At 38.9% G+C, this 49,619-nt stretch carries 58 protein-coding genes and 5 tRNA genes; 57 read left to right on the top strand and 6 right to left on the bottom strand.

The window, feature by feature from the left end:
• Positions 1-291: 291 nt before the first annotated feature.
• Positions 292-1,068, bottom strand: coding sequence for a hypothetical protein (locus ACESQI_RS20780; protein WP_195661458.1), 777 nt, complete (start codon positions 1,066-1,068; stop codon positions 292-294).
• Entirely contained in the window at positions 1,065-3,125 is a 2,061-nt protein-coding gene (locus ACESQI_RS20775) for an HD family phosphohydrolase (protein WP_373127005.1), read from the bottom strand. Before ACESQI_RS20775 ends, ACESQI_RS20780 begins: the two co-directional genes overlap by 4 nt.
• A gap of 94 nt (positions 3,126-3,219) precedes the next feature.
• Between ACESQI_RS20775 and gltX the strand changes: the two genes are divergently transcribed.
• Together gltX and ACESQI_RS20765 are read left to right on the top strand one after the other, a co-directional pair.
• Positions 3,220-4,737: a glutamate--tRNA ligase gene (gltX, locus tag ACESQI_RS20770; protein ID WP_007487398.1), complete on the top strand. Its 1,518-nt coding sequence runs from the start codon at positions 3,220-3,222 to the stop codon at positions 4,735-4,737.
• Between the two features lie 17 nt (positions 4,738-4,754).
• Positions 4,755-5,975 carry a 3-deoxy-D-manno-octulosonic acid transferase gene (locus tag ACESQI_RS20765; RefSeq protein ID WP_007487396.1) on the top strand — a complete coding sequence of 407 codons (1,221 nt, stop codon included), beginning with the start codon at positions 4,755-4,757 and terminating at the stop codon, positions 5,973-5,975.
• Between the two features lie 130 nt (positions 5,976-6,105).
• Here ACESQI_RS20765 and ACESQI_RS20760 read toward each other — a convergent pair whose 3' ends face one another.
• Both ACESQI_RS20760 and ACESQI_RS20755 read right to left on the bottom strand, forming a co-directional pair.
• Positions 6,106-6,627, bottom strand: a complete 522-nt coding sequence (locus tag ACESQI_RS20760; RefSeq protein WP_007487394.1) for a gamma carbonic anhydrase family protein — start codon at positions 6,625-6,627, stop codon at positions 6,106-6,108.
• 15 nt (positions 6,628-6,642) lie between these two features.
• Entirely contained in the window at positions 6,643-8,424 is a 1,782-nt protein-coding gene (locus tag ACESQI_RS20755) for an aminopeptidase P family protein (RefSeq protein WP_044166849.1), read from the bottom strand.
• Positions 8,425-8,613: 189 nt separating this feature from the next.
• Between ACESQI_RS20755 and rpsU the strand changes: the two genes are divergently transcribed.
• The 55 genes from rpsU to ACESQI_RS20480 all read left to right on the top strand — a co-directional run bounded on the left by rpsU (position 8,614) and on the right by ACESQI_RS20480 (position 48,458).
• Complete coding sequence (rpsU, locus tag ACESQI_RS20750) at positions 8,614-8,805, top strand: 30S ribosomal protein S21 (RefSeq protein ID WP_002558090.1); 192 nt, start codon at positions 8,614-8,616, stop codon at positions 8,803-8,805.
• 73 nt (positions 8,806-8,878) lie between these two features.
• Positions 8,879-9,760, top strand: coding sequence for a tyrosine recombinase XerC (gene xerC / locus ACESQI_RS20745; RefSeq protein ID WP_007487392.1), 882 nt, complete (start codon positions 8,879-8,881; stop codon positions 9,758-9,760).
• A 14-nt stretch (positions 9,761-9,774) separates the two neighbouring features.
• Entirely contained in the window at positions 9,775-10,074 is a 300-nt protein-coding gene (gene hpf, locus ACESQI_RS20740) for a ribosome hibernation-promoting factor, HPF/YfiA family (protein ID WP_002558088.1), read from the top strand.
• 96 nt (positions 10,075-10,170) lie between these two features.
• A tRNA-Thr gene (locus tag ACESQI_RS20735) sits at positions 10,171-10,244 on the top strand.
• Positions 10,245-10,402: 158 nt separating this feature from the next.
• Positions 10,403-10,485: transfer RNA gene (locus ACESQI_RS20730), tRNA-Tyr, on the top strand.
• A gap of 34 nt (positions 10,486-10,519) precedes the next feature.
• Positions 10,520-10,592 (top strand) — tRNA-Gly (locus ACESQI_RS20725).
• A 12-nt stretch (positions 10,593-10,604) separates the two neighbouring features.
• Positions 10,605-10,676: transfer RNA gene (locus ACESQI_RS20720), tRNA-Thr, on the top strand.
• A 52-nt stretch (positions 10,677-10,728) separates the two neighbouring features.
• Positions 10,729-11,913, top strand: a complete 1,185-nt coding sequence (gene tuf / locus ACESQI_RS20715; RefSeq protein ID WP_007487391.1) for an elongation factor Tu — start codon at positions 10,729-10,731, stop codon at positions 11,911-11,913.
• A gap of 54 nt (positions 11,914-11,967) precedes the next feature.
• Positions 11,968-12,040 (top strand) — tRNA-Trp (locus ACESQI_RS20710).
• A gap of 14 nt (positions 12,041-12,054) precedes the next feature.
• Positions 12,055-12,246, top strand: a complete 192-nt coding sequence (secE, locus tag ACESQI_RS20705) for a preprotein translocase subunit SecE (RefSeq protein ID WP_025866944.1) — start codon at positions 12,055-12,057, stop codon at positions 12,244-12,246.
• Between the two features lie 15 nt (positions 12,247-12,261).
• Entirely contained in the window at positions 12,262-12,804 is a 543-nt protein-coding gene (gene nusG / locus ACESQI_RS20700) for a transcription termination/antitermination protein NusG (RefSeq protein WP_002558086.1), read from the top strand.
• A gap of 57 nt (positions 12,805-12,861) precedes the next feature.
• Positions 12,862-13,305: a 50S ribosomal protein L11 gene (gene rplK, locus ACESQI_RS20695; RefSeq protein ID WP_002558085.1), complete on the top strand. Its 444-nt coding sequence runs from the start codon at positions 12,862-12,864 to the stop codon at positions 13,303-13,305.
• A 15-nt stretch (positions 13,306-13,320) separates the two neighbouring features.
• Positions 13,321-14,019, top strand: coding sequence for a 50S ribosomal protein L1 (gene rplA, locus ACESQI_RS20690; protein ID WP_002558084.1), 699 nt, complete (start codon positions 13,321-13,323; stop codon positions 14,017-14,019).
• Positions 14,020-14,034: 15 nt separating this feature from the next.
• Positions 14,035-14,556 (top strand): 50S ribosomal protein L10, encoded by a 522-nt coding sequence (gene rplJ, locus ACESQI_RS20685; RefSeq protein ID WP_002558083.1) that lies wholly within the window; start codon positions 14,035-14,037, stop codon positions 14,554-14,556.
• Between the two features lie 94 nt (positions 14,557-14,650).
• Entirely contained in the window at positions 14,651-15,025 is a 375-nt protein-coding gene (gene rplL / locus ACESQI_RS20680; RefSeq protein ID WP_002558082.1) for a 50S ribosomal protein L7/L12, read from the top strand.
• Positions 15,026-15,129: 104 nt separating this feature from the next.
• On the top strand, positions 15,130-18,942 hold the full coding sequence (gene rpoB, locus ACESQI_RS20675; protein ID WP_002558081.1) for a DNA-directed RNA polymerase subunit beta: 3,813 nt from the start codon (positions 15,130-15,132) through the stop codon (positions 18,940-18,942).
• 114 nt (positions 18,943-19,056) lie between these two features.
• Positions 19,057-23,340 carry a DNA-directed RNA polymerase subunit beta' gene (rpoC, locus tag ACESQI_RS20670; RefSeq protein ID WP_002558080.1) on the top strand — a complete coding sequence of 1,428 codons (4,284 nt, stop codon included), beginning with the start codon at positions 19,057-19,059 and terminating at the stop codon, positions 23,338-23,340.
• Between the two features lie 380 nt (positions 23,341-23,720).
• Positions 23,721-24,026, top strand: coding sequence for a DUF3467 domain-containing protein (locus tag ACESQI_RS20665; RefSeq protein WP_002558079.1), 306 nt, complete (start codon positions 23,721-23,723; stop codon positions 24,024-24,026).
• 135 nt (positions 24,027-24,161) lie between these two features.
• Positions 24,162-24,572, top strand: coding sequence for a 30S ribosomal protein S12 (gene rpsL / locus ACESQI_RS20660; protein ID WP_002558078.1), 411 nt, complete (start codon positions 24,162-24,164; stop codon positions 24,570-24,572).
• A 145-nt stretch (positions 24,573-24,717) separates the two neighbouring features.
• Entirely contained in the window at positions 24,718-25,194 is a 477-nt protein-coding gene (rpsG, locus tag ACESQI_RS20655) for a 30S ribosomal protein S7 (RefSeq protein WP_002558077.1), read from the top strand.
• A gap of 62 nt (positions 25,195-25,256) precedes the next feature.
• Positions 25,257-27,374, top strand: coding sequence for an elongation factor G (gene fusA / locus ACESQI_RS20650; protein ID WP_002558076.1), 2,118 nt, complete (start codon positions 25,257-25,259; stop codon positions 27,372-27,374).
• Positions 27,375-27,460: 86 nt separating this feature from the next.
• Positions 27,461-27,766 (top strand): 30S ribosomal protein S10, encoded by a 306-nt coding sequence (gene rpsJ / locus ACESQI_RS20645; protein ID WP_002558075.1) that lies wholly within the window; start codon positions 27,461-27,463, stop codon positions 27,764-27,766.
• Between the two features lie 18 nt (positions 27,767-27,784).
• Complete coding sequence (gene rplC / locus ACESQI_RS20640; RefSeq protein ID WP_002558074.1) at positions 27,785-28,402, top strand: 50S ribosomal protein L3; 618 nt, start codon at positions 27,785-27,787, stop codon at positions 28,400-28,402.
• Complete coding sequence (rplD, locus tag ACESQI_RS20635) at positions 28,402-29,028, top strand: 50S ribosomal protein L4 (protein ID WP_002558073.1); 627 nt, start codon at positions 28,402-28,404, stop codon at positions 29,026-29,028. Before rplC ends, rplD begins: the two co-directional genes overlap by 1 nt.
• Before the next feature lie 16 nt (positions 29,029-29,044).
• On the top strand, positions 29,045-29,335 hold the full coding sequence (rplW, locus tag ACESQI_RS20630) for a 50S ribosomal protein L23 (RefSeq protein WP_002558072.1): 291 nt from the start codon (positions 29,045-29,047) through the stop codon (positions 29,333-29,335).
• A 5-nt stretch (positions 29,336-29,340) separates the two neighbouring features.
• A complete protein-coding gene (rplB, locus tag ACESQI_RS20625) occupies positions 29,341-30,165 on the top strand; it encodes a 50S ribosomal protein L2 (protein ID WP_002558071.1) in 825 nt (274 codons plus the stop codon).
• A 20-nt stretch (positions 30,166-30,185) separates the two neighbouring features.
• Positions 30,186-30,455 carry a 30S ribosomal protein S19 gene (gene rpsS, locus ACESQI_RS20620; protein ID WP_002558070.1) on the top strand — a complete coding sequence of 90 codons (270 nt, stop codon included), beginning with the start codon at positions 30,186-30,188 and terminating at the stop codon, positions 30,453-30,455.
• A gap of 35 nt (positions 30,456-30,490) precedes the next feature.
• Positions 30,491-30,901 (top strand): 50S ribosomal protein L22, encoded by a 411-nt coding sequence (gene rplV / locus ACESQI_RS20615; RefSeq protein ID WP_002558069.1) that lies wholly within the window; start codon positions 30,491-30,493, stop codon positions 30,899-30,901.
• A gap of 5 nt (positions 30,902-30,906) precedes the next feature.
• Complete coding sequence (gene rpsC, locus ACESQI_RS20610; protein WP_007487388.1) at positions 30,907-31,641, top strand: 30S ribosomal protein S3; 735 nt, start codon at positions 30,907-30,909, stop codon at positions 31,639-31,641.
• A gap of 23 nt (positions 31,642-31,664) precedes the next feature.
• Positions 31,665-32,099 (top strand): 50S ribosomal protein L16, encoded by a 435-nt coding sequence (gene rplP, locus ACESQI_RS20605; RefSeq protein WP_002558067.1) that lies wholly within the window; start codon positions 31,665-31,667, stop codon positions 32,097-32,099.
• Positions 32,100-32,104: 5 nt separating this feature from the next.
• Positions 32,105-32,302, top strand: coding sequence for a 50S ribosomal protein L29 (rpmC, locus tag ACESQI_RS20600; protein ID WP_025866946.1), 198 nt, complete (start codon positions 32,105-32,107; stop codon positions 32,300-32,302).
• Positions 32,299-32,568, top strand: coding sequence for a 30S ribosomal protein S17 (gene rpsQ, locus ACESQI_RS20595; RefSeq protein ID WP_085929666.1), 270 nt, complete (start codon positions 32,299-32,301; stop codon positions 32,566-32,568). The genes rpmC and rpsQ overlap by 4 nt, the downstream gene beginning before the upstream one ends.
• A 2-nt stretch (positions 32,569-32,570) precedes the next feature.
• On the top strand, positions 32,571-32,936 hold the full coding sequence (gene rplN / locus ACESQI_RS20590) for a 50S ribosomal protein L14 (protein ID WP_002558064.1): 366 nt from the start codon (positions 32,571-32,573) through the stop codon (positions 32,934-32,936).
• Positions 32,937-32,956: 20 nt separating this feature from the next.
• The gene (gene rplX, locus ACESQI_RS20585; RefSeq protein ID WP_002558063.1) at positions 32,957-33,286 is read left to right on the top strand and encodes a 50S ribosomal protein L24; all 330 of its coding nucleotides are present in this window, start codon (positions 32,957-32,959) and stop codon (positions 33,284-33,286) included.
• Positions 33,286-33,843, top strand: a complete 558-nt coding sequence (gene rplE, locus ACESQI_RS20580) for a 50S ribosomal protein L5 (protein ID WP_002558062.1) — start codon at positions 33,286-33,288, stop codon at positions 33,841-33,843. The genes rplX and rplE overlap by 1 nt, the downstream gene beginning before the upstream one ends.
• A 6-nt stretch (positions 33,844-33,849) precedes the next feature.
• Positions 33,850-34,119, top strand: a complete 270-nt coding sequence (gene rpsN / locus ACESQI_RS20575; RefSeq protein ID WP_002558061.1) for a 30S ribosomal protein S14 — start codon at positions 33,850-33,852, stop codon at positions 34,117-34,119.
• Between the two features lie 54 nt (positions 34,120-34,173).
• Positions 34,174-34,569, top strand: a complete 396-nt coding sequence (gene rpsH / locus ACESQI_RS20570; RefSeq protein ID WP_002558060.1) for a 30S ribosomal protein S8 — start codon at positions 34,174-34,176, stop codon at positions 34,567-34,569.
• A 15-nt stretch (positions 34,570-34,584) separates the two neighbouring features.
• Positions 34,585-35,154 (top strand): 50S ribosomal protein L6, encoded by a 570-nt coding sequence (gene rplF / locus ACESQI_RS20565; RefSeq protein ID WP_002558059.1) that lies wholly within the window; start codon positions 34,585-34,587, stop codon positions 35,152-35,154.
• A 21-nt stretch (positions 35,155-35,175) separates the two neighbouring features.
• Complete coding sequence (gene rplR, locus ACESQI_RS20560) at positions 35,176-35,520, top strand: 50S ribosomal protein L18 (protein ID WP_002558058.1); 345 nt, start codon at positions 35,176-35,178, stop codon at positions 35,518-35,520.
• Positions 35,521-35,525: 5 nt separating this feature from the next.
• Entirely contained in the window at positions 35,526-36,044 is a 519-nt protein-coding gene (gene rpsE, locus ACESQI_RS20555) for a 30S ribosomal protein S5 (protein ID WP_002558057.1), read from the top strand.
• A 9-nt stretch (positions 36,045-36,053) separates the two neighbouring features.
• Entirely contained in the window at positions 36,054-36,230 is a 177-nt protein-coding gene (gene rpmD, locus ACESQI_RS20550) for a 50S ribosomal protein L30 (RefSeq protein WP_002558056.1), read from the top strand.
• Positions 36,231-36,261: 31 nt separating this feature from the next.
• Entirely contained in the window at positions 36,262-36,708 is a 447-nt protein-coding gene (gene rplO, locus ACESQI_RS20545; protein WP_002558055.1) for a 50S ribosomal protein L15, read from the top strand.
• Positions 36,709-36,712: 4 nt separating this feature from the next.
• Positions 36,713-38,053, top strand: coding sequence for a preprotein translocase subunit SecY (gene secY, locus ACESQI_RS20540; protein ID WP_002558054.1), 1,341 nt, complete (start codon positions 36,713-36,715; stop codon positions 38,051-38,053).
• Between the two features lie 14 nt (positions 38,054-38,067).
• Positions 38,068-38,865, top strand: a complete 798-nt coding sequence (gene map / locus ACESQI_RS20535) for a type I methionyl aminopeptidase (RefSeq protein ID WP_002558053.1) — start codon at positions 38,068-38,070, stop codon at positions 38,863-38,865.
• Between the two features lie 3 nt (positions 38,866-38,868).
• Positions 38,869-39,087: a translation initiation factor IF-1 gene (gene infA, locus ACESQI_RS20530; RefSeq protein WP_002558052.1), complete on the top strand. Its 219-nt coding sequence runs from the start codon at positions 38,869-38,871 to the stop codon at positions 39,085-39,087.
• Positions 39,088-39,095: 8 nt separating this feature from the next.
• On the top strand, positions 39,096-39,212 hold the full coding sequence (gene ykgO / locus ACESQI_RS20525) for a type B 50S ribosomal protein L36 (protein WP_002558051.1): 117 nt from the start codon (positions 39,096-39,098) through the stop codon (positions 39,210-39,212).
• A 33-nt stretch (positions 39,213-39,245) separates the two neighbouring features.
• Positions 39,246-39,626: a 30S ribosomal protein S13 gene (rpsM, locus tag ACESQI_RS20520; protein ID WP_002558050.1), complete on the top strand. Its 381-nt coding sequence runs from the start codon at positions 39,246-39,248 to the stop codon at positions 39,624-39,626.
• 11 nt (positions 39,627-39,637) lie between these two features.
• Positions 39,638-40,027: a 30S ribosomal protein S11 gene (gene rpsK, locus ACESQI_RS20515; RefSeq protein WP_002558049.1), complete on the top strand. Its 390-nt coding sequence runs from the start codon at positions 39,638-39,640 to the stop codon at positions 40,025-40,027.
• Positions 40,028-40,147: 120 nt separating this feature from the next.
• Entirely contained in the window at positions 40,148-40,753 is a 606-nt protein-coding gene (rpsD, locus tag ACESQI_RS20510; RefSeq protein WP_002558048.1) for a 30S ribosomal protein S4, read from the top strand.
• Between the two features lie 11 nt (positions 40,754-40,764).
• Positions 40,765-41,757, top strand: a complete 993-nt coding sequence (locus tag ACESQI_RS20505) for a DNA-directed RNA polymerase subunit alpha (protein ID WP_002558047.1) — start codon at positions 40,765-40,767, stop codon at positions 41,755-41,757.
• Positions 41,758-41,760: 3 nt separating this feature from the next.
• Positions 41,761-42,252, top strand: coding sequence for a 50S ribosomal protein L17 (gene rplQ / locus ACESQI_RS20500; RefSeq protein WP_007487384.1), 492 nt, complete (start codon positions 41,761-41,763; stop codon positions 42,250-42,252).
• Between the two features lie 139 nt (positions 42,253-42,391).
• Positions 42,392-42,787 (top strand): hypothetical protein, encoded by a 396-nt coding sequence (locus ACESQI_RS20495; RefSeq protein ID WP_007487383.1) that lies wholly within the window; start codon positions 42,392-42,394, stop codon positions 42,785-42,787.
• Positions 42,788-42,889: 102 nt separating this feature from the next.
• Entirely contained in the window at positions 42,890-43,429 is a 540-nt protein-coding gene (locus ACESQI_RS20490; protein WP_007487381.1) for a hypothetical protein, read from the top strand.
• Between the two features lie 768 nt (positions 43,430-44,197).
• On the top strand, positions 44,198-46,210 hold the full coding sequence (locus tag ACESQI_RS20485) for a glycoside hydrolase family 2 TIM barrel-domain containing protein (protein ID WP_373126986.1): 2,013 nt from the start codon (positions 44,198-44,200) through the stop codon (positions 46,208-46,210).
• 16 nt (positions 46,211-46,226) lie between these two features.
• Positions 46,227-48,458: a GH92 family glycosyl hydrolase gene (locus tag ACESQI_RS20480; RefSeq protein ID WP_373126984.1), complete on the top strand. Its 2,232-nt coding sequence runs from the start codon at positions 46,227-46,229 to the stop codon at positions 48,456-48,458.
• A 253-nt stretch (positions 48,459-48,711) separates the two neighbouring features.
• Here the strand turns inward: ACESQI_RS20480 and ACESQI_RS20475 are convergent, their stop codons facing one another.
• Both ACESQI_RS20475 and ACESQI_RS20470 read right to left on the bottom strand, forming a co-directional pair.
• Positions 48,712-48,912 (bottom strand): hypothetical protein, encoded by a 201-nt coding sequence (locus tag ACESQI_RS20475; RefSeq protein ID WP_007487377.1) that lies wholly within the window; start codon positions 48,910-48,912, stop codon positions 48,712-48,714.
• Positions 48,909-49,370, bottom strand: a complete 462-nt coding sequence (locus tag ACESQI_RS20470) for an Imm26 family immunity protein (RefSeq protein WP_278510066.1) — start codon at positions 49,368-49,370, stop codon at positions 48,909-48,911. Before ACESQI_RS20470 ends, ACESQI_RS20475 begins: the two co-directional genes overlap by 4 nt.
• Positions 49,371-49,619: the final 249 nt, after the last annotated feature.

Genomic DNA, 49,619 nt, shown 5'->3' with positions numbered 1-49,619 from the left:
AAAGTAGAGTCAGTCATTAATTGTAATGAAAAAGAAAACATAGTGAAGAAAGGACATATCTTTCGTAGTTAACATTTGTTAAAGCAATATTCTGCGGAAACATTTGGTTTTAATAGAGTATACGAGGAAAAAAAGTTTATTCAATGTGTTGATATACAGTGTTTTATGGAGAGGATTAATTGTAGTGTTTTTTGGGGGGGTAAGAGTTGCTTTTAGATTTCTCAGCTTATTCACTGTTTTTTATGTTTACAAACTGTAATGTGCTATTTATTTGGATATTCATTGTGAGAACTAATGTTTGCTATAGTTATCCTGATAGTAACGTTTATCTGTCTCTATGTAGCAGGTAGTATCAATACCAGCCTGAAGCAAGTGTTCTGTAATTTCTTTCAGTTTTCTACGCGGAACCCTTCCTATATAATACAGATAATAGTTATAGTCCTGGTCCAATACCTCCATATTGTAGGTAAAGGTCCGTTCACGGGCATAGTCAAAGTTTACTTTCCGCAGGCTACTATAAGGAAAAGTCACGGTTCGCCCGATGCTATGTACCGTAAGGCTATCATTATCAAGAGTCAGATATCCAAAGCGGGTGAGCAATGCATACAACAGAAAAGTACTGAGGATAAGGGAGAGTATTCCCGGAATAATTCCCCATAATATGCCTGACACAATCATCTTGCATCCTAATATTGCAAATACGATAAATAAAGAAGCAAAATAAAGGAGGTACAATGACGAACGGCGGTATTTCTTTTCCGGGATGGTTATCCCTGCTTCTCTTTTTCCTGGTTTATAGTTCTCGAAAGGTATTTCCCGGGATAACAAATAGTGGATAACGGCTGTTGGATGGCGATATAAAGGAAGGTAGATCGCTTTTGTTGTACCTTTATTCAAATGTAAAGTGAGTACTCCGGCGCCATATTTGTCTTTTGATATCAGGTTACTTTTACGTGGCATCTGATAATATCGTTTCATAAAACTAAAACTCCCGATATCGTGAAACCCTATACCGTTACGTTGCAACAGCTTTTCGGCCTGTTTTTGTTCCTTTGATGTCATTTTCATTTTTTTAATTCCGGATAACTGATACGTGTGTGGTAAATTGTTTTCAATTTTTCTTTGAATACAGCTTTTACAGTTGCGATATCCTTGAAAGTGATGGGGCATTCTTTGAAATATCCCTCCTCAATCTGAGAATCGATTATCTTTTCTACCAGGTTGCTGATACTTTCTTCCGTGTATTCGGGCAAACTGCGTGAAGCTGCCTCTACGGCGTCCGCCATCATCAGTATAGCAGTTTCTTTAGAGAAAGGGTTTGGACCCGGATAGGTGAACTTTTCATCATCAGGTTCTTCACCGGGATGTTCGTTTTTCCAGGATATGTAGAAGAACCTTGTTTTACCTCGTCCGTGATGAGTGCTGATGAAATCTTTTATAACTTTCGGAAGATTATGTTTTTCTGCCAGCTTTAGTCCGTCTGTTACATGATTGATGACGACTTGTGCACTTTGTTCGTAATTCAGATTTTTGTGTGGGTTAATTCCTCCGGATTGATTCTCTGTGAAGAATGCCGGATTTTCCATTTTGCCGATGTCGTGATACAAGGCTCCGGTTCGTACTAACTGGCTTTTTGCTCCAATGCGGATGGCGGCCTCTGCGGCAAGATTGGCTACTTGCATAGAGTGCTGGAATGTACCGGGGACTGTTTCAGACATTTGGCGAAGCAGATCATTATTGATATTTGATAATTCCACCAGAGTTACATTGGAAGTGAATCCGAATGTCTTTTCCAGAAGGAACAATAATGGATAAGCAAATAATAGTAAAATGCCATTAATAATAAAATAGGTATACATTCTTACGTTTAACTTCGCGAGGTCATTTTCTGTTATCAGTTCAAATGCAAAGTAAACGGCTGCGTAAGTGAGTATTACTAAGACAGCAGTTCGAAACAGTTGAGACCTTTGTGAAAGTTCCCGCAAACTGAAGATAGCCACCAGACCTGCCGCCAGTTGTGTTAATATAAATTCATGAGGAAACCGCAACGCTATCGAACAAATCAATATTGTAATGACATGCGTCAGAAAAGCGGTTCGGGAATCGAGAAATACCCGTATGATAATGGGAAGCATGGCATATGGCAGGATATACACATTAAATATACTGTGCGTCACCATTAGTGCAGTGATTACGCTGTAGAATACAATTAATATAAATAGTAGGGATAAACTGCCTTTTCGTTGATAGTAGTCTTTCCGGAAGAGCTCCAGATAAAGCATAAAGCAAAGAGTGAGAATACTGACAAAGAGTATTTGACCTGCCAGTATAAGTTGTTTCTGTCCCAATGATTCACTTCGTTTAATCGACTCTTTTTGGAGAGATTCTAAGATACTGTATGTTTTCGGACTGACTATTTCACCACGGTCAATGATTTTTTGTCCGCTCACTACCACTCCACTGGTCCATGAATAGTTGTCCAGGATGTCTTCTTTTACCGTTTGTGTGCGTTTTTGGTCATAAGTCAGGTTAGGGGATATGTATTCGTTGAGAGCACATTGACGCAAAATGTCCCTGTTGTAATGAGCTGTATCTGCAGAAAGCAGATGTTCGTATGCTTCTTTTAAAGTATAGATATTGGCGGTAAGTTGTGATTCGGCCATTTTATCATCTATCTTCATAATGGCTGTCGTACTGTCTTTATCCAGTTTTTGAGCATCTTCTGTCGAAACAATGCCGGCAGCATAAATATCTTTCAACGTTCGTTCGATGTAACGGATATAATCATAGGAAGGCAGAATTCCTTTAAGATGATTCTGATAATTCTCCTTTAACTTGATGAGTGCATCTTTTTCTACATCCTTATTTAATTGATAATAAGGCTGAAAGGACGCAAGCAGACTATCCTGCTCCCGTTTTACTACTGCATCATCTTTATAAATAGGAAAGCCGAATGTAGCTATCAGTTGCCCGTATCTCCAAGGTTTGTTAGTGTCAAACTGATAGCTGAATTTGTTATCGCGGGGTAGGAAGTATACAATAACTGCTACCGTAGCTACAAATATCAGTGCTTTGTATAACAAATCTCTGTAAGAGAAGCTGTTTTTTTTCTTGAGATGATTCATATCCTTTGAATTTTTTGCGAAAAGTACAAAAAAAAACAATCGTGTGGAAAAAAAAGTTTAATTTTGCCACGATTTACCTATACTAACGCAAATTATGGCAGAAAGAAAAGTAAGAGTTCGCTTTGCTCCGAGTCCTACGGGAGCATTGCACATCGGTGGTGTGCGTACAGCTTTGTATAATTATCTCTTTGCTCGTCAGCATGGAGGGGATATGATTTTCCGCATTGAAGATACTGATTCAAACCGTTTTGTACCCGGTGCGGAAGAATATATCCTTGAATCTTTCAAATGGCTTGGAATTCATTTTGATGAAGGAGTAAGTTTTGGAGGAGGACATGGGCCATACCGTCAATCTGAACGCCGCGAAATATACAAGAAGTATGTAAAAATATTGCTGGACAATGGCAAGGCCTATATTGCTTTTGATACTCCCGAAGAGTTGGATGCTAAGCGTGCTGAAATAGCAAATTTTCAGTATGATGCTTCTACACGGGGTATGATGCGTAATTCACTGACTCTTTCAAAAGATGAAGTCGATGCGTTGATTGCTGAAGGCAAACAATATGTGGTTCGTTTTAAAATAGAACCCAATGAGGATGTACATGTCAATGATCTCATTCGGGGGGAAGTGATTATTAATTCATCTATTCTGGATGATAAAGTACTTTATAAATCGGCCGATGAACTTCCCACTTATCATCTGGCAAACATTGTGGACGACCATTTGATGGAAGTTTCTCATGTGATCCGTGGTGAAGAATGGTTGCCTTCTGCGCCTTTGCACATATTGCTATACCGTGCTTTTGGATGGGAAGATACAATGCCTGCATTTGCTCACCTGCCTTTGTTGCTTAAACCTGAAGGTAATGGTAAATTGAGTAAACGCGATGGTGACCGTCTTGGTTTTCCGGTATTTCCACTCGAATGGCACGACCCAAAGACGGGTGAGGTGTCATCTGGTTATCGTGAAGCCGGTTATCTGCCTGAGGCAGTGATTAATTTCCTTGCTTTGTTGGGATGGAATCCGGGTAATGATCAGGAAGTGATGTCTATGGATGAACTAATCCGGCTTTTTGATTTGCATCGTTGCAGTAAGTCGGGTGCTAAATTTGACTATAAAAAAGGCATCTGGTTCAACCATCAGTATATTCAACAGAAATCCAATGAGGAAATAGCCGGACTCTTTATTCCTATCCTGAAAGAGCATGGTGTGGAAGCTCCTTTTGAAAAGGTGGTGACTGTGGTAGGTATGATGAAAGACCGTGTAAGTTTTGTTCGTGAGTTATGGGATGTTTGCAGCTTTTTCTTTGTTGCACCTGCGGAATATGACGAAAAGACAGTGAAAAAACGCTGGAAGGAAGATTCTGCTAAGTGCATGACCGAGTTGGCAGAAGTGCTGGCTGGCATTGATGATTTCAGCATTGAAGGACAAGAGAAAATTGTGATGGACTGGATTGCGGAAAAGGAGTATCATACCGGCAATATTATGAATGCATTCCGTCTGACATTGGTTGGAGAAGGCAAAGGCCCGCATATGTTCGATATTTCCTGGGTATTGGGTAAGGAAGAAACAGTGGCTCGTATGAAGCGTGCCGTAGAGGTTCTGAAGTAATACAATACATACACGATATGCTCTACGATCTGGCAATAGTCATTTACGACATTGTAGTCCATCTGGCCGCTCCATTTAGTCGGAAACCCCGAAAAATGATGAAAGGCCATTGGGTGGTGTATGAACTTCTCCGTCAGCAGGTGGAGAAGGATGCCCGTTATATATGGTTTCATGCTGCATCTTTAGGTGAGTTTGAACAGGGACGGCCTCTTATTGAAAAAATCAGGGAAAAATATCCGGATTATAAGATACTTCTTACCTTTTTTTCTCCTTCGGGATATGAAGTACGTAAGAACTATCGCGGAGCGGATATTGTTTGCTATTTACCATTCGATAAACCTCGTAATGTGAAGAAGTTCCTGGATATTGTGAATCCTTGTATGGCATTTTTCATAAAATATGAATTCTGGAAGAACTATCTGGATGAAATGCATAAACGCCGTATTCCGATATATAGTGTTTCTTCTATTTTTCGTAGGGATCAGATATTTTTTAAATGGTATGGTGGAACGTATCGTGATGTACTGAAAGATTTCGATCATCTGTTTGTGCAGAATGAAACCTCGAAACGGTATTTGTCAAAGATCGGTATTACACGTGTGACAGTAGTAGGTGATACTCGCTTTGACCGTGTGTTGCAAATACGTGAAGAGGCAAAAGATTTGCCATTGGTCAAGATGTTTAAGGGGCAGTCGTTGACTTTTGTCGCCGGAAGTTCCTGGGGACCTGATGAAGATCTGTTTTTGGAATATTTCAATACTCATCCGGAAATGAAACTTATTATTGCTCCGCATGTTATTGATGAAAATCATTTGGTAGAAATTATCAGTAAATTGAAACGGCCATATGTGCGCTATACCCGTGCTGACGAAAAAAATGTGTTGAAAGCGGACTGCCTGTTAATAGACTGCTATGGATTGTTATCGTCTATTTATCGTTATGGAGAGATTGCTTATATCGGAGGTGGTTTTGGAGTAGGTATCCATAATACACTGGAAGCTGCTGTTTATGGTATTCCCGTCATATTTGGTCCTAGGTATCAGAAATTTATGGAGGCTATGCAATTATTGGAAGCAAAAGGCGCCTATTCTATCAAGGATTATGAAGAGTTGAAAACTTTGTTGGATAAGATGTTTTCTGATGAGGTTTTTCTGCGCGAGACCGGAGCCAATGCCGGATATTACGTTACAAGTAATGCCGGGGCAACCGACCGGATACTACATATGATTAACTTTTAGTAGGAGCTTGCTTAAATTTTGCTCAAAACGAACTGAGTAAAAACTTTTGTGAGGAAAGTTTAAAACAGGTTTTAAGTTGGTATATAAAAAAAAGTGAGAGATAACTTTTTACGGGTTATCTCTCACTTTTTTATTCTTTTTCCTTATACCAGGAAGAGTACATCAGGTAGTTGTGAGCTATTTTTTGATTTAGCTCTTTTGCTTGCTCCGGATCTACCTTTTTTATAAACTTGGCAGGTACACCTCCCCATATACTCCCGGGTTCAATAATGGTATTGCTTAATACTAATGAACCTGCTGCTACGATGGCACCTTCACCAATTACAGTGTGATCGAGTAGGGTAGAGCCCATTCCTATTAAGGCATAGTCTTTTACGGTGGCTCCGTGAATTGTTACATTGTGGCCTACTGAAACATGATCACCAATTTCGATGGTTGATTTTTCATATAAGGTGTGTAGTACACTTCCATCCTGTATGTTCACTCCGTTACCTATACGGATAGAATTTACATCACCGCGCAACACGGTACTGAACCATATACTACAGTCACGTCCCATTTTTACGTCGCCGATGATCACAGCATTATCAGCGAGAAAGCAGTTCTCGCCTATTTCAGGGATAAATCCTCTAACTGATTTTATTAAAGCCATATTTCTCTATAATTATTAAATTGCTGCTGTTGCTTCCTGTAACCATTTCTTTTCTTCCTCGTTTAAATCCGGTGATAGTTTTTCGTACACTTTTTGATGATATGTATTCAGCCATGACACCTCTTCGGTGGTTAGCATCTCTTTGATGATTCCCTTTTTGCAAATAGGGCAGAGGGTGATTGTTTCAAATTCCAGATAATCGCCAAACATTCCTTCGCCTGCCTTGCGTACCAGTGTCAGATTCTCTGTGCGGATACCATGGCTTCCGGCTTTGTATACTCCCGGTTCGTTGGATGTCACCATGCCGGGCTGGAGAATAACAGGGTTTTCATTCATACGAATACTTTGTGGTCCTTCGTGTACGCTGAGGAAGTGACCTACACCATGGCCGGTACCGTGCAGAAAGTTCATTTTATGTTGCCATATCGGCATTCGTGCCAAGATGTCCAGTTGGGCTCCGCGGGTTCCTGTAGGAAACTTAGCCATGGCGAGTGCTATGTGCCCTTTGAGTATCAATGTATAATCAATCTTCTCTTCCTCGGTCAACTCGCCTAAGGCAATGGTACGGGTAATATCTGTTGTGCCATCTAGATACTGTGCACCCGAATCCAAAAGTAAAAAGCCTTTCGGAAGTAAGGTTACATCTGTCTCTAAGGTAGCTGAGTAATGTACGATTGCTCCGTGTTCTTTGTACCCGGCAATGGTGTCAAAACTTTCACCCATGTAAAGCGCTTGGGCAGCACGGTATTCATGTAGCTTTTTATCTATAGTGAGTTCTGTTTCCAATCCTGAAGGTACTACCTCCTCCAACCATTTAAGGAAACGTACCAATGCCACTCCATCTCGTTGCATTGCAGCATGAATTCCGGCAATCTCCTGTTCGTTGCGGACTGCTTTTAGTAATGTTACGGGCGATTCTCCATAAATGATATTGCAAGCTGGATTTATTGCCGAATAGATGGCGTAATTCGTTTTGGACGGATTAAGTAACAAGCTTTTTATGTTCAATTTTCTCAGATAATTCTCAACTTCATCATAAGGTTGTATGTTTATCTGTTGCGCTTTCAGGTAATTTCCTACCTCTTCGGTTATTTTTTCTGATGAGATGAAATAAGTTATATTGTTTTGTGTAATCAGTAAATAGCTGATGACTACCGGATTGCAATGTACATCACTTCCTCTGAGGTTTAGAGTCCAGGCTATTTCGTCCAGGCTTGAAAGGAATAAACCATCTGTTCCCTGCATTTTTAATTTTGTACGGATTGCCTCAATTTTTTCCTGACAACTTTTTCCTGCATATTTGAGTTCGTATATGAAAGCAGGTGTATTGGGCATGCCTGGGCGTTCTTTCCATATTTCTCCTGATAGATCACCACAGATTTCCAAATGAATGTTTTCGGCTTCGAGCTTTCTTCTCATTTGTTCTACCTGCTCCACTGAAAACATTTTTCCATCGATACCTATCGTCTCTCCAGGTTTGATATTTTGGCATAAAAAATCTGTAATTGTGGGCGTTTCCGGTAACATCTCTTTATATAAAGTAATGTCTGTACCTTCCAATTGTTGGGCAGCCTGCAAAAAATATCGGGAGTCTGTCCATAATCCGGCTTTATCATCCAGTATAACTACTGTTCCGGCTGAACCGGTGAAACCTGAAATCCATTCACGTATTTTCCAGTGCGGAGCTACATATTCACTGAGATGCGGATCGGTACTTGGGATAATGAAGGCACTGATTGATTTGCTTTTGAGGATCAATCGCAGTGCTTGTATGCGTTCGTTAATCGTTTGCTTCATATTAATATAGGTATTATAAGTTTCCCCCAAAGGTACTATTTTTCTTCGGAAATAGCTTGTAAGGTGATGCATATGCACTGATTTTGAGAAATAATTGCCGAAAGTTTTGTGAATAAAGAAAGTATGTGTAATTTTGCGGCGCAATTTGACTGCGGAAATTTTAAACCATAACATATTAATAGTAATAAAATGATTGTAGTACCTGTAAAAGAAGGCGAAAACATTGAAAAAGCGCTGAAGAAGTTTAAGAGAAAATTTGAAAAAACCGGTATCGTTAAAGAATTAAGAAGCAGACAGCAGTTTGATAAACCTTCTGTGACTAAAAGACTTAAGAAAGAGCGTGCCGTTTATGTTCAGCAACTTCAGCAAGTAGAAGATTAATAATTCGTAATTTCCTTTGAATTATTGATTTCTTTTCATATATTCGTTGCAAAATTATAGATGTAACGATGTTATGTTGACAGACTCTTTTCTTGATTATCTCCGGTATGAGCGGAATTATTCTGAAAAAACCGTTTTAGCTTACGGTGAAGATATTTCTCAACTAAAGGAGTTCGCTCAGGATGAGATTGGAGAGTTTAATCCAATAGAAGTAAAACCTGAACTTATTCGTGAATGGATTGTTTCGTTGATGGATAAGGGGTATACTTCGACTTCTGTAAATCGTAAACTAAGTTCGCTCCGGTCGTTCTATAAATTCCTTTTAAAACGAGGTGAGGTAGTGGTGGATCCGTTACGAAAAATAACAGGTCCAAAAAACAAAAAGCCCCTTCCTTCTTTTTTGAAAGAGAACGAAATGGATAAATTATTGGATGAGACGGATTTTGGTGAGGGATTTAAAGGATGTCGGGATCATTTGATTATTGAAATGTTTTATGCTACTGGCATGAGGCTTTCGGAATTGATTGGTCTTGATGATGTGGATGTGGATTTTTCAGCTTCTCTGTTGAAAGTGACGGGAAAGAGGAATAAACAGCGCCTGATTCCTTTTGGTGAAGAGTTGAAGGAAGAAATGCGTAAATATGTCGATGTACGAAACGGGCAGATTCAAAAAGTGTCTGATGCTTTTTTTGTAAAAGAGAATGGCGAACGGCTTTATAAAAATCTGGTCTATAATTTAGTGAAACGGAACCTATCAAAGGTGGTGACGCTTAAAAAGAGAAGTCCTCATGTGTTAAGGCATACATTTGCTACAACAATGCTGAATAATGAAGCGGAGTTGGGAGCTGTTAAAGAACTTCTTGGGCATAGTAGTTTGGCTACTACTGAAATTTATACGCACACTACTTTTGAGGAACTTAAAAAAGTGTATAAACAAGCTCATCCACGAGCTTAAAAAAGGAGGTAAGTATGGAAATTAGAATTCAATCGATTCACTTTGATGCAACAGAACAATTGCAGGCTTTCATTCAGAAGAAAGTGTCTAAGTTGGAGAAATATTACGAAGATATAAAGAAAGTAGAGGTGTCATTAAAGGTAGTAAAACCAGAAACGGCAGAAAATAAGGAGGCCGGAGTGAAAGTGCTTGTTCCGAATGGGGAGTTTTATGCGAGTAAAATTTGCGACACATTTGAAGAGGCTATTGACGTGAGTGTGGAAGCTCTCGGAAAACAACTGGTTAAATACAAGGAAAAACAACGTAGTAAATAAAAAGTTCGCAAAAGTTTTGCGGGAAAGAAATAAATAACTAAATTTGCAGCCGTTTCGCTCGCGTTAGAACGTGACGGTTGCATTTTTTGAGTAGTTGCCTCTTTAGCTCAGTTGGCCAGAGCACGTGATTTGTAATCTCGGGGTCGTTGGTTCGAATCCGACAAGAGGCTCGAAGAAGTTGAGAGTTGAGAGTTCAAGATTGAAAGCTTTAAATAAATTTGATTGATGAACGACGAAATTGGAAACTTTGTTTAAATTGAAAAAAATGTTGATGTTGGATTTAATAAATTATATCGTAGTTTTTAACTCTCAACTTTCAACTAATTAAGGGCAAATACCAGAGTGGCCAAATGGGGCAGACTGTAAATCTGCTGTCTTACGACTTCGGTGGTTCGAATCCATCTTTGCCCACAAACAAGAAGACAGAGTGTTAACTTTGGCAAATGCGGAAGTAGCTCAGTTGATAGAGCATTAGCCTTCCAAGCTGAGGGTCGCGGGTTTGAGCCCCGTCTTCCGCTCTCTTTTTTCTTGCTGTTATAGCTCAGTGGTAGAGCACTTCCTTGGTAAGGAAGAGGTCCCGGGTTCAAATCCCGGTAACAGCTCATAAAAGGATGTAAATGCTGATTATTAATCAAATAAATAACAAGTAAAGCTATGGCTAAAGAGAAATTTGAACGTACCAAACCGCACGTAAACATTGGTACAATCGGTCACGTAGACCACGGTAAGACAACGTTGACAGCTGCTATCACTACTGTGTTGGCTAAGAAAGGTCTTTCTGAATTGCGTTCTTTCGATTCTATCGATAACGCACCTGAAGAAAAAGAAAGAGGTATTACTATCAATACTTCTCACGTTGAATATCAAACAGCTAACCGTCACTATGCACACGTAGACTGTCCGGGTCACGCTGACTACGTAAAGAACATGGTAACTGGTGCTGCTCAGATGGATGGTGCTATTATCGTTTGTGCTGCAACTGATGGTCCGATGCCTCAGACTCGCGAACACATCCTGTTGGCTCGTCAGGTAAACGTACCTCGTTTGGTTGTGTTCTTGAACAAGTGCGATATGGTAGACGACGAAGAAATGTTGGAACTTGTTGAAATGGAAATGAGAGAGCTTCTTTCATTCTACGATTTCGATGGTGACAATACTCCTATCATCCGTGGTTCTGCTCTTGGCGCATTGAACGGTGTTGAAAAATGGGAAGATAAAGTTATGGAACTGATGGATGCAGTTGATAACTGGATTCCATTGCCTCCGCGTGATGTTGATAAACCTTTCTTGATGCCGGTAGAAGACGTGTTCTCTATTACAGGTCGTGGTACTGTAGCAACTGGTCGTATCGAAACTGGTGTTATCCATGTAGGTGACGAAGTTGAAATCCTTGGTTTGGGTGAAGATAAGAAATCTGTTGTAACTGGTGTTGAAATGTTCCGTAAATTGCTGGATCAGGGTGAAGCTGGTGATAACGTAGGTTTATTGCTCCGTGGCGTTGATAAGAACGAAATCAAACGTGGTATGGTTCTTTGTAAACCAGGTCAGATCAAACCTCACTCAAGATTTAAAGCAGAGGTTTATATCCTGAAGAAAGAAGAAGGTGGACGTCATACTCCATTCCACAACAAATATCGTCCTCAGTTCTATCTGCGTACTATGGACTGTACAGGTGAGATCACTCTTCCGGAAGGAACTGAAATGGTAATGCCGGGTGATAACGTAACTATCACTGTAGAATTGATCTATCCGGTAGCATTGAATCCGGGTCTTCGTTTCGCTATCCGCGAAGGTGGACGTACGGTAGGTGCCGGTCAGATTACTGAAATTCTTGACTAATATTAAATAAACATGATCAGTTCCCGGTGTAAATCGGGAACTGATTATGTACAAACGGGAGTAGCTCAGTTGGTAGAGCACCGGTCTCCAAAACCGGGTGTCGGGAGTTCGAGCCTCTCCTCCCGTGCTAATTTTTATAAGATGAAAAAAGTAGTAGCTTATATTAAAGAATCTTACGACGAACTTGTACATAAAGTATCGTGGCCTACGTATTCTGAATTGTCCAGTAATGCAGTTGCTGTTTTATATGCTTCCCTGATAATTGCACTGCTGGTGTTCTTGATGGATCTTTGTTTCCAGAATTTCATGGAGAAAATAATTTATCCACATTAAACAAAAGGAATGGTGATGTCTGAGATTGAAAAGAAATGGTATGTTTTGCGTGCCATTAGTGGAAAAGAAGCTAAGGTTAAAGAGTATCTTGAAGCTGATATCAAAAACAGCGACTTAGGCGAATATGTGTCTCAGGTATTGATTCCTACCGAAAAAGTATATCAGGTTCGCAATGGTAAAAAAATTGTGAAAGAGAGAAGTTATCTCCCTGGTTACGTTTTGGTGGAGGCTGCTTTGGTAGGTGAGGTATCTCACCACTTGAGAAATACTCCTAATGTGATAGGTTTTTTGGGTGGCTCTGAAAAGCCGGTACCCCTTAGACAATCGGAAGTGAATCGTATACTTGGTACAGTGGATGAACTGCAGGAGACGGGAGAAGAGTTAAATATCCCATATGTTGTAGGTGAAACTGTAAAGGTTACTTTTGGTCCTTTCAGCGGATTCAGTGGCATCATTGAAGAGGTGAATAGTGAAAAAAAGAAACTGAAGGTCATGGTAAAGATATTCGGGCGCAAAACGCCGCTTGAATTAGGCTTTATGCAAGTGGAAAAAGAATAGTGCAGGTGTTACGCTGTAGTATTCTTCATTAATGTTTATATATAAATCAATTAAAAAATGGCTAAAGAAGTTGCTGGACTAATCAAATTACAGATTAAAGGAGGCGCTGCAAATCCATCACCTCCCGTTGGACCTGCACTGGGTTCTAAGGGAATTAATATCATGGAGTTTTGCAAGCAATTCAATGCCAGAACCCAGGACAAAGCAGGTAAAATTCTGCCTGTTATTATTACTTACTACGCAGATAAGTCTTTCGATTTTGTAATCAAGACTCCTCCCGTTGCTATTCAATTGCTTGAAGTAGCTAAGGTAAAGAGTGGTTCTGCTGAGCCTAACCGTAAGAAAGTTGCCGAATTAACTTGGGAACAGGTTCGTACGATTGCTCAGGACAAAATGGTTGACTTGAACTGTTTTACTGTGGAAGCTGCCATGAAGATGGTTGCAGGTACAGCTAGAAGTATGGGTATCGCTGTAAAAGGGGAGTTCCCGGTTAATAATTAATAAACTTCAATTGTAATGGGTAAACTGACAAAAAATCAAAAGTTAGCTGCAGGAAAAATTGAAGCAGGGAAAGCATACTCACTGAAAGAGGCTGCATCTTTGGTAAAGGAAATTACTTTTACTAAGTTTGATGCTTCATTAGATATTGATGTACGTTTAGGTGTTGATCCACGTAAAGCTAACCAGATGGTGAGAGGTGTTGTTTCACTTCCTCATGGTACTGGTAAAGAAGTTCGTGTGTTGGTACTATGTACACCGGATGCTGAAGCTGCTGCAAAAGAAGCGGGTGCTGACTATGTTGGTCTGGATGAATATATCGAAAAGATCAAAGGTGGATGGACTGATATTGATGTGATCATCACTATGCCATCTATCATGGGTAAAATTGGTGCACTCGGTCGTGTGCTTGGTCCTCGCGGATTGATGCCTAACCCGAAGAGTGGTACTGTAACTATGGATGTTGCTAAAGCTGTAAAAGAAGTAAAACAAGGTAAGATTGACTTTAAAGTTGATAAGAGTGGTATTGTTCATACTTCAATTGGTAAAGTTTCATTTGATGCAGAAAAGATTCGCGATAACGCAAAAGAATTTATTGCTACATTGAATAAATTGAAACCAACTGCAGCCAAGGGTACATATATTAAGAGTATTTATCTTTCTAGCACGATGAGTGCGGGTATCAAAATCGACCCGAAGACGGTAGAGGAAATCTAATAAAACGGAGGAATAATGAGAAAGGAAGATAAAAATACGATTATTGCGCATATCGCTGATACAGTAAAGGAATATGGTCACTTCTACTTGGTAGATGTAACAGCTATGAACGCTGCTGCTACAAGTAGCTTGAGAAGAGCTTGTTTCAAGGCTGACATCAAATTGATGGTGGTTAAGAATACATTGCTTCACAAAGCACTTGAATCTTTGGAAGAAGACTTTTCTCCTCTTTACAATTCTTTGACTGGCACTACTGCTGTAATGTTTAGTAACGTTGCTAATGTACCGGCTAAATTGATCAAAGACAAAGCTAAGGATGGAGTTCCTGGACTGAAAGCCGCTTATGCAGAAGAAAGCTTCTATGTTGGTGCTGACCAGTTGGATGCTCTCGTAGCTATCAAGAGTAAAAATGAAGTTATTGCTGACGTTATTGCCCTGTTGCAATCTCCGGCCAAGAATGTTATTTCTGCTCTTCAATCAGGTGGTAACACCCTTCACGGAGTTCTCAAAACTCTTGGTGAACGTACCGAAGCGTAAGTTTCAAAAAAGGGTCACTGACTGTGAAGGAAGTAAAGACCTGAATAATTTTTATAATCAACAAAGTAATTAAACAATTAAAATCATACAAAAAATGGCAGATTTGAAAGCTTTTGCAGAACAATTAGTTAACTTGACAGTAAAAGAAGTTAATGAACTTGCAACTATCCTTAAAGAAGAATACGGTATTGAACCTGCTGCTGCAGCTGTTGCTGTTGCTGCTGGTCCTGCAGCTGGTGCTGCTGCTGTAGAAGAAAAAACTTCTTTCGACGTAGTATTGAAAAGCGCTGGTGCAGCTAAACTTCAGGTTGTAAAGGCCGTTAAGGAAGCTTGTGGTCTTGGTTTGAAAGAAGCTAAGGACATGGTAGACGGTGCTCCTAGCGTAGTAAAAGAAGGTTTAGCTAAAGACGAAGCAGAATCATTGAAGAAAACATTGGAAGAAGCTGGAGCTGAAGTTGAACTTAAATAACATTAGCCTGGAAATCAGGTAATTCGGTTAAGAATCCTTCGCAAGAGGATTCTTAACCTTTTTGTGTATATATTTAAAATTAAGTTCTTCAAATTCATTGACAGATGTCTTCAAATACTGTAAATCAAAGAGTTAATTTTGCTTCGACTAAGAATCCGCTTGAATATCCGGATTTCCTGGAAGTACAATTGAAGTCATTCCAAGACTTTCTACAACTAGACACCCCGCCCGAAAAGCGTAAGAATGAGGGATTGTATAAAGTATTTGCTGAAAACTTCCCTATTGCCGATACAAGAAATAATTTTGTTCTTGAGTTTTTGGACTATTATATTGATCCGCCGCGCTATACCATTGATGATTGTATAGAGCGTGGGCTTACTTATAGTGTCCCTTTGAAAGCGAAACTCAAGCTTTACTGTACTGATCCTGACCATGAGGATTTTGATACAGTGATTCAGGATGTGTTTCTCGGTCCGATTCCCTACATGACTGACAAGGCGACTTTTGTCATCAATGGTGCCGAACGTGTAGTTGTGTCTCAGCTTCATCGTTCTCCGGGTGTATTCTTCGGTCAGAGTGTTCATGCTAACGGTACGAAATTATACTCGGCACGTATTATTCCATTCAAGGGTTCATGGATTGAGTTTGCTACCGACATCAATAATGTGATGTACGCATACATCGACCGAAAGAAAAAATTGCCTGTAACAACGCTGTTGAGAGCGATTGGCTTTGAAAATGATAAAGATATTCTTGAGATTTTTAACCTGGCAGAAGATGTAAAGGTAAATAAGACAAATCTTAAGAGAATCGTGGGTCGTAAGCTCGCTGCCCGTGTTTTGAAAACCTGGATTGAAGATTTTGTTGATGAAGATACTGGTGAAGTAGTTTCTATCGAGCGTAATGAGGTTATTATCGACCGTGAAACTGTCATTGAGGAAGAACATATCAATGAAATTATTGAATCGGGCGTTCAGAATATCCTGATCCATAAGGATGAACCGAATCAGTCTGATTACTCCATTATATATAATACGCTGCAGAAGGACCCGAGTAACTCGGAAAAAGAAGCGGTACTCTATATTTATCGTCAGTTGCGTAATGCAGACCCTGCCGATGATGCAAGTGCACGTGAGGTAATAAATAACCTGTTCTTCTCGGAAAAGAGATATGACCTTGGTGATGTAGGTCGTTATAGAATCAACAAAAAGTTGAATCTAACGACTGATATGGATGTACGTGTTCTTACCAAGGAAGATATCATTGAAATCATTAAATATCTGATTGAGTTGATTAACTCAAAAGCAGATGTGGATGATATTGACCACTTGAGCAATCGTCGTGTACGTACAGTAGGCGAGCAGCTGTCTAATCAGTTTGCTGTTGGTCTGGCTCGTATGTCACGTACTATTCGTGAACGTATGAACGTTCGTGATAACGAAGTGTTTACTCCGATTGATTTGATCAATGCGAAGACAATTTCTTCTGTTATTAATTCATTCTTCGGAACCAATGCTTTGTCACAGTTTATGGATCAGACAAACCCGTTGGCTGAGATTACTCACAAGCGTCGTATGTCTGCACTGGGTCCGGGTGGTCTTTCTCGTGAACGTGCCGGATTTGAGGTTCGTGACGTTCATTACACACACTATGGTCGTCTTTGTCCGATTGAAACCCCGGAAGGACCGAATATCGGTTTGATTTCGTCGTTGTGTGTATTTGCAAAAATTAATGATCTCGGATTCATCGAAACCCCATATCGTAAGGTAGAGAATGCTAAGGTAGATCTTTCTGATAATGGTTTGATTTATCTGACTGCAGAAGAAGAAGAAGGTAAGGTCATTGCGCAGGGTAATGCTCCGTTGAATGATGATGGAACATTTATTCGTAACAAAGTAAAATCTCGTCAGGATGCTGATTTCCCGGTTGTGGAACCTGCTGAAGTAGAGTTGATGGATGTTTCTCCTCAGCAGATTGCTTCTATCGCAGCTTCTTTGATTCCGTTTCTGGAACACGACGATGCTAACCGTGCATTGATGGGATCAAACATGATGCGTCAGGCAGTTCCTTTGTTGAGAAGTGAAGCTCCTATTGTAGGTACTGGTATCGAACGTCAGCTGGTTAGAGACTCACGTACGCAGATAACTGCGGAAGGTGATGGTGTAATTGATTATGTTGATGCTACTACCATTCGTATTTTGTATGATCGTACTGAAGACGAGGAATTTGTAAGCTTTGAATCAGCTCTGAAGGAATATAGAATTCCTAAATTCCGTAAGACCAACCAAAATATGACAATTGACCTTCGTCCGATCTGTAATAGAGGTGATCGGGTAACAAAAGGTCAAATCTTGACAGAAGGTTATTCTACTGAAAATGGTGAATTGGCATTGGGTAAGAATTTGCTCGTTGCATATATGCCATGGAAGGGATATAACTATGAAGATGCTATTGTATTGAACGAACGTGTTGTTCGTGAGGACTTGCTCACTTCTGTACATGTTGAAGAATACTCGTTAGAGGTTCGCGAAACAAAACGCGGAATGGAAGAATTGACTTCTGATATTCCTAATGTAAGTGAAGAAGCCACTAAAGACCTTGATGAAAACGGTATTGTGCGTATTGGCGCGCGTATTCAGCCGGGAGATATCATGATTGGTAAAATCACTCCGAAGGGTGAGTCTGATCCTTCGCCGGAGGAGAAATTGCTTCGTGCTATCTTTGGTGATAAAGCCGGTGATGTGAAAGATGCTTCTTTAAAAGCTTCTCCTTCATTGAAGGGCGTGGTTATTGACAAGAAACTCTTCTCACGTGTAATCAAGAACCGTAGTTCTAAGTTGGCGGATAAAGCTTTGCTTCCGAAGATAGATGATGAGTTTGAAGGAAAAGCTTCAGATTTGAAACGTATTCTTGTGAAGAAGCTAATGACGTTGACTGAAGGTAAAGTTTCACAAGGGGTAAAGGATTATTTGGGAGCTGAAGTTATTGCAAAGGGTTCCAAATTTAATGTATCTGATTTTGATTCGCTCGACTTTACATCTATCCAGTTAAGTAATTGGACGAATGATGAACATATCAATGGTATGATTCGTGATTTGGTGATGAACTATATCAAGAAGTATAAAGAGCTTGATGCAGAATTGAAGCGTAAGAAGTTTGCTATCACTATTGGTGATGAACTTCCTGCAGGTATCATTCAGATGGCGAAAGTATATATTGCTAAAAAACGTAAGATCGGTGTTGGTGATAAGATGGCAGGTCGTCACGGTAACAAAGGTATTGTTTCCCGTGTTGTTCGTCAGGAAGATATGCCGTTCCTTGAAGATGGAACTCCGGTTGATATTGTTTTGAACCCATTGGGTGTGCCTTCACGTATGAACATCGGACAGATTTTTGAAGCTGTTCTTGGTCGTGCTGGAAAGACGCTCGGCGTTAAGTTTGCCACTCCTATTTTCGATGGTGCTACCATGGAAGATCTGGATCAGTGGACAGACAAGGCAGGGTTGCCACGTTATTGCAAGACTTATCTTTGCGATGGTGGTACGGGTGAGAAATTTGACCAGGCAGCAACTGTGGGGGTAACCTATATGTTGAAATTGGGACACATGGTTGAAGATAAAATGCATGCTCGTTCTATCGGTCCGTACTCACTTATTACTCAGCAGCCACTTGGTGGTAAAGCTCAGTTTGGTGGTCAGCGTTTCGGAGAAATGGAGGTTTGGGCACTCGAAGGTTTCGGTGCTGCACACATTCTTCAGGAAATATTAACAATTAAATCAGATGATGTTGTGGGACGTTCTAAAGCTTACGAAGCAATCGTTAAGGGTGAACCTATGCCACAACCTGGTATCCCGGAATCTCTAAATGTGTTGTTGCACGAATTGAGAGGTTTGGGACTAAGTATTAATCTGGAATAATTATTTTAGTTGAAAGTTGATAATTGAAAGTTGAAAGTTTTATTACTCTCTGCTTTCAATTATCAAACTTCAACTTTCGACTTTTAACTTTCAATTTTCAACTAATATAAGAGTATGGCTTTTAGAAAAGAAAATAAGACGAAGAGCAATTTCTCGAAAATCTCTATCGGTTTGGCTTCTCCGGAAGAAATCTTAGAGAATTCGAGTGGTGAAGTATTAAAGCCTGAAACCATTAATTATCGTACTTACAAGCCTGAACGTGACGGTTTGTTTTGTGAGCGTATCTTTGGTCCTATTAAGGATTATGAGTGCCATTGCGGTAAGTATAAACGTATCCGTTATAAAGGTATCGTCTGCGACCGTTGTGGTGTAGAAGTTACTGAAAAGAAAGTACGTCGTGAACGTATGGGACATATTCAGCTGGTAGTGCCGGTGGCACACATCTGGTATTTCCGTTCACTTCCTAATAAGATCGGTTACTTGTTGGGTTTGCCTACCAAGAAGCTGGATTCTATTATTTATTACGAGCGTTACGTTGTGATTCAGCCAGGTGTTAAAGCTGAAGACGGTGTAGCTGAATTTGATTTGCTTTCAGAAGAAGAATATCTGGATATTCTGGATACACTTCCGAAAGATAATCAGTATCTGGAAGATACAGATCCGAATAAGTTTATTGCTAAGATGGGTGCAGAGGCTATTTATGATCTTCTGGCACGTCTTGACCTGGATGCATTATCATACGAGTTGCGTCATCGCGCCGGAAATGATGCTTCACAGCAGCGTAAAAATGAGGCTCTGAAACGTTTGCAGGTAGTGGAGTCCTTCCGTGCATCTCGTGGACGTAATAAGCCGGAATGGATGATCGTGCGTATTGTACCGGTTATTCCTCCTGAACTTCGCCCATTAGTACCGTTGGATGGTGGTCGTTTCGCTACATCGGATTTGAACGACCTTTATCGTCGCGTAATTATCCGTAACAATCGTTTGAAACGTTTGATTGAAATCAAGGCTCCGGAAGTAATTTTACGTAATGAAAAACGTATGCTTCAGGAATCTGTTGATTCATTGTTTGATAACTCACGTAAATCAAGTGCTGTTAAGACGGATGCTAATCGTCCATTGAAATCATTATCTGATAGTTTGAAAGGTAAACAGGGACGTTTTCGTCAAAACTTACTTGGTAAACGTGTTGACTATTCAGCTCGTTCGGTTATCGTTGTAGGTCCTGAGTTGAAAATGGGTGAGTGTGGTATTCCTAAATTGATGGCTGCCGAACTTTATAAACCGTTTATCATTCGTAAGTTGATCGAACGCGGCATTGTGAAGACTGTGAAATCAGCGAAGAAGATTGTAGACCGTAAGGAACCTGTGATCTGGGATATTCTTGAGCATGTAATGAAAGGACACCCTGTGCTGTTGAACCGTGCACCGACTCTTCACCGTTTGGGTATTCAGGCTTTTCAGCCGAAGATGATCGAAGGTAAAGCTATTCAGTTGCATCCACTTGCTTGTACGGCGTTCAATGCAGACTTTGATGGTGACCAGATGGCTGTGCACTTGCCTTTGAGTAATGAAGCTATTCTTGAAGCACAAATGTTGATGCTTCAGTCGCATAATATTTTGAATCCGGCTAATGGTGCTCCTATTACGGTACCTGCACAGGATATGGTACTTGGTTTGTATTACATAACTAAGTTGCGTACGGGAGCTAAAGGGGAAGGTTTGACTTTCTATGGTCCGGAAGAAGCATTGATTGCTTACAATGAAGGTAAGGTTGATATTCATGCCCCGGTGAAAGTAATCGTAAAGGATGTTGACGAAAACGGTAATATTATAGATGTGATGCGTGAGACTTCGGTTGGGCGTGTTATTGTTAACGAGATTGTTCCACCTGAAGCTGGTTATATTAATACCATTATCTCTAAAAAATCACTCCGTGACATCATTAGTGATGTAATTAAGGTATGCGGTGTGGCGAAAGCTGCTGATTTCCTTGATGGAATTAAAAATCTTGGTTACCAGATGGCCTTTAAGGGTGGTTTGTCATTTAACTTAGGTGATATTATTATCCCGAAAGAGAAAGAGGTATTGGTTCAAAAAGGTTATGACGAAGTAGAGCAGGTGATCAACAACTATAATATGGGTTTCATCACCAATAATGAACGTTATAACCAGGTGATCGATATCTGGACACATGTTAACTCAGAACTGTCTAACATCTTGATGAAGACTATTTCTTCAGATGACCAAGGCTTTAATTCTGTATATATGATGCTTGATTCTGGTGCGCGTGGTTCTAAAGAACAGATTCGTCAGCTGTCGGGTATGCGTGGTTTGATGGCTAAACCGCAGAAGGCCGGTGCAGAAGGTGGACAGATTATTGAAAACCCAATCTTATCGAACTTTAAAGAAGGACTTTCGGTGTTGGAGTATTTTATCTCTACCCATGGTGCTCGTAAAGGTTTGGCTGATACTGCGTTAAAGACTGCCGATGCAGGATATCTGACTCGTCGTCTGGTGGACGTTTCACATGATGTGATTATTAATGAAGAGGACTGTGGTACACTTCGTGGACTGGTTTGTACAGACTTGAAGAATAACGATGAAGTTATTGCAACTCTATATGAACGTATTCTTGGTCGTGTATCCGTGCATGATATTATCCATCCTACAACAGGTGAATTGCTTGTTTCAGGTGGGGAAGAAATAACAGAAGACATTGCTAAGAAGATTCAGGAATCTCCGATTGAGAGTGTTGAAATCCGTTCGGTATTGACTTGTGAATCTAAAAAAGGTGTATGTGCTAAGTGTTACGGACGTAATCTTGCAACCAGCCGTATGGTTCAAAAAGGCGAGGCTGTTGGTGTAATCGCTGCCCAGTCAATTGGTGAACCGGGTACACAGCTGACTTTGCGTACCTTCCATGCCGGTGGTACTGCTGCTAATATTGCAGCCAATGCAAGTATTGTAGCTAAGAATGCAGCTCGTCTGGAGTTTGAAGAACTCCGTACTGTAGACGTTGTTGATGAAACCGGTGAAGCTGCGAAAGTAGTAGTAGGTCGTTTGGCTGAAGTGCGTTTCGTGGATGTTAATACGAATATAGTTTTGTCTACTCACAATGTACCTTATGGCTCTACATTGTATGTGGCTGATGGAGAAGTGGTTGAGAAAGGTAAGCTTATTGCTAAGTGGGATCCGTTCAACGCTGTTATTATCACTGAGGCTACTGGTAAGATTGAATTTGAGAGTGTTGTTGAGAATGTCACTTATAAGGTTGAATCGGATGAAGCAACTGGACTTCGTGAAATTATCATTATAGAGTCTAAAGACAAGACGAAGGTACCTTCTGTTCATATTCTTACTGAAGACGGTGATTTGATACGTACTTACAACTTGCCTGTGGGTGGACACGTTATCATTGAGAATGGCCAGAAGGTGAAAGCCGGTGAGGTTATTGTGAAGATACCGCGTGCGGTAGGTAAGGCTGGTGATATCACTGGTGGTCTTCCTCGTGTTACTGAACTGTTCGAAGCACGTAATCCGTCGAATCCGGCTGTTGTATCGGAAATTGATGGTGAGGTTACTATGGGTAAAATTAAACGTGGTAATCGTGAAATTGTGGTTACATCCAAAACCGGTGAGGTTAAAAAATATCTGGTTAACTTATCTAAGCAGATTCTGGTGCAGGAGAATGACTATGTTCGTGCTGGTACTCCGTTGTCAGATGGTGCTACTACTCCAGCTGATATTTTGGCTATTAAAGGTCCGACAGCAGTACAGGAATATATTGTGAATGAAGTTCAGGATGTATACCGTTTGCAAGGTGTGAAAATTAACGATAAACACTTTGAAATTATTGTTCGTCAGATGATGCGTAAAGTTGAAATTGACGAACCGGGAGATACTCGTTTCCTTGAACAGCAGGTTGTTGACAAACTTGAGTTTATGGAAGAGAATGATCGTATCTGGGGCAAAAAGGTTGTTGTAGATGCTGGTGATTCTCAGACAATGCAGCCAGGACAGATAGTAACTGCACGTAAGCTGCGTGATGAAAACAGTATGCTGAAACGTCGTGACTTGAAGCCAGTTGAAGTACGTGATGCTATTGCTGCTACTTCTACTCAGATTCTTCAGGGTATTACACGTGCCGCTTTGCAAACTTCCAGCTTTATGTCAGCCGCATCTTTCCAGGAAACAACGAAAGTATTGAATGAAGCTGCTATAAATGGCAAGATTGATAAGCTTGAAGGTATGAAGGAAAATGTGATTTGTGGTCATTTAATTCCTGCCGGTACAGGTCAGCGTGAGTTTGATAAGGTTATTGTTGGTTCAAAGGAAGAGTATGATCGTATCTTAGCTAATAAGAAAACGGTACTTGATTATAATGAAGTAGAATAATACAATTCAATTGACTATAGTAAAGAGGAGTGATTGCCATAAAGGTAATTGCTCCTTTTTTGTATTTTGGTTTTGAATGTTTCAGTAAGATTTGTTTTGAGTAGTTCTATCTTTCTGGGTAGTGGCTGTGATTTAATCTGGATTTTTTCAAAACTTTCTTTAATTTGTTGCAGGTAAATTTATAATCTGGAAATAACAGGATAAAATCTTTGCTTCCTATTCGGATTATTGTAAATTTGTAAAGAGAAATAGAATCTTTTAATAGGAAAACATCCGTCTTCCGGTTATGAAATGCCTCCTTCTTTCTTATGACAAAGAGACTGAATAATTTTTGCTGGTAGACTTAGAATATATATTTAATTTTATAACATTGTTGAAACATGGAAGAACAGAATCCTAACAATCAATTACAGATTGAGCTAAAAGAAGATGTTGCACAGGGAACCTATGCTAACCTGGCTATTATTACTCATTCCAGTTCGGAATTTATACTTGATTTTATACGAGTTATGCCGGGAGTACCTAAGGCTGGTGTTCAGTCGCGGATTATTTTAGCACCTGAACATGCCAAGCGCTTGCTTCGTGCTTTGGAAGAAAATATTGCAAAATATGAACGTGTGTTTGGACCTGTACGATTGGCTGATGAACAATCTTTACCCCCAATGGCTGTAAAAGGTGAAGCCTGAGAGTAATATAAAGGGTTAAAAATGAAAAAAAAGAGGTAGTGCATTGATTATTCAAATATTATTCGTATTTTTGCAGCCCAAAATGTATAGTTACGAAATTAATATAACAATAATATAAATTAAAAACAATTTGAAATGCCTACAATTCAGCAATTAGTAAGAAAAGGACGCGAAGTGCTGGTGGAGAAAAGTAAATCTCCGGCCCTCGATTCATGTCCTCAAAGACGTGGCGTTTGCGTGAGAGTGTATACAACCACTCCGAAGAAACCTAACTCTGCAATGCGTAAAGTTGCCCGTGTACGTTTGACTAACCAAAAAGAGGTTAACTCATACATTCCGGGAGAAGGACACAACTTGCAGGAACACTCAATCGTATTGGTACGCGGTGGACGTGTAAAAGACCTTCCGGGTGTGCGTTATCATATCGTTCGTGGAACCCTTGATACAGCAGGTGTAGCCGGACGTACTCAAAGACGTTCTAAGTATGGTGCTAAACGTCCGAAACCGGGACAAGCTGCAGCTCCTGCAAAGGGAAAGAAAAAATAAATCGATCTAAGATCAACTATTTAAAGTAATAACTTTCGTTTTAGTTTGTTGGAATAAGCTATAAAGGTTGAGTAAATTTTCCGGTGGGAGAATTGAAGATGTCAAGAATAGACAACCAAAAACAAAAACATTATTTTTCAAACAAATGAGAAAAGCTAAACCCAAAAAACGCGTTATCCTTCCGGATCCCGTGTACAATGACCAAAAGGTTTCAAAATTCGTAAATCACTTGATGTATGATGGAAAGAAAAATACATCTTACGAAATTTTTTACGCTGCTTTAGAAACAGTTAAAACAAAACTTCCTAACGAGGAAAAATCTGCTCTTGAAATTTGGAAAAAAGCGTTGGATAACGTGACTCCGCAAGTGGAAGTTAAGTCTCGCCGTGTAGGTGGTGCTACTTTCCAGGTTCCTACAGAAATTCGCCCGGATCGTAAAGAGTCTATCTCAATGAAGAATCTGATTCTTTTTGCTCGTAAAAGAGGTGGTAAATCAATGGCTGATAAATTGGCTGCCGAAATCATGGATGCATTCAATGAGCAAGGTGGTGCTTACAAACGTAAAGAAGATATGCACAGAATGGCGGAAGCTAACCGTGCGTTCGCTCATTTCAGATTCTAATGCACTCTTGTGTTGAGGATGTCAAAATGAGATTAAAAACTAAAAAGTAAAGGAAGAAGAAAATGGCTAAGAATGATTTACATTTAACTCGTAATATCGGTATCATGGCTCACATCGATGCCGGAAAAACTACTACTTCTGAACGTATCCTGTTCTATACCGGATTGACTCACAAAATTGGTGAGGTACATGATGGTGCTGCTACAATGGACTGGATGGCTCAGGAGCAGGAACGTGGTATCACTATTACATCTGCTGCTACAACTACAAGATGGAAATATGCTGATAATACGTATAAAATCAACTTGATTGATACTCCGGGACACGTTGACTTTACTGCTGAAGTAGAGCGTTCATTGCGTGTACTTGACGGCGCTGTAGCTGCTTACTGTGCAGTAGGTGGTGTGGAGCCTCAGTCGGAAACAGTGTGGCGTCAGGCTGATAAATATAATGTACCACGTATTGCATATGTGAATAAAATGGACCGTTCTGGTGCTAACTTCTTTGATGTAGTGAGCCAGATGAAATCTGTTTTGGGGGCTAATCCGTGTCCGGTTGTTATTCCTATCGGAGCAGAAGAGTCTTTCAAAGGCTTGGTAGATCTTATTAAGATGAAAGCGATCTATTGGCATGATGAGACAATGGGCGCTGATTATACAGTAGAAGAAATACCGGCTAACCTTGTAGATGAAGCTCAGGAGTGGAGAGATAAAATGTTGGAAAAGGTAGCAGAGTTTGATGATGCTTTGATGGAGAAATATTTCGATGATCCTTCTACTATTACAGAAGAAGAAATATTGAGAGCTCTTCGCAACGCAACCGTTCAGATGGCTGTTGTGCCTATGCTTTGTGGCTCTTCATTTAAGAATAAAGGTGTACAAACATTGTTGGATTATGTTTGTGCTTTCTTGCCTTCTCCTTTGGATACAGAGAATGTAATTGGCACAAATCCTAATACTGGTGCTGAAGAAGATCGTAAACCAAGTGAAGATGAAAAAACTTCGGCTTTGGCATTTAAGATTGCAACAGACCCGTACGTAGGTCGCTTAACTTTCTTCCGTGTGTATTCAGGTAAAATTGAAGCAGGTTCTTACATTTATAACTCTCGTTCTGGAAAGAAAGAGCGTGTTTCCCGTTTGTTCCAGATGCATTCTAATAAGCAGAATCCTGTAGAGGTAATTGGCGCTGGTGATATTGGTGCTGGTGTAGGTTTTAAAGATATTCACACTGGTGATACATTGTGTGATGAAACAGCTCCTATTGTACTTGAATCTATGGATTTCCCAGAACCGGTAATTGGTATTGCGGTAGAGCCTAAGACTCAGAAAGATATGGATAAACTTTCTAATGGATTGGCAAAATTGGCTGAAGAAGATCCTACATTTACAGTGAAAACTGACGAACAAACAGGACAGACGGTTATTTCTGGTATGGGTGAGCTTCACTTGGATATTATTATTGACCGTTTGAAACGTGAGTTTAAAGTAGAATGTAATCAGGGCAAACCTCAGGTGAACTACAAAGAGGCAATCACTAAAACGGTTAACTTGCGTGAAGTTTATAAGAAACAGTCTGGTGGTCGTGGTAAGTTTGCAGATATCATTGTTAACATTGGCCCGGTAGACGAAAGTTTTGTAGAAGGTGGCTTGCAGTTTGTTGACGAAGTCAAGGGAGGTAATATTCCTAAGGAGTTTATTCCTTCAGTACAGAAAGGTTTTGCAACTGCAATGAAAAATGGTGTATTGGCAGGTTATCCGCTTGATTCACTGAAAGTAACTTTGATTGATGGTTCGTTCCACCCGGTTGACTCAGATCAGTTGTCATTTGAAATCTGTGCTATTCAGGCATATAAAAATGCATGTGCTAAAGCAGGTCCTGTTTTAATGGAACCTATAATGAAACTAGAGGTTGTAACTCCTGAAGAAAATATGGGTGATGTTATTGGTGACTTGAATAAGCGTCGTGGTCAGGTTGAAGGTATGGAATCAAGCCGTTCAGGTGCCCGTATCGTTAAGGCAATGGTTCCGTTGGCAGAGATGTTTGGTTACGTAACAGCGTTGCGTACTATTACTTCTGGTCGCGCAACCTCATCAATGGTGTACTCTCATCACTCTCAGGTTTCTAACTCTATTGCTAAGGCAGTATTGGAAGAAGTGAAAGGACGTGCTGATCTACTCTAATAAAATATCTGAAGCAGCAGGCTAGCGAATGACTCTTAGCCTGCCGCTTTATCTTATTTATATATTTATTAATTACAAAAAAAACAATGAGTCAGAAAATTAGAATTAAACTAAAATCTTATGACCACAACTTGGTTGACAAATCAGCTGAGAAGATCGTGAGAACAGTGAAGGCTACAGGTGCTATTGTTAGCGGTCCTATACCCCTTCCTACGCACAAGCGTATTTTTACTGTGAACCGTTCGACTTTCGTTAATAAGAAGTCTCGTGAACAGTTCGAACTCTCTTCTTATAAGAGATTGATCGATATCTATAGTTCAACAGCTAAGACTGTAGATGCTCTGATGAAGTTAGAGTTACCGAGTGGTGTAGAAGTAGAAATTAAAGTTTGATAATTAAAATTTAGTGAAATGCCAGGATTATTAGGAAAAAAAATCGGAATGACATCCGTTTTCAGTGCTGATGGTAAAAATGTACCATGCACTGTTATCGAAGCAGGTCCTTGTGTTGTTACTCAGGTTAAGACCGTAGAAAAAGATGGCTATAAAGCTGTTCAGTTGGGTTTCCAGGATAAAAAGGAAAAACATACAACTAAGCCGTTGATGGGTCACTTTAAAAGAGCTGGAGTAACACCGAAGAGACACTTGGCCGAGTTCAAAGAATTTGAAAATGAGTTAAATCTGGGTGATGCAGTTACTGTAGAGATGTTCGAAGGCGTAGAATTTGTTGATGTTGTTGGAACTTCTAAAGGTAAAGGTTTCCAAGGCGTTGTTAAAAGACATGGCTTTGGTGGTGTAGGTCAGGCTACTCATGGTCAGCACAATCGTGCCCGTAAACCGGGATCTATCGGTGCTTGTTCTTACCCGGCAAAAGTATTCAAAGGAATGCGTATGGGTGGACAAATGGGTGGTGACAGAGTTACCGTTCAAAACTTGCAGGTATTAAAAGTAATCGCGGAACACAACCTTCTTTTGATTAAAGGTTCTGTCCCTGGTTGCAAAGGTTCAATCGTAATAATTGAGAAATAATGGAAGTTAACGTATATAACATTAAAGGTGAAGACACTGGGAGAAAGGTTACGTTAAACGAATCTATCTTCGGAATTGAGCCCAATGACCACGCTATCTATTTGGACGTAAAGCAATTTATGGCTAACCAGCGTCAGGGTACTCATAAGTCAAAAGAAAGAAGTGAGATCAGTGGTTCTACTCGTAAGATCGGCCGCCAAAAAGGTGGCGGTGGTGCGCGTCGTGGTGACATGAACTCTCCGGTACTTGTTGGTGGTGGACGTGTATTTGGACCAAAACCAAGAGACTACTATTTCAAGTTGAATAAAAAAGTTAAGACATTGGCTCGTAAGTCAGCTTTGTCTTATAAAGCGCAGAACAATGCAATTGTTATTGTTGAAGACTTCGTTTTTGAAGCTCCTAAGACAAAGGATTTCATTGCTTTGACAAAAAATCTTAAAGTTTCTGATAAAAAGCTGCTTATGATTTTACCAGAAGCAAATAAAAACGTATATTTGTCAGCTCGTAACGTGGAGAAAGCTAACGTGCAGACTATCTCAGGATTAAATACTTACAGAGTATTGAATGCTGGGGTTGTTGTACTTACTGAAAACTCTTTGAAGGCTATTGACAATATCTTAATTTAAAAAGGAGGCTTAAATAATGGGAATTATTATTAAACCGTTGGTGACAGAAAAAATGACTGCAATAACTGATAAGCTGAATCGTTTCGGCTTTATTGTACGTCCTGAAGCTAATAAACTGGAAATTAAGAGCGAAGTTGAAGCCCTTTATAATGTTACAGTGGTTGATGTGAATACTGTGAAGTATGCAGGCAAAAATAAAAGCCGTTATACAAAAGCAGGTATCATCAATGGTCGTACGAATGCTTATAAGAAAGCTATCGTAACACTGAAAGATGGAGATACTATTGATTTTTATAGCAATATTTAATAAAAATGGCAGTACGTAAATTTAAGCCCACAACACCGGGGCAAAGACATAAGATTATTGGTACTTTCGAGGAAATTACTGCATCAGTACCAGAAAAGTCGCTTGTATATGGTAAGAAATCATCTGGCGGTCGCAACAGCGAAGGTAAGATGACAATGCGCTACATTGGTGGTGGCCACAGAAAAGTGATCAGAATTGTCGATTTCAAGAGAAATAAAGATGGTGTTCCAGCAGTTGTAAAGACTATTGAGTACGATCCGAATCGTTCGGCTCGTATTGCTTTGTTATATTATGCTGATGGTGAAAAAAGATATATTATTGCTCCCAATGGATTGCAAGTTGGTGCGACTTTGATGTCAGGTGAAAATGCAGCGCCAGAGATTGGTAATGCACTTCCTCTTCAGAATATTCCGGTCGGTACTGTAATTCATAATATTGAATTACGTCCGGGACAGGGTGCTGCTCTCGTTCGTTCGGCTGGTAATTTTGCTCAGTTGACTTCAAGAGAAGGTAAATATTGTGTTATTAAGTTACCTTCAGGTGAAGTTAGACAAATACTTAGCACTTGTAAAGCTACTGTCGGTAGTGTAGGTAACTCAGATCATGGATTGGAAAGCTCAGGTAAGGCAGGACGCTCTCGTTGGCAGGGTCGTCGTCCTCGTAACCGTGGTGTTGTAATGAACCCGGTTGATCACCCAATGGGTGGTGGTGAAGGACGTGCTTCCGGAGGACACCCGAGATCTCGTAAGGGATTGTATGCTAAGGGACTTAAGACTAGAGCTCCTAAGAAACAATCGTCTAAGTATATTATTGAGAGAAGAAAGAAGTAATCTGATTAATTGAGTAAACTATGAGTCGTTCATTAAAAAAAGGTCCGTATATTAACGTAAAGCTTGAGAAGAAAGTTCTTGCTATGAATGAATCGGGCAAGAAAGTTGTTGTTAAGACTTGGGCCAGAGCTTCAATGATTTCGCCTGATTTCGTAGGCCATACAGTTGCAGTTCATAACGGAAATAAATTTATTCCTGTATACGTTACCGAAAATATGGTAGGTCACAAGTTGGGTGAATTCGCTCCAACTCGTACTTTCAGAGGACACGCTGGTAATAAGAAAAAATAACAGGATTTATCTGAAATAATAAAGTAATAAATATAATGGGAGCAAGAAAAAAAATATCGGCTGAAAAAAGAAAAGAAGCCCTTAAGACCATGTATTTTGCTAAATTGCAAAATGTTCCTACTTCTCCTCGCAAAATGCGTCTCGTGGCTGACATGATTCGCGGGATGGAAGTGAACAGAGCACTTGGCGTTTTGAAGTTTTCTTCAAAAGAAGCTGCTGCGAGAGTGGAGAAGTTGCTACGCTCTGCAATAGCTAACTGGGAGCAGAAAAACGAACGTAAAGCTGAAAGCGGTGAATTATTTGTAACTAAGATTTTTGTTGATGGTGGTGCTACACTTAAAAGAATGAGACCAGCTCCACAGGGAAGAGGTTACAGAATTCGTAAACGTTCAAATCATGTAACATTGTTCGTTGATTCTAAGAGTAATAACGAAGATCAAAATTAAGGTAGATGGGACAAAAAGTTAATCCAATAAGCAACCGTTTAGGAATTATCAGAGGATGGGATTCTAACTGGTATGGTGGAAATGATTACGGTGATTCTTTGCTGGAAGATAGCAAGATCCGTAAATATCTTAATGCAAGACTTGCAAAGGCAAGTGTTTCAAGAATCGTAATTGAACGTACGTTGAAGCTCGTTACTATTACTGTTTGCACTGCTCGTCCAGGTATTATCATCGGTAAAGGTGGCCAGGAAGTTGATAAGTTGAAAGAAGAGTTGAAGAAGGTTACCGACAAAGATATTCAAATTAATATCTTTGAAGTAAAAAGACCGGAACTGGATGCTGTGATTGTTGCAAATAACATCGCTCGTCAAGTAGAAGGTAAAATTGCCTATCGCCGTGCCATTAAAATGGCTATCGCAAATACTATGCGTATGGGTGCTGAGGGTATCAAAATTCAGATTTCAGGACGTTTGAATGGAGCTGAAATGGCTCGTTCTGAAATGTATAAGGAAGGAAGAACTCCGTTGCATACTTTTAGAGCAGACATAGACTATTGCCATGCTGAAGCATTGACAAAAGTAGGTCTTCTTGGTATTAAAGTTTGGATTTGTAGAGGTGAAGTATTTGGTAAGAGAGAATTGGCTCCGAACTTTACACAAAGCAAAGAAAGTGGTCGTGGAAACAATAGTGGAAACAACGGCGGCGGAAAGAACTTCAAAAGAAAGAAAAATAATCGCTAAACGAATTTGAATTTTAGGAAACTATGTTACAACCGAAAAAGACAAAATTCAGAAGACAACAGAAGGGCCGGGCAAAAGGTAATGCTCAGAGAGGTAACCAGCTCGCTTTTGGTTCTTTTGGAATTAAGGCTTTGGAAACAAAATGGATCACAGGCCGTCAGATTGAAGCTGCTCGTATTGCAGTAACAAGATATATGCAACGTCAGGGACAAATTTGGATTCGTATCTTCCCGGATAAACCTATTACCAGAAAACCTGCAGATGTGCGTATGGGTAAGGGTAAAGGTGCTCCCGAAGGATTCGTAGCTCCTGTTACTCCGGGTAGAATTATTATTGAAGCAGAAGGTGTTTCTTACGAAATCGCTAAAGAAGCTCTTCGCTTAGCTGCTCAAAAACTTCCTATCACTACTAAATTTGTAGTGAGACGTGATTATGATATTCAAAATCAAAATGCGTAATGTTTATGAAAATTGCAGAAATTAAAGAAATGTCTACTAGTGATTTAGTAGAAAGAGTAGAAGCAGAAGTAGTTAATTATAACCAAATGGTTATCAACCACTCTATTTCTCCTTTGGAAAATCCTGCGCTAATTAAACAGTTACGCAGGACAATTGCGCGTATGAAAACTGAGTTGCGCGAAAGAGAACTTAACAATAAATGATCAGCTCGATGGAAGCAAGAAATTTAAGAAAAGAAAGAACAGGGATTGTGTTGAGCAATAAAATGGATAAGACCATTACCGTTGCTGCCAAATTCAAGGAAAAACACCCTATATATGGTAAGTTCGTTAGCAAAACGAAGAAGTACCATGCTCATGATGAAAAGAATGAATGCAATGTAGGTGATACAGTAAGCATCATGGAAACTCGTCCTTTGAGCAAGACTAAGAGATGGAGATTAGTAGAAATAATTGAAAGAGCTAAGTAATTATGATACAAGTAGAATCCAGACTTACAGTATGCGATAATAGTGGAGCTAAAGAAGCTCTTTGTATCCGTGTTTTGGGTGGTACAAGACGTCGCTATGCTTCAGTAGGGGACGTTATTGTCGTTTCTGTAAAGAGCGTCATTCCCTCGGGTGATATTAAAAAAGGTGCAGTGTCCAAAGCTTTGATCGTACGTACTAAGAAAGAAATCCGTCGTCCCGATGGTTCTTATATACGTTTTGATGATAATGCTTGCATTTTGTTAAATAATGCAGGTGAAATTAGAGGTAGTCGTATTTTCGGTCCGGTAGCTCGTGAACTTCGTGCTACGAACATGAAAGTTGTGTCACTTGCGCCTGAGGTACTTTAATTTTGTAAAAGATTTAAGTAATGAGTAAATTACATATTAAAAAAGGCGATACAGTTTACGTAAATGCTGGTGAAGACAAAGGTAAAACTGGTCGTGTGTTGAAGGTTCTTGTTAAAGAAGGACGTGCAATAGTTGAAGGTATTAACATGGTATCTAAAAGCACAAAACCTAATGCAAAGAACCCACAAGGTGGTATAGTTAAGCAGGAAGCTTCTATTCACATTTCAAACTTGAATCCGGTTGATCCAAAAACTGGTAAAGCAACGCGTGTTGGTAGAAAAGAGAGTTCTTTGGAAGGTAAAAGAACTTTAGTGCGTTATTCTAAAAAATCAGGAGAGGAGATTAAGTAATGAGTAATACTGCAAGCCTTAAAAAAGAATATGCAGAGCGTATTTCGCCTGCACTGAAGTCGCAATTCCAGTATTCTTCAACAATGCAGGTGCCCGTACTTAAGAAGATTGTTATCAATCAGGGTTTAGGTATGGCTGTTGCTGATAAGAAGATTATTGAAGTAGCAATTAATGAATTAACTGCTATTACTGGTCAGAAAGCCGTAGCAACTATCTCTCGTAAAGATATTGCTAACTTCAAATTGCGTAAGAAAATGCCAATTGGAGTAATGGTAACATTGCGTCGTGAAAGAATGTACGAATTTCTTGAAAAATTAGTTCGTGTAGCTTTGCCACGTATTCGTGACTTCAAAGGTATTGAGAGTAAATTCGATGGTAAGGGTAACTATACCCTTGGTATTCAGGAACAAATAATTTTCCCTGAAATTAATATCGATAGTATTACAAGAATTCTCGGAATGAATATTACCTTTGTAACTTCTGCACAGACAGATGAAGAAGGTTATGCCTTGTTGAAAGAATTCGGTTTACCGTTTAAAAACGCTAAAAAAGACTGATAAATTATGGCAAAGGAATCAATGAAAGCACGCGAAGTAAAGCGTGCTAAATTAGTAGCCAAATATGCCGAGAGAAGAGCTCAACTGAAGAAAGAAGGTGATTATGAAGCTTTGCAGGCACTGCCTAAGAATGCTTCACCTGTGCGTTTGCACAATCGCTGCAAATTGACAGGTCGTCCTAAAGGATATATCCGTCAGTTTGGTATTTCAAGAATCCAGTTCCGCGAAATGGCATCTAACGGGCTTATTCCAGGTGTTAAAAAAGCAAGCTGGTAATTTTATTGTTTAAATATTGTCAGGGAAGGCCTGATTAATTTAATTATTTTTTATATGACTGATCCAATAGCAGATTATTTGACGAGGTTGCGGAACGCTATTCAAGCAAAGCATAGAGTAGTAGAAGTTCCTGCTTCAAATTTGAAAAAAGAAATCACTAAGATTCTTTTTGAAAAAGGCTACATCCTTAATTATAAGTTTGTAGAAGATGGTCCTCAGGGAACTATAAAAGTTGCCTTAAAGTATGATTCAGTTAACAAGGTTAACGCAATCAAGAAACTTGAAAGAATATCTTCTCCAGGTATGCGTCAGTATACTGGTTATAAAGATATGCCGCGTGTTATTAATGGTCTGGGTATTGCTATAATATCTACTTCCAAAGGTGTAATGACAAACAAAGAAGCTGCTGAATTGAAAATCGGTGGTGAGGTATTGTGTTATGTATATTAATAGGAGGAAAAAGCAATGTCAAGAATAGGAAAATTACCCATTAGTATCCCTGCGGGAGTAACAGTTACTCTGAAGGATGATGTGGTTACCGTAAAGGGACCAAAAGGCGAACTTAGCCAATATGTGAATCCTGCTATCAATATTTCTATTGAAGATGGACACGTAACTTTAAGTGAAAACGAAAACGCAATGCTTGATAATCCAAAGCAAAAGCATGCTTTCCATGGTTTATATCGTTCATTAGTTCATAACATGGTTGTGGGCGTATCTGAGGGGTATAAAAAAGAATTGGAACTTGTTGGTGTTGGATATCGTGCTTCTAACCAAGGAAATATTATTGAATTAGCCTTAGGTTATACTCATAATATCTTTATACAGTTGCCTTCTGAAATTAAAGTTGAAACAAAATCTGAAAGAAATAAGAATCCTCTTATTATCTTAGAGTCTTGTGATAAACAATTGCTTGGTCAAGTTTGCTCTAAAATACGTTCTTTCCGTAAACCTGAACCGTATAAAGGTAAAGGTATTAAGTTTGTTGGCGAAGAGATTCGCAGAAAGTCTGGTAAATCAGCCGGCGCTAAGTAAATTAAATAAATTTATATCATCATGACAACAAAAATAGAAAGACGAATTAAGATCAAATATAGAGTACGCAATAAAGTGTCAGGTACTACTGAACGTCCGCGTATGAGTGTATTTAGAAGTAACAAGCAAATCTACGTCCAGATTATCGACGATTTGTCTGGTAAGACATTGGCTGCTGCTTCGTCTCTGGGTATGACTGAAAAGTTACCTAAAAAAGAGCAAGCAGCTAAGGTTGGAGAAATGATTGCTAAGAAAGCTCAGGAAGCAGGTATTACAACTGTTGTTTTCGACCGTAATGGTTACTTGTATCATGGGAGAGTAAAAGAAGTAGCTGATGCTGCTCGTAACGGTGGACTTAAATTTTAATCATTATGGCAGGAGTTAATAATAGAGTTAAGATATCTAACGATATAGAACTAAAAGATAGACTTGTTGCTATCAATCGTGTTACTAAAGTTACCAAAGGTGGTAGAACTTTTAGTTTCTCTGCAATTGTTGTTGTAGGTAACGAAGAAGGAATCATTGGTTGGGGACTTGGTAAAGCAGGTGAGGTAACAGCAGCTATTGCAAAAGGAGTTGAATCTGCAAAGAAAAATCTGACTAGAGTTCCGATTTTGAAAGGTACGGTTCCTCACGAACAAGCGGCAAAGTTTGGTGGTGCTGAAGTATTCATTAAACCGGCATCTCATGGTACAGGTGTGGTAGCTGGTGGTGCTATGCGTGCTGTATTGGAAAGTGTTGGTGTTACTGATGTTTTGGCAAAATCTAAAGGTTCTTCAAATCCGCATAACTTGGTTAAAGCTACAATTTTGGCTTTGGGCGAAATGCGTGATGCAAGAATGGTTGCTCAAAACAGAGGTATTAGTGTTGAAAAAGTATTTAGAGGATAAGGAGGAGATATGTCAACTATAAAGATTAAACAAGTTAAAAGTAGAATTGGTGCTCCGGCTGATCAAAAAAGAACTCTTGATGCACTGGGACTTCGTAAACTGAACCGTGTGGTTGAACACGAAAGTACTCCTTCAATTCTTGGGATGGTAGATAAAGTAAAACACTTGGTTACCATTGTTAAGTAATTATTTGTTGAATAATAAAACGAATTACAATATGAACTTAAGTAATTTAAAACCTGCAGAAGGTTCTACTAAAACAAGAAAAAGAATCGGACGTGGTCCGGGATCTGGTTTAGGAGGTACTTCTACAAGAGGTCATAAAGGAGCTAAATCAAGATCCGGATACTCTAAAAAGGTCGGTTTTGAAGGTGGTCAGATGCCTCTTCAACGTCGTGTACCTAAATTTGGTTTCAAGAATATTAACCGCGTTGAATACAAGGCTATTAACCTCGATACAATTCAAAACTTAGCTGAAGTTAAGAAGTTGGAAAAAGTGGGCGTTAATGACTTTATTGAAGCTGGATTTATTTCTTCAAATCAGTTAGTAAAAGTATTAGGTAACGGAACTTTGACTACTAAGCTGGACGTAGAGGCTCATGCATTCTCTAAGAGTGCTATTGCTGCTATTGAAGCTGTAGGTGGAACTGTAGTAAAACTCTGATTCAATGAGAAAAGCTATTGAAACATTAAAGAATATATGGAAAATTGAGGATCTGAGACAACGGATCCTCATCACCATATTGTTTGTGGCGATTTACCGTTTTGGTTCGTATGTTGTGCTACCTGGTATTAATCCTGGTATGCTGGCACAATTGCATCAACAAACAAGCGAAGGCCTATTAGCCTTGTTAAACATGTTCTCAGGAGGAGCTTTTTCTAATGCATCTATTTTTGCATTAGGAATTATGCCTTATATTTCTGCGTCTATCGTTATCCAGTTGTTAGGAATTGCGGTTCCGTATTTTCAGAAATTGCAACGCGAAGGTGAGAGTGGCAGAAGAAAGATGAACCAGTATACTCGTTATTTAACGATTCTTATCCTATTGGTTCAGGCTCCTTCTTATTTGCTCAATCTTAAAATGCAGGCTGGACCTTCTTTAAATGCTTCATTAGATTGGACTCTGTTCATGGTTACTTCTACCATTATTTTGGCAGCTGGAAGTATGTTTATCTTGTGGCTTGGTGAAAGAATTACAGATAAAGGTATTGGTAACGGTATTTCATTTATCATCTTGATTGGTATTATTGCCCGTCTTCCTCAATCTCTTTTCCAAGAGGTTATTTCACGTGTGAGTGAAAAAGGTGGTGGTATGATCATGTTTTTATTTGAAATGGTATTCCTGCTGTTGGTAATTGCAGCTGCAATCCTCTTGGTGCAAGGTACAAGAAAGATTCCTGTACAATACGCGAAAAGAATTGTTGGTAATAAACAATATGGTGGTGCTAGACAGTATATTCCTTTGAAGGTGAATGCTGCTGGTGTAATGCCGATTATTTTTGCTCAGGCAATTATGTTTATTCCTATCACTTTTATTGGTTTTTCTAATGCTAATAATGTAAGTGGTTTTGTGCGTGCATTTACTGATCATACGAGCTTCTGGTATAATTTTGTTTTTGCTGTAATGATTATACTGTTTACGTATTTTTATACTGCAATTACAATAAATCCGAATCAGATGGCTGAAGATATGAAGAGAAATAACGGTTTCATCCCGGGTATCAAGCCTGGAAAGAAAACAGCTGAATATATTGACGATATTATGTCACGTATTACATTGCCTGGTTCTTTCTTTTTGGCATTGGTTGCTATTATGCCTGCTTTTGCTGGTGTATTTGGTGTGAAAGCTGAGTTCGCTCAATTCTTCGGTGGTACATCTTTGTTAATTCTTGTAGGTGTGGTTCTTGATACACTGCAGCAGGTTGAAAGTCATTTGTTGATGAGACATTATGATGGTTTGCTGAAGTCGGGTCGTATTAAGGGACGTGCTGGTGTAGCTGCATATTAATTCTTTCAATAGAAATGATATTTCTTAAAACAGAGGATGAAATAGAGCTACTCCGTCAGAGTAACTTGCTTGTAGGAAAAACATTGGCTGAGGTTGCCAAATTAGTAAAACCGGGAGTTACTACCCGAGAACTGGATAAAGTTGCAGAAGAGTTTATTAGAGATAATGGGGCTATTCCAACTTTTAAAGGATTTCCGAATCAGTATGGTGATCCGTTTCCGGGTTCTTTATGTACATCTGTGAATGAGCAGGTAGTACATGGTATCCCAGGAGATATTGTCTTGAAAGAAGGTGATATTATTTCTGTGGATTGCGGGACATATATGAATGGTTTTTGTGGTGACTCAGCTTATACGTTTTGTGTAGGTGAAGTGGACGAAGAAGTTCGTAAATTGTTGAAAGTTACTAAAGAGGCATTATATATAGGCATTCAGAATGCTGTGCAAGGTAAGAGAATAGGTGATATCGGATATGCTGTTCAGCAATATTGTGAATCACATTCTTATGGAGTAGTGCGTGAATTTGTTGGCCATGGGATTGGTAAAGAAATGCATGAAGATCCGCAGGTACCTAATTATGGTAAAAGAGGATATGGCACGCTTTTAAAGAAAGGACTTTGTATTGCAATTGAGCCTATGATTACCCAAGGTGACCGGCAAGTGATAATGGAGCGTGACGGATGGACTGTGAGAACAAGAGATCGGAAATGTGCCGCACATTTTGAGCATACTATTGCAGTAGGTGCGGGAGAAGCCGATATTCTTTCATCATTTAAATTCATTGAAGAAGTTTTAGGAGATAAAGCAATTTAGTATATGGCAAAGCAATCTGCAATAGAACAAGATGGAGTTATAGTTGAAGCATTGTCTAATGCAATGTTTCGTGTTGAATTAGAAAACGGACATGAGATTACTGCTCATATCTCAGGTAAGATGCGAATGCATTACATCAAAATTTTACCGGGAGATAAAGTAAGAGTTGAAATGTCTCCTTACGACTTATCGAAAGGAAGAATTGTATTTAGATATAAATAAAATAAGATATGAAAGTAAGAGCATCATTAAAGAAACGTACGCCAGAATGTAAGATCGTTAGACGTAATGGCCGTTTGTATGTTATTAACAAGAAAAATCCTAAGTATAAACAACGTCAAGGATAATTTATTATTTTTGCAAAAAAAATAATTTAGTATATGGCTATAAGAATAGTTGGTGTAGATTTACCTCAGAATAAGAGAGGTGAGATTGCGTTGACCTATGTATATGGAATAGGTCGTAGTAGTTCAGCAAAAATTTTAGATAAGGCTGGTGTAGACAAAGATCTGAAGGTAAAAGACTGGACAGATGATCAGGCTGCAAAGATTCGTGAGATTATCGGTGCAGAGTATAAAGTAGAAGGTGATCTTCGTTCTGAAGTTCAATTGAACATTAAGCGCTTAATGGATATTGGTTGTTACCGTGGTGTACGTCATCGTATCGGTTTGCCTGTTAGAGGTCAAAGCACTAAAAACAATGCACGTACTCGTAAGGGTAGAAAGAAAACCGTTGCTAATAAGAAAAAAGCTACTAAATAATAATTGTTGATATGGCAAAAAAAACAGTCGCAGCTAAGAAGAGAAATGTAAAGGTGGATGCTAATGGACAATTGCATGTTCATTCATCTTTCAACAATATTATTGTTTCTCTTGCAAATAGTGAAGGGCAGATTATTTCTTGGTCTTCTGCCGGAAAAATGGGATTTAGAGGTTCTAAAAAGAATACTCCTTATGCAGCTCAGATGGCTGCCCAAGATTGTGCAAAAATCGCATATGATCTTGGCCTGAGAAAGGTAAAAGCATACGTAAAGGGACCGGGTAACGGACGTGAGTCTGCCATCAGAACTATCCACGGTGCAGGTATTGAAGTTACAGAAATTATTGATGTAACTCCGCTTCCACATAATGGTTGTCGTCCTCCAAAAAGACGTAGAGTTTAAGATTTACCTTTAATTAAAATGACACTTGATTTTGTTTTTGGATTGCATCAATTTCTTCTCTGTAATCGCGGCTGCAACAAATTAAGTTCATGAATAAACAATTAAATATTTAAAAAGAAAATGGCTAGATATACTGGACCAAAATCAAGAATAGCCCGTAAATTCGGTGAAGGTATCTTTGGAGCTGATAAAGTTTTATCTAAGAAAAACTATCCTCCCGGACAGCATGGAAATTCAAGAAAAAGAAAAACTTCAGAATATGGTGTTCAGCTGCGTGAGAAGCAGAAAGCTAAATACACTTATGGAGTATTAGAAAAACAATTCCGTAACTTGTTTGAGAAAGCAGAAGCCGCTAAGGGTATTACTGGTGAGATTCTTCTTCAGTTATTGGAAGGTCGTCTGGACAACATAGTATTCCGTTTGGGAATCGCTCCGACTCGTGCTGCTGCTCGTCAGTTGGTAAGTCACAGACATATTACTGTTGATGGACAGGTAGTGAACATTCCTTCATATGCAGTAAAGCCAGGGCAGCTGATTGGTGTTCGTGAAAGATCTAAATCTCTGGAAGTTATTGTTAATTCTCTTGCTGGTTTTAACCATAGTAAATATGCTTGGTTGGAGTGGGATGAATCTACAAAGGTTGGTAAATTGCTGCATATTCCTGAGAGAGCAGACATTCCTGAGAACATTAAAGAGCATTTGATCGTTGAATTGTATTCTAAATAATAATTAATTTCATGGCGATATTAGCATTTCAAAAACCTGATAAAGTATTAATGTTGGAAGCGGACTCAAGATTCGGTAAATTCGAATTTCGTCCGTTGGAACCCGGTTTTGGTATTACTGTAGGTAATGCATTACGCCGTATCCTCCTTTCTTCATTAGAAGGTTTTGCTATCACCACTATTCGTATAGACGGTGTTGAGCATGAATTTTCTAGTGTTCCTGGAGTAAAAGAGGATGTTACCAACATTATCTTGAATCTGAAGCAAGTGAGATTCAAGCAAGTAGTTGAAGAATTCGAGAGTGAGAAAGTAAGTATCACGGTCGAGAATTCGAGTGAATTTAGAGCAGGTGACATAGGTAAGTATTTGACTGGATTTGAAGTGTTAAATCCGGAATTAGTTATTTGTCATTTAGATTCTAAGTCAACTATGCAGGTTGATATTACAATCAATAAGGGCCGTGGTTATGTCCCTGCTGACGAAAACCGCGAATATTGTACCGATGTGAATGTAATTCCAATTGATTCTATTTACACCCCGATACGTAATGTTAAGTATACTGTAGAAAACTTCCGTGTGGAACAGAAGACTGACTACGAAAAACTTATACTTGAGATTGCTACGGATGGTTCCATTCATCCAAAAGAAGCACTGAAAGAAGCTGCAAAGATTCTGATTTATCACTTTATGTTATTTTCTGACGAAAAGATTACTCTTGAGAGCAATGACGTTGATGGTAACGAGGAGTTTGATGAAGAGGTATTGCATATGCGTCAGTTGTTGAAAACTAAACTTGTTGATATGGACTTGTCAGTTCGTGCCCTCAATTGTTTGAAGGCTGCTGATGTAGAGACCCTTGGCGATTTAGTACAGTTCAATAAAACTGATTTGCTGAAATTCAGAAACTTCGGAAAGAAATCGCTTACCGAGCTTGATGATTTGCTGGAAAGTCTGAATCTATCGTTTGGAACCGACATTTCTAAATATAAATTAGATAAAGAATAAAAAATGAGACATAATAAAAAATTCAATCATTTAGGTCGTACTGCTTCTCATAGAAGTGCTATGTTATCTAACATGGCTTGTTCTTTGATCAAGCACAAAAGAATCACTACGACTGTAGCAAAGGCTAAAGCATTGAAAAAATTTGTTGAGCCTTTGATTACGAAGTCTAAAGAAGACACTACGAATTCTCGTCGTGTCGTATTTAGCAATTTGCAGGATAAGATTGCTGTAACAGAATTGTTCAAAGAAATCTCTGTGAAAATTGCTGATCGTCCGGGTGGTTATACTCGTATCATTAAGACTGGTAATCGTTTGGGTGATAATGCAGAAATGTGCTTTATTGAACTCGTTGACTACAACGAAAATATGGCAAAAGAGAAAGTTGCTAAGAAAGCTACTCGTACTCGCCGTTCAAAGAAAGCTGCTGCAACTGAAGCTGCTCCTGCTGCAGAAGCTCCTGTTGTTGAAGAACCGAAAGCCGAATCAGCGGAATAATTTAATACTTATTCTTATAGATATAAGAAAGGTCACCTCGAAAGATGGTGGCCTTTTTTGTTGCCAAGTCTAAAGATACTTTAATTTTGTTTTTCTTTAAACATTTAAATAAAATAATCTGTTATATTTGCAGATAGATATGGCTAAGTTTATAAAGGTAATATTGCTTTTGTTGTTTGCTGTAGCACTTCATGGTGTGGCTAACAATTTTTTCGCTGAAAAACCAGTGGAAACTCAGGAGCATGCACAAGTATATAAAGTCGACTCCCAGCAAGTCAGCACCGCTCAGTTGCCATATTTGCCAGAAGGAGAGCTTTCAAGTGCATCACAATCTCACCAGATTGCTACCTCCCGTATCCAACGTATTAATTTGTTAGAATATTCGACATCCTTAAGAGCGTTGGCTCAGCAGCTACAACAGCGAGATGCGGCTTTGGCGCAACATTGGGGGCGAATATATGATACTACAACTTCTTTTAGTTGCCATCCGGCAAGTGAATACTATGTATTCGCTCTTCGACGTATTATTATTTAGGAATTTATTTTATTAGTTCTGTTTCATTTCATCGGTAGTACAATAGAATGTATTACCAGTTATTTAATTACTGTTTTACTAATAATTTAAATTTATAATAATATGACAACTCCAGCTATTGATGCAACTATTTTTGCGTCATCTCATCCTGATATTGCAAAGCGTACAAGTGTTTCCGGACTTATTTTTTCCGGTATTATGTTACTAATCGGTGTACTGGCATTTATTTCTACTTTTGAGATGGAAGATCGTTCTTCTACTTTGAGCATGGGATTGATGGTTTTAGGTACCGGATTATTTTTAATTGGGATTTTTCGTCTTTTCTGGAAATCAAAGGAAGTGGTTTATTTGCCTACGGGAAGTATAGCAAAAGAACAGAGTGTCTTCTTTGATCTGAAGTATATGGATCAGTTGAAAGAGATTGTAAAGTTGGGAACTTTCTCTGCCGATACAAACTTAAAAGGTGGGACAAGTGGTAATCTTCGTATGGACATAATTCTTTCTGAAGATAAGAAGTTTGCAGCAGTACAGCTGTTTCAGTTTGTACCTTATACTTATAATCCAATAACTTCGGTGCAGTATTTTACTAATGGAGAAGCATCGGCCGTTGCTGATTTTCTTTCAAAATGTAGATTACATTAAATTCTTATATTGAGTGATTTATTTTTTTGAGAAGGTATAGGCTAAGAGCTTTATTATATTTCTTTTATAATAGAGATTGCGTCTTGCCTGCCATCTCCTTCACGAACGGATAATGATTTTCCCTTCGAACTTTAAAATCCAAATGTTTTTTCGTGTTGGATATAATTAATATTAGTTCGTTAGGATGTTCTTTCCTATTACAAGTATAGGATCTAAATTATATTTAACTTAGCTTTAGCAATCTTATGTAACTATAGTGGTGGTTGCATGAGATTGCTTTTTACTAATGCATTTCGGATATTTATTATTATTTTGTCATTTGTTGATGAAGGTTTTATTATGATTTATCTTTTTGGATGAATGTAGATATCTATAAAAGCATCTGAGTTTTTTTATTTTGTATAGTAATTCATGTGTTATTGAATGGTGGTACTTTCGTATTTGATGATATCTTTAATTTGTCCCGCACTTTTTATTATCAGTTTTTTGGATTAATTCCTATTGCTAATTGTTAATGTTTATATTTAGTCCCATCCTTAACAATAACTCTTATAACAATCTCTCAGTCTACAAGAGAAAAAGAGAAGGTTATAATTGTTGTAAAATATAGAATGTTCGTTTCACTTCCTGTCTTTTAAGTAGATTCCTTCTTGCTATAATACATCTGTGTTATAAATTGAATTGTTTGTAATTAGATGTTGGTGATATTCGCGTTATATTTGTCAGAGTATCTATTTTATAATTGTTATCTTAAAGCTATATGTACTTATGTATATACAAATGAAGCGAATGTTAGTTGGAATTTTATGTGCTTTTTCTTTTTTACAATCTTCTGCCCAGTTGCGGCAACAGTATATATTGAAAGATAATTGGGAATTCCGATCTGATAAATCGGGTGCTGATGCTATTTGGGAAAAAGTAACAGTTCCTCATTGCTGGAATGCGGAAGATGGTATAACTGCCGATTATTATCGTGGAACAGCTCAATATCGTTATCACTTAAGCATATTACCAGAAATGTTGAAGAAACGTGTTTTTTTGCGTTTCGAGGCAGTTAGTCAGGTTGCAGATATTTTTATTAATGGAATAAAAGTTGGTACACACAAAGGAGCATTCAATGCTTTCTGTTTTGAAATAACCTCTTTGTTGAAGAAAGGAGACAATCTTTTAGAGGTCAAAGTATCGAATAGTCCAGATAATGATATTGCTCCTCTAGCTGGAGATTTTACTGTTTTTGGGGGGATTTATCGTCCTGTATCATTACTCTTATTGCCTAAGACGTGTATAACTCCATTAGATTATGCTTCTTCTGGGATTTATATTCATCAGGATCAGGTCGATTCAAAACGGGCTGAGTTATCCATTGTGACAAAAGTTAATAGTAGTCAGCCCGGGAAAGCATTATCTGTTAGAACCAGTGTGTTTAATGCCCAGGGGAAAGCAATAGGTAGCACCACAACTACCAATAAGTCATATGTAAAAGGAGAAACGGCTAAGTTTATTAATAAGCTGAATATAGATCGTCCTATCTTATGGGATGGGTGTAAGTCCCCCTATTTGTACCGTGTCTTTGTAGAGGTGTTGAAAGGTGATGCGGTTGTGGATACACTATCCCAATATACTGGATTGAGATACTATACTGTTGATGCGGAAAAAGGCTTTTTCCTGAATGGTAAACCTTATAAAATTAAAGGTGTAAACAGACATCAGGACCGGGAAGGTAAAGGATGGGCTATATCGAATGAAGATCATAACGAAGATATGGATCTGATTAAAGAAATAGGAGCTACCGGAATCAGGTTGGCACACTATCCGCATGCCGATTATTTCTATTCTTTATGTGATCGGGAAGGTATGTTGGTCTGGGCGGAAATTCCCCTTATCGGTAAGGCAAATACCAGTTCTGCTTTTACGGAGAATATAAAGTTACAACTCACGGAATTGATTCGACAGAATTTTAACCATCCATCTATTTTTTGCTGGAGTCTGTTTAACGAATTGTCTGAAGGCGAGGTCAAGAATTTGATTGGAGATTTAAATGATCTGGCTCATCAGGAAGATCCGGGACGTTTGACAGTAGCTGCTGCTAACATAGAGAACAGGCCGGAGAATAAAGTCACAGATATTATGGCTTACAATACTTATCCGGGATGGTATTGGGCTCAGCCTTCCATGATGAAATCTTCGGTAGCACATTGGAACCGTTTGGTTGGAAACAAAGGTATTGGTGTCAGTGAATATGGAGCTGGGGCTAACGTCTGGCATCACCAGCAGGATGTTAAATCGGCCCCAAGGACTGATGGGATTTTTCATCCGGAAGAGTGGCAGTCTATTGTACATGAACAAAATTATCAGGCAATAAGCGATTGTAACTTTGTCTGGGGATCTTTCGTCTGGAATATGTTTGATTTTGCAAGTGCTTCCAGGAATGAAGGAAATTTACCAGGACGAAACGATAAAGGTTTAGTAACCTACGACAGAAAGATTAAGAAAGATGCTTTTTATTTCTACAAGTCAGCTTGGGTGGAATCACCTGTTCTACATATTACAAGTAAAAGAGATGTGGCAAGGAGAGATTCGGTTACAGATGTAAAGGTATATTCCAATTGCGAAAATATTCGTTTGAAAGTGAATGGACAAGAGTGTGGAAATCCTATAAAGAGGCAAAATATTTATATTTGGCAAGGCATTGGTCTAAGGAAAGGCGAAAACCAGATTGAAGTTTGTGGCGATAGAGATCGTCATGTTTTATCTGAAAAATGTAATTGGATTCTTTTATAATGTAATAATCAGCATCATGGGAAAATATCTGTTTTTAATTCTAATATTTTGTATAAATCCGATTTATTCATATAGCCAGAATGTAGCAGATCTGGTAAACCCGCTTATTGGAACGGCCATTAAGGGTGAGGGAGGTACGGTACCTTTTGTGGGTCCTCCTTTTGCAATGACCAATTTTTTACCTCAAACCAGGGAGAATAAAATGGGAAGTATGGCGTATGTTTACGATGATGAGTCTATAATGGGCTTTTTAGGATCTCATCAACCAACTATATGGATGGGAGATTATGGATATGTATCAGTTATGCCACAAATCGGAGAGGAGATAAGAGTACTTCCGGAAGATCGAAAAATGAATTTTAGTCATAAGGATGAGAAGGCCTCTCCCTATTATTACTCTGTTACTTTAACCGATAAACAGAATAACCGGATTTTTACAGAGATGACTGCTTCCGGACGTTGTGGCATTTTGAATTTTCGTTTTCCTAAAAATAAAACTCCCCGGTTGATTATTCAGGGTATAAATTTGAATCCGCAGTTGAACGATTGGTGTAATCATTATAATCAGCGTCTCCAGAAAATCAAAGGCTGGATGAAGATTGATACGCTGAATAATGAAATTGTGGGGTATAATCCAGACAGGCAGTCGGCTCAGTTAGGGCCAGACCTACCCAATTTTAAAGGTTATTTTGTCATTCGTTTCAATTGTGATATAAAGGATTTTGGTTGTTGGAATGATTCTATTCTTTACCCGGGAGTCGAGGAGCTATATGGTACACGTATGGGAGCATATATTAATTTCTCTCAAAAGGATAAGGAAATAAAGGCTCAGATAGCTACCTCTTTTATAAGTCTGGAGCAAGCCCGCTTGAATTTACAGCGTGAAATACCCGGATGGAGTTTAAAACAGGTATATGAGAATACTAAAAAAGAATGGAATGATAAATTATCCCGGTTAACTATCAAAGGAGGAAGCGAAAGAGATGCCCGTATTTTTTATACGGCACTGTATCATTCTTATCTTTTCCCTCGCGAGTTTTCTGAATATGGAAGATATTACAGTGCATTTGACGACCGGATTCATGAAGGTATTTCGTATAATGATTATTCTTTATGGGATACATTCAGAGCTTTTCATCCCCTGATGACGTTGCTGGAACCACAGTTAACCGGTGACTGGATCACTTCATTATTGCAAATGTATAAAGAAGGCGGCTGGCTTCCTATGTGGCCTAATCCAACCTATACCAATATTATGATAGCCACTCATGCGGATGCAGTTATTGCAGATGCCTATATGAAAGGGATTCGTAACTTTGATGTCAATCTGGCCTATGAAGCTATACGAAAAGATGCAATGGTTCCTCCTGATTGCGATACAAATAGAAAATACGGTGACCGTGATTATTGGACTTCTTATGAAGGACGTGCAGGAGCAAGTTATTACCATTCGATAGGATATGTGCCGGATGATAAAACAGCCGAATCGGTTTCAAGAACACTGGAATATGCATATGATGACTGGTGTGTAGCACAAATGGCGAAATCGTTAGGGAAGATGGAAGATTATGCCCATTTGATGCGATTTAGTGGAAATTATAAAAACTTGTACAATCCTGAGAAAGGTTTTTTCTTGCCTCGTAACTATGACGGAACCTGGATTGATCTGGATGATAATTCACGGCATGGATTGACGGAAGGTTCGAAGTGGACTTATTTGTTTTGTGTCCTTCAGGATATTCCCGGAATGATTGATTTGATGGGAGGACCACAGGCTTTTTCTGATAAGTTGGATCGGAATTTTGAAGAAGATCATTATAAGCATGATAATGAGCCAGGCCATCATTATATCTATTTATATAATTACTGTAATGAACCCTGGAAGACCCAGGAGTTAGTGCGGAAGCATGTAAAGCTGAATTATAAAGATACTCCTGATGGTGTAAACGGAAATGATGATTGTGGGCAAATGTCTGCCTGGTATCTTTTTTCTGTTATGGGATTTTATCCTGTAACTCCCGGGAGTAATGAGTTTGCCATAGGTGCTCCTCAATTTTCAGAAATTAAAATTCGGTTGAAAGATCATGATCTGTTAATAAAAGCAGATAATCTTTCGGAGGAGAATAAATATGTCCAATCCGTGTTTTTGGACGGAAAGAAAATTCTGAAACCATTTATTAATTATTTTGATTTGATCGGTGCTAAGGAGATTCGCTTTGTTATGAATGATCGTCCAGGTGTGTATTGATAAGCTTGTTTGTATACTATCCTTTTCATACTTACGAAAGTCAGGAATGAAACTTACCTTTCTTTCTGGAAAAAGCTCTCTTTCTTATTGGACAAACTATAATCGCAAGTTTGGGTTATACAAATGAAAGTTTTAGTTGTAAGATTAAAACTTTTAGTTTTATAACCGAAACTTTCAGTTATAGATTTATTAGGAAGAAAGGTATCTTTCTATTGGGAGAAAATACTTTATTTTTAGGAAGAAAAGAGGATTATTATTGAAAGATGACGATGAGGGGAAATAATATTATGAAATCAAAGTCGTTACACATATTTTCTTGTCCATTCCAGTTTATGTCAATCTCCAGGTTAGTAGGGTGACCATCGTTATCATCAATCCACTTAAATCCGTTAATAAAACTTTCATCTAAAATGAGATGATCTATTTCTCTGTTTTTGTAAACAAGTTTTTTCATTTTATTTTCATTGATTCAACCCAAAAATTCGGCACTCCATTGTAATGATCTATAATTCTCTCTTCTACAGCATGGGCCTCCCATACAGCACATATTTCCAATCCCTCACATTCCTCTCTGGTAGCTTTTGTCACTTCTCCTGTATTGGGATTATATAATTCGAACTGTGTTTCATTCAGTGCATCTTGTATACATTGCATTGGAAGAATTTTAAGATCTTCTCGGATAGGTAGTTTTCCTACTTTCAACCAAAGTCCGGTTGATATTACATCCCTATACACCGATACTATAAATAATACCGGTTTTTCAAACAAAATACTCAGATCTTCTAATTCAGGAACTTTGGTGTAAATATCAAAAAAAGCGATACCGTTTTCCAATAATTGTGCATAGTTATAATACCCGTTTTTCAAGTCAATCTTCACTATTGATCCGGGGGGTCTTCTTTGTCTTTTCATCTTAATTTCAAATTTTAATTATGGTATTCCAAACTGTTTTTCTGCTTCTTCCGAGTACTGCTGTTCCCTCACTCTGATATTATCCGGATTGGAGGAAGTTTGATCCAGCTTTGTAGTGTATACCTTAACTTATATTGACTTTTTTACTCATATATCAACTATGAATTGAGTGGCTGAATAAAGATTGTCTATCGGAAGATATCACCCCAAACCTCATGGTTTTCCTGATCGAATATGATACTATTATCA

This window comes from Bacteroides sp. HPS0048 (assembly GCF_964240755.1).
Lineage (GTDB): Bacteria > Bacteroidota > Bacteroidia > Bacteroidales > Bacteroidaceae > Bacteroides > Bacteroides nordii.
Note: the sequence above shows the minus strand (reverse complement) of the source record. Positions and strands in the feature narration are given on the sequence as shown.

Bases quoted from the DNA above. Each gene is read 5' to 3' on its own strand.
- rpsS (WP_002558070.1), top strand. From the start codon at position 30,186: ATGAGTCGTTCATTAAAAAAAGGTCCGTATATTAACGTAAAGCTTGAG.
- ACESQI_RS20475 (WP_007487377.1), bottom strand. From the start codon at position 48,912: ATGAAAAAACTTGTTTACAAAAACAGAGAAATAGATCATCTCATTTTA.
- rplJ (WP_002558083.1), top strand. From the start codon at position 14,035: ATGAGAAAGGAAGATAAAAATACGATTATTGCGCATATCGCTGATACA.
- rpsJ (WP_002558075.1), top strand. From the start codon at position 27,461: ATGAGTCAGAAAATTAGAATTAAACTAAAATCTTATGACCACAACTTG.
- rpsG (WP_002558077.1), top strand. From the start codon at position 24,718: ATGAGAAAAGCTAAACCCAAAAAACGCGTTATCCTTCCGGATCCCGTG.
- rpsD (WP_002558048.1), top strand. From the start codon at position 40,148: ATGGCTAGATATACTGGACCAAAATCAAGAATAGCCCGTAAATTCGGT.
- rplO (WP_002558055.1), top strand. From the start codon at position 36,262: ATGAACTTAAGTAATTTAAAACCTGCAGAAGGTTCTACTAAAACAAGA.
- rpsH (WP_002558060.1), top strand. From the start codon at position 34,174: ATGACTGATCCAATAGCAGATTATTTGACGAGGTTGCGGAACGCTATT.
- secE (WP_025866944.1), top strand. From the start codon at position 12,055: ATGAAAAAAGTAGTAGCTTATATTAAAGAATCTTACGACGAACTTGTA.
- rpoB (WP_002558081.1), top strand. From the start codon at position 15,130: ATGTCTTCAAATACTGTAAATCAAAGAGTTAATTTTGCTTCGACTAAG.
- rplV (WP_002558069.1), top strand. From the start codon at position 30,491: ATGGGAGCAAGAAAAAAAATATCGGCTGAAAAAAGAAAAGAAGCCCTT.
- rplE (WP_002558062.1), top strand. From the start codon at position 33,286: ATGAGTAATACTGCAAGCCTTAAAAAAGAATATGCAGAGCGTATTTCG.
- rplR (WP_002558058.1), top strand. From the start codon at position 35,176: ATGACAACAAAAATAGAAAGACGAATTAAGATCAAATATAGAGTACGC.
- ACESQI_RS20755 (WP_044166849.1), bottom strand. From the start codon at position 8,424: ATGAAGCAAACGATTAACGAACGCATACAAGCACTGCGATTGATCCTC.
- nusG (WP_002558086.1), top strand. From the start codon at position 12,262: ATGTCTGAGATTGAAAAGAAATGGTATGTTTTGCGTGCCATTAGTGGA.
- rpsQ (WP_085929666.1), top strand. From the start codon at position 32,299: ATGATCAGCTCGATGGAAGCAAGAAATTTAAGAAAAGAAAGAACAGGG.
- rplN (WP_002558064.1), top strand. From the start codon at position 32,571: ATGATACAAGTAGAATCCAGACTTACAGTATGCGATAATAGTGGAGCT.
- hpf (WP_002558088.1), top strand. From the start codon at position 9,775: ATGGAAATTAGAATTCAATCGATTCACTTTGATGCAACAGAACAATTG.
- ACESQI_RS20765 (WP_007487396.1), top strand. From the start codon at position 4,755: ATGCTCTACGATCTGGCAATAGTCATTTACGACATTGTAGTCCATCTG.
- rpmD (WP_002558056.1), top strand. From the start codon at position 36,054: ATGTCAACTATAAAGATTAAACAAGTTAAAAGTAGAATTGGTGCTCCG.
- secY (WP_002558054.1), top strand. From the start codon at position 36,713: ATGAGAAAAGCTATTGAAACATTAAAGAATATATGGAAAATTGAGGAT.
- rplB (WP_002558071.1), top strand. From the start codon at position 29,341: ATGGCAGTACGTAAATTTAAGCCCACAACACCGGGGCAAAGACATAAG.
- rplF (WP_002558059.1), top strand. From the start codon at position 34,585: ATGTCAAGAATAGGAAAATTACCCATTAGTATCCCTGCGGGAGTAACA.
- rpsN (WP_002558061.1), top strand. From the start codon at position 33,850: ATGGCAAAGGAATCAATGAAAGCACGCGAAGTAAAGCGTGCTAAATTA.
- ACESQI_RS20470 (WP_278510066.1), bottom strand. From the start codon at position 49,370: ATGAAAAGACAAAGAAGACCCCCCGGATCAATAGTGAAGATTGACTTG.
- fusA (WP_002558076.1), top strand. From the start codon at position 25,257: ATGGCTAAGAATGATTTACATTTAACTCGTAATATCGGTATCATGGCT.
- rplK (WP_002558085.1), top strand. From the start codon at position 12,862: ATGGCTAAAGAAGTTGCTGGACTAATCAAATTACAGATTAAAGGAGGC.
- ACESQI_RS20485 (WP_373126986.1), top strand. From the start codon at position 44,198: ATGTATATACAAATGAAGCGAATGTTAGTTGGAATTTTATGTGCTTTT.
- rplA (WP_002558084.1), top strand. From the start codon at position 13,321: ATGGGTAAACTGACAAAAAATCAAAAGTTAGCTGCAGGAAAAATTGAA.
- ACESQI_RS20505 (WP_002558047.1), top strand. From the start codon at position 40,765: ATGGCGATATTAGCATTTCAAAAACCTGATAAAGTATTAATGTTGGAA.
- rpoC (WP_002558080.1), top strand. From the start codon at position 19,057: ATGGCTTTTAGAAAAGAAAATAAGACGAAGAGCAATTTCTCGAAAATC.
- rpsU (WP_002558090.1), top strand. From the start codon at position 8,614: ATGATTGTAGTACCTGTAAAAGAAGGCGAAAACATTGAAAAAGCGCTG.
- rplC (WP_002558074.1), top strand. From the start codon at position 27,785: ATGCCAGGATTATTAGGAAAAAAAATCGGAATGACATCCGTTTTCAGT.
- rplD (WP_002558073.1), top strand. From the start codon at position 28,402: ATGGAAGTTAACGTATATAACATTAAAGGTGAAGACACTGGGAGAAAG.
- rplQ (WP_007487384.1), top strand. From the start codon at position 41,761: ATGAGACATAATAAAAAATTCAATCATTTAGGTCGTACTGCTTCTCAT.
- rpsM (WP_002558050.1), top strand. From the start codon at position 39,246: ATGGCTATAAGAATAGTTGGTGTAGATTTACCTCAGAATAAGAGAGGT.
- rpsC (WP_007487388.1), top strand. From the start codon at position 30,907: ATGGGACAAAAAGTTAATCCAATAAGCAACCGTTTAGGAATTATCAGA.
- rplL (WP_002558082.1), top strand. From the start codon at position 14,651: ATGGCAGATTTGAAAGCTTTTGCAGAACAATTAGTTAACTTGACAGTA.
- xerC (WP_007487392.1), top strand. From the start codon at position 8,879: ATGTTGACAGACTCTTTTCTTGATTATCTCCGGTATGAGCGGAATTAT.
- gltX (WP_007487398.1), top strand. From the start codon at position 3,220: ATGGCAGAAAGAAAAGTAAGAGTTCGCTTTGCTCCGAGTCCTACGGGA.
- ACESQI_RS20780 (WP_195661458.1), bottom strand. From the start codon at position 1,068: ATGAAAATGACATCAAAGGAACAAAAACAGGCCGAAAAGCTGTTGCAA.
- rplW (WP_002558072.1), top strand. From the start codon at position 29,045: ATGGGAATTATTATTAAACCGTTGGTGACAGAAAAAATGACTGCAATA.
- ACESQI_RS20480 (WP_373126984.1), top strand. From the start codon at position 46,227: ATGGGAAAATATCTGTTTTTAATTCTAATATTTTGTATAAATCCGATT.
- ACESQI_RS20490 (WP_007487381.1), top strand. From the start codon at position 42,890: ATGACAACTCCAGCTATTGATGCAACTATTTTTGCGTCATCTCATCCT.
- map (WP_002558053.1), top strand. From the start codon at position 38,068: ATGATATTTCTTAAAACAGAGGATGAAATAGAGCTACTCCGTCAGAGT.
- ACESQI_RS20760 (WP_007487394.1), bottom strand. From the start codon at position 6,627: ATGGCTTTAATAAAATCAGTTAGAGGATTTATCCCTGAAATAGGCGAG.
- rpsE (WP_002558057.1), top strand. From the start codon at position 35,526: ATGGCAGGAGTTAATAATAGAGTTAAGATATCTAACGATATAGAACTA.
- ACESQI_RS20495 (WP_007487383.1), top strand. From the start codon at position 42,392: ATGGCTAAGTTTATAAAGGTAATATTGCTTTTGTTGTTTGCTGTAGCA.
- ykgO (WP_002558051.1), top strand. From the start codon at position 39,096: ATGAAAGTAAGAGCATCATTAAAGAAACGTACGCCAGAATGTAAGATC.
- ACESQI_RS20665 (WP_002558079.1), top strand. From the start codon at position 23,721: ATGGAAGAACAGAATCCTAACAATCAATTACAGATTGAGCTAAAAGAA.
- rpmC (WP_025866946.1), top strand. From the start codon at position 32,105: ATGAAAATTGCAGAAATTAAAGAAATGTCTACTAGTGATTTAGTAGAA.
- ACESQI_RS20775 (WP_373127005.1), bottom strand. From the start codon at position 3,125: ATGAATCATCTCAAGAAAAAAAACAGCTTCTCTTACAGAGATTTGTTA.
- rplP (WP_002558067.1), top strand. From the start codon at position 31,665: ATGTTACAACCGAAAAAGACAAAATTCAGAAGACAACAGAAGGGCCGG.
- tuf (WP_007487391.1), top strand. From the start codon at position 10,729: ATGGCTAAAGAGAAATTTGAACGTACCAAACCGCACGTAAACATTGGT.
- rplX (WP_002558063.1), top strand. From the start codon at position 32,957: ATGAGTAAATTACATATTAAAAAAGGCGATACAGTTTACGTAAATGCT.
- rpsL (WP_002558078.1), top strand. From the start codon at position 24,162: ATGCCTACAATTCAGCAATTAGTAAGAAAAGGACGCGAAGTGCTGGTG.
- rpsK (WP_002558049.1), top strand. From the start codon at position 39,638: ATGGCAAAAAAAACAGTCGCAGCTAAGAAGAGAAATGTAAAGGTGGAT.
- infA (WP_002558052.1), top strand. From the start codon at position 38,869: ATGGCAAAGCAATCTGCAATAGAACAAGATGGAGTTATAGTTGAAGCA.